At 38.8% G+C, this 57,671-nt stretch carries 46 protein-coding genes and 4 pseudogenes (2 of these 50 only partly in view); 13 read left to right on the top strand and 37 right to left on the bottom strand.

The features are described 5' to 3' along the window. Together A7967_RS08170 and A7967_RS08175 are read right to left on the bottom strand one after the other, a co-directional pair. A protein-coding gene (locus tag A7967_RS08170; protein WP_054204965.1) for an efflux RND transporter permease subunit crosses the window boundary here: on the bottom strand, positions 1 to 1,941 show its 5' portion. Its footprint begins 1,218 nt before the window's first position; 1,941 of the gene's 3,159 nt are visible here — the first part of the coding sequence; the start codon lies at positions 1,939 to 1,941; its stop codon lies off the left edge, out of view. Between the two features lie 8 nt (positions 1,942 to 1,949). Further along, positions 1,950 to 3,119 (bottom strand): efflux RND transporter periplasmic adaptor subunit, encoded by a 1,170-nt coding sequence (locus A7967_RS08175; RefSeq protein ID WP_064435620.1) that lies wholly within the window; start codon positions 3,117 to 3,119, stop codon positions 1,950 to 1,952. Positions 3,120 to 3,237: 118 nt separating this feature from the next. On the opposite strand from A7967_RS08175, the gene A7967_RS08180 reads away from it, so the two are divergent. Then, the gene (locus A7967_RS08180; protein WP_054205064.1) at positions 3,238 to 4,185 is read left to right on the top strand and encodes a LysR family transcriptional regulator; all 948 of its coding nucleotides are present in this window, start codon (positions 3,238 to 3,240) and stop codon (positions 4,183 to 4,185) included. A 12-nt stretch (positions 4,186 to 4,197) separates the two neighbouring features. Here A7967_RS08180 and A7967_RS08185 read toward each other — a convergent pair whose 3' ends face one another. From A7967_RS08185 to A7967_RS08195, 3 genes are all read right to left on the bottom strand, one after another. Continuing rightward, positions 4,198 to 5,238 (bottom strand): GGDEF domain-containing protein, encoded by a 1,041-nt coding sequence (locus A7967_RS08185; protein ID WP_064435621.1) that lies wholly within the window; start codon positions 5,236 to 5,238, stop codon positions 4,198 to 4,200. Positions 5,239 to 5,361: 123 nt separating this feature from the next. Further along, positions 5,362 to 5,766, bottom strand: coding sequence for a GNAT family N-acetyltransferase (locus tag A7967_RS08190; protein WP_054204968.1), 405 nt, complete (start codon positions 5,764 to 5,766; stop codon positions 5,362 to 5,364). 21 nt (positions 5,767 to 5,787) lie between these two features. After that, positions 5,788 to 6,600: a DUF6279 family lipoprotein gene (locus tag A7967_RS08195; RefSeq protein ID WP_244507094.1), complete on the bottom strand. Its 813-nt coding sequence runs from the start codon at positions 6,598 to 6,600 to the stop codon at positions 5,788 to 5,790. A gap of 580 nt (positions 6,601 to 7,180) precedes the next feature. Here A7967_RS08195 and A7967_RS08200 point away from each other — a divergent pair. After that, positions 7,181 to 7,906 carry a tetratricopeptide repeat protein gene (locus A7967_RS08200; protein ID WP_054204970.1) on the top strand — a complete coding sequence of 242 codons (726 nt, stop codon included), beginning with the start codon at positions 7,181 to 7,183 and terminating at the stop codon, positions 7,904 to 7,906. A 461-nt stretch (positions 7,907 to 8,367) separates the two neighbouring features. On the opposite strand, the gene A7967_RS08205 is transcribed toward A7967_RS08200, so the two are convergent. The 7 genes from A7967_RS08205 to A7967_RS08235 all read right to left on the bottom strand — a co-directional run bounded on the left by A7967_RS08205 (position 8,368) and on the right by A7967_RS08235 (position 18,097). After that, complete coding sequence (locus A7967_RS08205; RefSeq protein ID WP_054205065.1) at positions 8,368 to 9,738, bottom strand: coniferyl aldehyde dehydrogenase; 1,371 nt, start codon at positions 9,736 to 9,738, stop codon at positions 8,368 to 8,370. A 228-nt stretch (positions 9,739 to 9,966) separates the two neighbouring features. Beyond that, entirely contained in the window at positions 9,967 to 11,442 is a 1,476-nt protein-coding gene (locus A7967_RS08210; RefSeq protein ID WP_054454049.1) for an SLC13 family permease, read from the bottom strand. Positions 11,443 to 11,453: 11 nt separating this feature from the next. After that, positions 11,454 to 12,416, bottom strand: a complete 963-nt coding sequence (locus A7967_RS08215; RefSeq protein ID WP_082916326.1) for a porin — start codon at positions 12,414 to 12,416, stop codon at positions 11,454 to 11,456. A 185-nt stretch (positions 12,417 to 12,601) separates the two neighbouring features. Further along, positions 12,602 to 13,969 (bottom strand): sigma-54-dependent transcriptional regulator, encoded by a 1,368-nt coding sequence (locus tag A7967_RS08220; RefSeq protein ID WP_064435623.1) that lies wholly within the window; start codon positions 13,967 to 13,969, stop codon positions 12,602 to 12,604. Continuing rightward, positions 13,966 to 15,702: a sensor histidine kinase gene (locus A7967_RS08225; RefSeq protein WP_064435624.1), complete on the bottom strand. Its 1,737-nt coding sequence runs from the start codon at positions 15,700 to 15,702 to the stop codon at positions 13,966 to 13,968. The genes A7967_RS08220 and A7967_RS08225 overlap by 4 nt, the downstream gene beginning before the upstream one ends. A 36-nt stretch (positions 15,703 to 15,738) precedes the next feature. Then, positions 15,739 to 17,715: a TonB-dependent receptor gene (locus tag A7967_RS08230; protein WP_054454045.1), complete on the bottom strand. Its 1,977-nt coding sequence runs from the start codon at positions 17,713 to 17,715 to the stop codon at positions 15,739 to 15,741. A 118-nt stretch (positions 17,716 to 17,833) separates the two neighbouring features. Beyond that, the gene (locus tag A7967_RS08235) at positions 17,834 to 18,097 is read right to left on the bottom strand and encodes a CBU_0592 family membrane protein (protein WP_054204975.1); all 264 of its coding nucleotides are present in this window, start codon (positions 18,095 to 18,097) and stop codon (positions 17,834 to 17,836) included. Positions 18,098 to 18,520: 423 nt separating this feature from the next. Between A7967_RS08235 and A7967_RS08240 the strand changes: the two genes are divergently transcribed. Further along, positions 18,521 to 19,138 (top strand): lysozyme family protein, encoded by a 618-nt coding sequence (locus tag A7967_RS08240; RefSeq protein WP_064435625.1) that lies wholly within the window; start codon positions 18,521 to 18,523, stop codon positions 19,136 to 19,138. Between the two features lie 292 nt (positions 19,139 to 19,430). Here the strand turns inward: A7967_RS08240 and A7967_RS08245 are convergent, their stop codons facing one another. The 3 genes and pseudogenes from A7967_RS08245 to A7967_RS08250 form a co-directional block, all read right to left on the bottom strand. Continuing rightward, a complete protein-coding gene (locus A7967_RS08245) occupies positions 19,431 to 19,937 on the bottom strand; it encodes a hypothetical protein (RefSeq protein ID WP_054454042.1) in 507 nt (168 codons plus the stop codon). A gap of 342 nt (positions 19,938 to 20,279) precedes the next feature. Next, a pseudogene (locus A7967_RS23305) lies at positions 20,280 to 20,456 on the bottom strand (transposase); the annotation flags it as partial. 358 nt (positions 20,457 to 20,814) lie between these two features. Further along, positions 20,815 to 21,000: a hypothetical protein gene (locus A7967_RS08250; RefSeq protein ID WP_054204980.1), complete on the bottom strand. Its 186-nt coding sequence runs from the start codon at positions 20,998 to 21,000 to the stop codon at positions 20,815 to 20,817. A 118-nt stretch (positions 21,001 to 21,118) separates the two neighbouring features. On the opposite strand from A7967_RS08250, the pseudogene A7967_RS22305 reads away from it, so the two are divergent. Then, positions 21,119 to 21,367: pseudogene (locus tag A7967_RS22305) on the top strand (transposase); the annotation flags it as partial. Positions 21,368 to 21,895: 528 nt separating this feature from the next. Here A7967_RS22305 and A7967_RS08255 read toward each other — a convergent pair. The 8 genes from A7967_RS08255 to A7967_RS08285 all read right to left on the bottom strand — a co-directional run bounded on the left by A7967_RS08255 (position 21,896) and on the right by A7967_RS08285 (position 27,456). After that, positions 21,896 to 22,516, bottom strand: a complete 621-nt coding sequence (locus tag A7967_RS08255; RefSeq protein ID WP_054204982.1) for a hypothetical protein — start codon at positions 22,514 to 22,516, stop codon at positions 21,896 to 21,898. A gap of 1 nt (position 22,517) precedes the next feature. Beyond that, complete coding sequence (locus A7967_RS22985; protein ID WP_157601487.1) at positions 22,518 to 22,691, bottom strand: hypothetical protein; 174 nt, start codon at positions 22,689 to 22,691, stop codon at positions 22,518 to 22,520. 376 nt (positions 22,692 to 23,067) lie between these two features. Further along, on the bottom strand, positions 23,068 to 23,319 hold the full coding sequence (locus tag A7967_RS23310) for a hypothetical protein (RefSeq protein WP_064435626.1): 252 nt from the start codon (positions 23,317 to 23,319) through the stop codon (positions 23,068 to 23,070). Positions 23,320 to 23,362: 43 nt separating this feature from the next. Continuing rightward, entirely contained in the window at positions 23,363 to 23,767 is a 405-nt protein-coding gene (locus A7967_RS08265) for a DUF1761 domain-containing protein (RefSeq protein WP_064435627.1), read from the bottom strand. Between the two features lie 129 nt (positions 23,768 to 23,896). Beyond that, on the bottom strand, positions 23,897 to 24,430 hold the full coding sequence (locus A7967_RS08270; RefSeq protein WP_054204985.1) for a response regulator transcription factor: 534 nt from the start codon (positions 24,428 to 24,430) through the stop codon (positions 23,897 to 23,899). Further along, positions 24,427 to 25,671, bottom strand: coding sequence for a sensor histidine kinase (locus A7967_RS08275; protein WP_054205067.1), 1,245 nt, complete (start codon positions 25,669 to 25,671; stop codon positions 24,427 to 24,429). Before A7967_RS08275 ends, A7967_RS08270 begins: the two co-directional genes overlap by 4 nt. A 58-nt stretch (positions 25,672 to 25,729) precedes the next feature. Continuing rightward, positions 25,730 to 26,134, bottom strand: a complete 405-nt coding sequence (locus A7967_RS08280; protein ID WP_054204986.1) for a nuclear transport factor 2 family protein — start codon at positions 26,132 to 26,134, stop codon at positions 25,730 to 25,732. Positions 26,135 to 26,142: 8 nt separating this feature from the next. After that, complete coding sequence (locus A7967_RS08285; RefSeq protein ID WP_054454029.1) at positions 26,143 to 27,456, bottom strand: metal-dependent hydrolase family protein; 1,314 nt, start codon at positions 27,454 to 27,456, stop codon at positions 26,143 to 26,145. Between the two features lie 153 nt (positions 27,457 to 27,609). On the opposite strand from A7967_RS08285, the gene A7967_RS08290 reads away from it, so the two are divergent. Further along, complete coding sequence (locus tag A7967_RS08290; protein ID WP_054204987.1) at positions 27,610 to 28,689, top strand: ketoacyl-ACP synthase III; 1,080 nt, start codon at positions 27,610 to 27,612, stop codon at positions 28,687 to 28,689. A gap of 129 nt (positions 28,690 to 28,818) precedes the next feature. Here the strand turns inward: A7967_RS08290 and A7967_RS08295 are convergent, their stop codons facing one another. Together A7967_RS08295 and A7967_RS08300 are read right to left on the bottom strand one after the other, a co-directional pair. Further along, on the bottom strand, positions 28,819 to 30,180 hold the full coding sequence (locus tag A7967_RS08295) for a leucyl aminopeptidase family protein (protein ID WP_054204988.1): 1,362 nt from the start codon (positions 30,178 to 30,180) through the stop codon (positions 28,819 to 28,821). Between the two features lie 94 nt (positions 30,181 to 30,274). Next, a complete protein-coding gene (locus A7967_RS08300) occupies positions 30,275 to 30,700 on the bottom strand; it encodes a hypothetical protein (protein ID WP_054204989.1) in 426 nt (141 codons plus the stop codon). A gap of 150 nt (positions 30,701 to 30,850) precedes the next feature. Between A7967_RS08300 and A7967_RS22310 the strand changes: the two genes are divergently transcribed. The 3 genes from A7967_RS22310 (at position 30,851) to A7967_RS08315 (ending at position 35,509) form a co-directional block, all read left to right on the top strand. Further along, the gene (locus A7967_RS22310; RefSeq protein ID WP_082379030.1) at positions 30,851 to 31,006 is read left to right on the top strand and encodes an oxidoreductase-like domain-containing protein; all 156 of its coding nucleotides are present in this window, start codon (positions 30,851 to 30,853) and stop codon (positions 31,004 to 31,006) included. 323 nt (positions 31,007 to 31,329) lie between these two features. Continuing rightward, a complete protein-coding gene (locus A7967_RS08310) occupies positions 31,330 to 33,981 on the top strand; it encodes a TonB-dependent receptor plug domain-containing protein (RefSeq protein WP_054204991.1) in 2,652 nt (883 codons plus the stop codon). 85 nt (positions 33,982 to 34,066) lie between these two features. Continuing rightward, complete coding sequence (locus A7967_RS08315; RefSeq protein WP_054204992.1) at positions 34,067 to 35,509, top strand: tetratricopeptide repeat-containing sulfotransferase family protein; 1,443 nt, start codon at positions 34,067 to 34,069, stop codon at positions 35,507 to 35,509. On the opposite strand, the gene A7967_RS08320 is transcribed toward A7967_RS08315, so the two are convergent. After that, positions 35,487 to 36,386, bottom strand: coding sequence for an alpha/beta fold hydrolase (locus A7967_RS08320; RefSeq protein ID WP_054204993.1), 900 nt, complete (start codon positions 36,384 to 36,386; stop codon positions 35,487 to 35,489). The genes A7967_RS08315 and A7967_RS08320 overlap by 23 nt on opposite strands. A 268-nt stretch (positions 36,387 to 36,654) precedes the next feature. Here A7967_RS08320 and rlmF point away from each other — a divergent pair, with 268 nt between their 5' ends. Next, a complete protein-coding gene (gene rlmF / locus A7967_RS08325) occupies positions 36,655 to 37,602 on the top strand; it encodes a 23S rRNA (adenine(1618)-N(6))-methyltransferase RlmF (protein ID WP_054454021.1) in 948 nt (315 codons plus the stop codon). After that, positions 37,599 to 37,688, top strand: a pseudogene (locus tag A7967_RS22990) (beta-eliminating lyase-related protein); the annotation flags it as partial. The gene rlmF and the pseudogene A7967_RS22990, both read left to right, overlap by 4 nt. A gap of 214 nt (positions 37,689 to 37,902) precedes the next feature. Here A7967_RS22990 and A7967_RS08330 read toward each other — a convergent pair. The 7 genes from A7967_RS08330 to A7967_RS08360 form a co-directional block, all read right to left on the bottom strand. Then, positions 37,903 to 38,502, bottom strand: a complete 600-nt coding sequence (locus A7967_RS08330; RefSeq protein WP_054204995.1) for a thymidine kinase — start codon at positions 38,500 to 38,502, stop codon at positions 37,903 to 37,905. Positions 38,503 to 38,556: 54 nt separating this feature from the next. Then, the gene (locus A7967_RS08335; RefSeq protein WP_054205068.1) at positions 38,557 to 39,039 is read right to left on the bottom strand and encodes a methylated-DNA--[protein]-cysteine S-methyltransferase; all 483 of its coding nucleotides are present in this window, start codon (positions 39,037 to 39,039) and stop codon (positions 38,557 to 38,559) included. Continuing rightward, entirely contained in the window at positions 39,036 to 40,397 is a 1,362-nt protein-coding gene (locus tag A7967_RS08340) for a DNA-3-methyladenine glycosylase 2 family protein (protein WP_054204996.1), read from the bottom strand. Before A7967_RS08340 ends, A7967_RS08335 begins: the two co-directional genes overlap by 4 nt. An 85-nt stretch (positions 40,398 to 40,482) precedes the next feature. Beyond that, on the bottom strand, positions 40,483 to 41,094 hold the full coding sequence (locus tag A7967_RS08345; RefSeq protein ID WP_054204997.1) for a superoxide dismutase: 612 nt from the start codon (positions 41,092 to 41,094) through the stop codon (positions 40,483 to 40,485). Positions 41,095 to 41,123: 29 nt separating this feature from the next. Next, a complete protein-coding gene (locus A7967_RS08350; protein ID WP_054204998.1) occupies positions 41,124 to 41,630 on the bottom strand; it encodes a DUF2753 family protein in 507 nt (168 codons plus the stop codon). Positions 41,631 to 41,712: 82 nt separating this feature from the next. After that, positions 41,713 to 42,207, bottom strand: a complete 495-nt coding sequence (locus A7967_RS08355; protein WP_054204999.1) for a GNAT family N-acetyltransferase — start codon at positions 42,205 to 42,207, stop codon at positions 41,713 to 41,715. 46 nt (positions 42,208 to 42,253) lie between these two features. Next, positions 42,254 to 47,011 (bottom strand): PAS domain-containing protein, encoded by a 4,758-nt coding sequence (locus A7967_RS08360; RefSeq protein ID WP_054205000.1) that lies wholly within the window; start codon positions 47,009 to 47,011, stop codon positions 42,254 to 42,256. Positions 47,012 to 47,894: 883 nt separating this feature from the next. Here A7967_RS08360 and bfr (A7967_RS08370) point away from each other — a divergent pair. Both bfr (A7967_RS08370) and bfr (A7967_RS08375) read left to right on the top strand, forming a co-directional pair. After that, positions 47,895 to 48,368, top strand: a complete 474-nt coding sequence (bfr, locus tag A7967_RS08370; RefSeq protein ID WP_054205002.1) for a bacterioferritin — start codon at positions 47,895 to 47,897, stop codon at positions 48,366 to 48,368. 10 nt (positions 48,369 to 48,378) lie between these two features. Continuing rightward, a complete protein-coding gene (gene bfr, locus A7967_RS08375; protein WP_054205003.1) occupies positions 48,379 to 48,843 on the top strand; it encodes a bacterioferritin in 465 nt (154 codons plus the stop codon). A gap of 66 nt (positions 48,844 to 48,909) precedes the next feature. Here bfr (A7967_RS08375) and A7967_RS08380 read toward each other — a convergent pair whose 3' ends face one another. The 3 genes and pseudogenes from A7967_RS08380 to A7967_RS08385 all read right to left on the bottom strand — a co-directional run bounded on the left by A7967_RS08380 (position 48,910) and on the right by A7967_RS08385 (position 50,266). Then, complete coding sequence (locus A7967_RS08380; RefSeq protein ID WP_054205004.1) at positions 48,910 to 49,104, bottom strand: (2Fe-2S)-binding protein; 195 nt, start codon at positions 49,102 to 49,104, stop codon at positions 48,910 to 48,912. Between the two features lie 471 nt (positions 49,105 to 49,575). Continuing rightward, positions 49,576 to 49,686: pseudogene (locus A7967_RS23320) on the bottom strand (DUF6436 domain-containing protein); the annotation flags it as partial. A gap of 25 nt (positions 49,687 to 49,711) precedes the next feature. Then, positions 49,712 to 50,266 (bottom strand): isochorismatase family protein, encoded by a 555-nt coding sequence (locus A7967_RS08385; RefSeq protein ID WP_054205005.1) that lies wholly within the window; start codon positions 50,264 to 50,266, stop codon positions 49,712 to 49,714. A gap of 147 nt (positions 50,267 to 50,413) precedes the next feature. On the opposite strand from A7967_RS08385, the gene A7967_RS08390 reads away from it, so the two are divergent. After that, positions 50,414 to 54,955, top strand: a complete 4,542-nt coding sequence (locus tag A7967_RS08390; RefSeq protein WP_064435628.1) for an EAL domain-containing protein — start codon at positions 50,414 to 50,416, stop codon at positions 54,953 to 54,955. Between the two features lie 302 nt (positions 54,956 to 55,257). On the opposite strand, the gene A7967_RS08395 is transcribed toward A7967_RS08390, so the two are convergent. Continuing rightward, positions 55,258 to 57,671 carry the 3' portion of a hybrid sensor histidine kinase/response regulator gene (locus tag A7967_RS08395; RefSeq protein WP_331458699.1) on the bottom strand. 4 nt of this gene lie beyond the right edge of the window, so only the last 2,414 of its 2,418 coding nucleotides appear in the window; its start codon lies off the right edge, out of view — the gene reads right to left on this strand; the stop codon is at positions 55,258 to 55,260.

The following is a 57,671-nucleotide window of genomic DNA, read 5'->3' on the forward strand; positions in this document are numbered from 1 at the left end:
AGTACGCTCACTAAACGCATCTAATGGAGTAAAGACAATGGCGCTGTTAGGACTATTGGTAAAGCCATTAACTGACAAGCCTGGAAACGCAACTGTGTCAGCAACACCGGGCACTTGCAGCGCTATTTCTTGCATTTGTCTTACTACATCTTGCGTACGATCTAAGCTTGCTGCGTCAGGTAATTGAGCAATTGCTACTAGGTACTGTTTATCCTGTGCAGGAATAAAGCCACCCGGGACAGCATCAAAAAGTTTGAACGTACCGCCGAGTAAAGCAACATAAACAACCATTACCACCATACTCATTCGCATCATTTTTTTAACAAGCTTTTGATACCCTTTAGCACCGCGATCGAACACTCGATTGAACGGGGCAAACAACCAGCGGCCAAATAAACGATTAAGTAAACGTGTCAATGCATCTGGCTTTGCGTCGTGACTTTTTAACAATAACGCTGCTAATGCTGGCGACAGTGTTAGTGAGTTAAATGCAGATATAACCGTAGAAATCGTAATTGTTAGCGCAAACTGTTTATAAAATTGACCTGAAAGCCCAGAAATAAATGCCGTTGGAATAAACACTGCACACAGCACTAACGCAATCGCGATAATTGGCCCTGTCACTTCACTCATTGCTACACGGGTAGCCTCTAAAGGGGATAGACCTTGCTCAATATTTCGCTCAACGTTTTCGACCACAACGATGGCATCATCAACAACAATACCGATTGCTAATACTAAACCAAATAACGATAAGGTATTTATCGAAACACCTAACCATTGCATCACAGCAAACGTACCAATTAAAGATACTGGCACAGCAATTAGAGGTATTATCGAAGCGCGCCATGTTTGTAAAAATAACACCACCACAATAACAACAAGTGCAATTGCCTCTAGTAACGTGGTAATTACAGCATCAATTGATCCACGTACAAATACAGTAGGATCATAAACGATGTCGTACTCAACCCCACTTGGAAAATCGTTTGATAAACGTGCCATCGTTTCACGCACCTGATCTGAAAGCTCTATCGCGTTCGAACCCGGGCGCTGAAATATCGGCATTGCTAAAGCGGGTTGATTATTGAGCTCCGCACGCAACGAGTACGTATTTTGGCCTAAATCAATACGGGCAACATCATTTAAGCGTGTAAGTTGGCCTTGTTCACCGACTTTGATAATCACCTGTTCAAACTCTTCAATGCTGTTTAAACGTCCTTTAACATTAAGTAGCACCTGAAATTGGCTGTCGTTTGAGGTTGGCTGTGCACCTAAACTACCCGCAGCAACTTGTTGATTTTGTGCGCGAAGTGCGCTTACCACATCCATTGCCGTTAATTCGCGTGCTGCAAGTGCATCAGGGTTTAACCATACACGCATAGAGTATTGCCCAGCACCAAAAAGCTGTACATCTCCCACTCCACTTAAACGTGCAATTTGGTCTTTTATATACAAATCCGCATAATTAGATAGGTAAGCGGTGTCGTGGGTTTTTTCAGGTGAATACAAATGTACCACCATGGTTAGATCCGGGGATGACTTTTCAGCCACAACGCCTAAGCGTTGCACTTCTTGCGGTAAACGTGGCAATGCACTGTTAACGCGGTTTTGCACTTGCACTTGAGCACGATCTAAATCAGTACCGAGCGCAAACGTAACAGTTAACGTCATGCGGCCATCACTGGTCGCTTGTGAAAACATATACAGCATGTTTTCAGCGCCATTAATTTCTTGCTCTAATGGCGTGGCAACAGTTTGTGCGATTACCGTTGGATTTGCACCCGGGTAGTTAGCTGTAACAACAACCGTTGGAGGCACAACTTCAGGGTATTCACTCACTGGTAATTGAAATAACGAAATACCACCAGCAATTAAAATAATTAATGACAGCATGGCCGCAAAGATTGGCCGTTGGATAAAAAAGTGTGAAAATTTCATAAATTACCCTACTTCTTAGCCATTAAAATATGCTGCGCTGTTGGCGAGAGCGTAAACGCCACACCTTTGGTATCTAACGTTATCTGATTTGGCGCAATGGGCATACCTGGTCCCACACGTGCAGGCCCATTAACAGCTATCACATCGCCTGTTTTTAAGCCTGATGTGATAGTGCGAAAACGACCGTAGCGCTCACCAACCGTAACAAGCTTATATTCAAGAATATTATTGTCACCAACAGTCAATACAAAACGATTTTTCAAATCGGTACCTATCGCTCTATCTGGCACGATTACCTGCTCTGTGACATCGCTGGCGGCTAATTTAATACGCGCAAATGACCCCGCGCGTAGCGCTTCGTTTTCATCAAAGCGTGCACGTACACGTAATGTACCCGTTGCTGCGTTTATTTGATTATCAATAAAATCAATATACCCAATGTGAGCAAATGCACGTTGACCGACCTTTTGCATTACAACTTGTTGTTTATCATTGGCTGTTACATCATTAAAAGCGCTATTCCATGTACGCTCGTCTACATCAAAGTACGCGTACATCGTTTGATTTGACACGATTGACGTTAAAACCGTTTGCCCAGCCAGTACGTTATTACCTTTGGTAATATTTGCTAAGGAGATAACGCCATCAATCGGTGAGCGTATATCTGTAAATTCTAAATCCAGTTTGGCTGAAACTAGCTGCGCCTTTAATGCTGCTAACTGAGCTTCTCGTTGATGTAACATCGAAGTACGAGATTCAGCTTGCTCGGTAGAAATAGCTTTTCGCTGCGTTAACCTTACCGCTCTTCTCGCTTCGCTTTGCGCTTGAGATAAAGCCGCTTTTGCACTTTGTACTTGTGCTTCAAGGCTGGTAACAACTGCCGCATATGGACGAGCATCTAATTTAAACAGTAAATCGCCTTGTTTAACGTTATCGCCTTCTTTAAACGCAATGTGATCAATAACCCCTGCAACTCGTGGCATAAGAGCAACCTCTTCAGGTGCTTCAAGTCGTGTCGTGAAAGTGTGCCAATTTTGTACTGGTTTGATAATTACTTGTGCAACATCAATTGGCTGTAAGTGCTGTTGTTGACTGGTTTGTTGGCTTGGTTCTTCCGCACATCCGCTCAGAGCAAGTGATGCCCCTAAAATTGCAGTAGCTATTAAGTGTTTGTTCATGACGACGCTCCTTTTAGTATATTTATCCATGGTACGGAACAAACCTGCGGACAAAAACTATAGATTTCAAAACTCATTAATGCCAATATGGCACCAATTAAATTTGAATGAGCAAAATATGGATACTACGAGTCGTTTATTAATGTTGTTAGAAGTGGTTGAGCGTGGCTCTTTTGCTAAAGCAGCTGAAACCCGTAATATTGATCGTTCTGTGATCTCAAAACAAATTAGCCGTCTTGAGGATGACTTAGGTGTTCGTTTATTAAATCGAACCACTCGTTCATTTTCACTTACTGCAGCTGGCGCTGAAATGGTCAAAAAAGCCAGTGAGCTACGCGAACTATTAGGTGAAACCGTACGCCTTGCTGAGAACTATCACCAAGAACCGCGCGGCGTGTTAAAAATCACATCCTCAACCATTATTGGACGGCGTTATTTACAACCCGTGATCAATGATTTTCAAAAACGCTTTCCGCAGGTTGAGGTTGAGTTACGCTTAGATGATAGGCTTGTCGATATTGTCTCTGAAGGGTTTGATTTAGCATTTAGGGTGGGAGAGCCCAAAGATTCATCCTTAATTGCTCGTAAAATTGCCCGTAATCGATTACTACTTTTGGCATCACCAGAGTTTATTAGAACGTATGGATTGCCTGAAAAAATTGAAGATTTAATTGATTTACCCGCAGCCAGCTATTCAAGCACTTCATTGCGCGTTGAGGGCGTGAAGTATGTTGATGAGTTTGGTTTGCCACAAGAGCAAAAAATTAAAAGCGTATTTAGAGCGAATGATGCAGAAGTACTTTTAGATAAAACCCTTTCTGGAACAACTTATGTTCTTGCACCCGCGTTTATTATCGGCAATGAAATTAAGGAAGGACGATTAGTGCCTATGCTTACACATTTAAAACTTGCTGAATACAGTGCAATGTATGCCGTTTATCCACATCGCGATTTACCAGTTCGTACTCGGCTATTTTTTGATGCAATACGTGAGCATTTAGGAAAAGACTTGCCTCTGTGGGAACAAAATATTCCAGAGTTTGAGTTAATGTATCAAGGAAATTAAATAGTCGCGTCATTATGAGGCTTGATTTAGTTGCTTTCCCTGTGGTGGGTCATTAAAAACAACTTGGTTACGTCCGTTATTTTTAGCTTGATAGAGCCTATCATCTGCTGCTTTTATTGTTTGCTTTAAGGTTTCATTGCCACTGTAAGCGATAACGCCAATACTTGCTGTAATTGACACTGATTGCTCTGCAATAATAAGCTTATTATTCTCTATAGTATGTCTAATATTTTCTGCAATGTTTGCCGCCTCAGACGCCGATGAGTGAGCAACAAAGATGGCAAACTCTTCACCACCAATACGAAAAACAGCACCTTCTTTAGTTAACTGAGATTTGATAATTTTAGTTACTTCAATCAGCACACTGTCACCAATTGCATGGCCAAACTCGTCGTTTACTTTCTTAAAAAAATCTAAATCCATTACCATCGTATAAAGATTTTCTTTATCACTAAGTTCAATCTCAAAATATTGATTCATTGCTAAGCGGTTCCCAGCGCCTGTAAGTGGATCTAACATTGCTAAATCTTCCAAACGCTTAGAAAAACTAGCTCGGCTTGTTTCAAATACATGCGCAATAACCCAAATAGTAACATAGCTAAATGCGAGATTTAAACCTAGATTCGATGGGGAATATGGAGCCACACTTTCTTTTGTTATTAATGCGATGGCTTGCAACAGAGCCAGTGACATTGACAAACCAAAGCCCCACAACTTTCCCAATAATAAGTAATACAGAACGGGTAAAACGAGGGTCCAAACAAAAAGTGCGTTATATACACTTGATAAGTAACTACCCAGCACAACTAATAACGACACAAAAGTGCAAATACTGACAGGCTGCCAAAGTTTAAATACATGTTTAGTTATATAAAAATAAATACCAAAACAATACACAGAAAAAACAACTTCCAAAGCGCCTAATATTAAAAAGTCATTTATTAATAGATTAAATACCGCAAATATCCCTGACAGAACACCTAGACACAGGCACATCCACTTAAGAACTCTACTACGTAAAGCAAGCGTGCTATTAAGGGCCGCAATATCCATTTATAAACTTAATTTAAGAAGAGACTGGCTATTATTTTAAACATAAATGGTTATATCTCAAGTGTAGAAGGCCAATCACTGCATTTAACCTCTACTAATAACGCTCAGACGAACTAAAAGTTACTAAAGTGCAACTTCCATTTTATAGTAGGCTACCTCCCCTTTGAAAAAGCGCTCACTGCACACATGCATATCAAACCGTTTATAAAACTCTAAAGCAGACTCTCTGGCATCACACCAAAAGTAATCAACAGTGCCACCTTTTAAAAACGTAATGATAAATGTAAGCAATTGTGATCCTATCCCCTGATTTTGATATTGCGGATCAGTGGCAAACTTGCGTAAACGTGCTTTATTTAATGTTAAATATACGGATGCTACACACACTAATAAATCATCAACGAATACCCCAAAATGTAAACCATCGTCATCCTCTGGTATATGACAATACTCTAAAGGTTTATTTGGCCATAAAACACGGTGGCGAAGAGGGATTGTTTGCTGCCATGAAATTCTACGTATTTTCATCTGGCTGGATCCCTTAAAATATCAATCATTTATCAAATCGTCTATTTCATCAACCATTTGTGTAAACTCCTTACGTGCATGCTTAATCTGTTTATCCGACAAGGTTTGCCTTAAATCAACTAATAATGCCGCATAACGCGCTAAGTTTTGTTGATCGTGCATAATTAACTCTTCACTCATAAATGCGTGCCTATTTTTAATAATACGGCCAAGCTCTCGCGTAAAATCATCATTATCGAGTTTATCGGAGTTAAATGCAGTGCTCAAAGCATCTAACCGCGTTTGTTTATAGCGTTGCCATAATATAAATGTTGATTGAAATTCACTATTAGCCACTGTAATTAGCTGCGTTTGTTCTGCCGATAATTTTCCCAGCCAATCAGCATAAGTTGCTAATTGATCTTTTAAACGCTCTTCAGAACGCTCCTTTGCTGTTTGCTCTGCAAATTCTTGCTGCTCTTCATTCATTTTGTCGCTAATTGCAGCTATAAACTGTGCACGTTGTTTACTATCAAGTGTTTTGGCAACTTCAATTAAAGGCATGCTTATATGCTCTACTAAAATTTGCCAGTGTTGTTTAGTATTTTGAAAGTGTGCAACAAGTATTTTCTTCGATGGTGTTCCTGACAGTATCTCTTGTAATGTAATAAGATCTTTTTTGTATAACGGTAGCTGTGTTTTTCGGTGCCAATCTCGCATTTCTTTGATTAACGATTTAACCGTTTTACTTTGCTGCTTGTCTAAATCAACATAATCATCAATCCAAAATGTGGATAACCAACCAATATTGTTATAGGTAAAAGATGCTGAACACCCAGCTAAACTAAGCAGCATTAACCCAATCAATCCAAGCTTATAGTTTAAACGTATATTTTTTATAAACATTTTAGTTTTTATTAGAGTACGAATAACCCTACGGTAATCAACTTATTCGCCGGTGTAAATGGAGCAATTCAAAATAAAACAAATTAAATGTAAATAGTTATCATTTAACTGTTGACTGATACGTTAAACTAAGTAATAATCGTTCGCATCAACACAGAGTAACCCACACATTAATACTTCGCTTAGTGTGAATGGAATGTACCGACCTCAGTGCCCTAGGGAAGAATATCCAGTAAGGATGCTGGACCCCTTTAGTACAACTTTGTTGATGAAGATAGTGACGCTTCAGCAGTATTGCTTACTCGACCCAAGTAATACAACTTTAAGATCACACTTACTTGCTACATTGCTCATATCGGTGACGGTTGATATGAACCCAAAAAGCCCCTAAGGGGCTTTTTTTATTTCTTTAAATTTTCTGTAATATCTGTATCTTATATCTATTCGTTATCATTTTTAGAACCAAGCTAGGCAATTGCTATTGTTAGGACTAAAATTAAAGAGTTATAAACTCAATGGAGATATTGCCATGTGGCAACCTAAGTTTAATGTATTGTTAATGGTCGCTGCACTTGGCATTAATGGTGTTGCCCATGCAGGACTTGAAGATGGGATACGCGCGGCCAACGAAGGGCAATTTGAAGAAGCGCTAAAAGAGTTTAACTATCTTGCTGATAAAGGCTTTGCACCTGGTATATACGAATTAGGTAAGCTCTACGAAAACGGTCACGGCGTCGTTCGTAACTACCATAAAGCGGCTGCGCTTTATCAAGAAGGAGTCAAAAAGCAACATGTAGATTCAATGTTTGCTCTTGCGGTTCTTTACCAAGAAGGTAAAGGTGTAAAACTTGATAAGCAAATGTCTGTGACTCTTTTTAAACAAGCAGCAGCAAAAAATATGCCTGCAGCTCAATTTAACCTTGGTGTAATGTATGCTAATGGCGAAGGCGTAAGCCAAGATTATAAACAAGCCATGCGATGGTATGAGAAAGCAGCTGGAAACAACTACACACTTGCGCAATTTAATATGGCGCTAATGTATTTTGAAGGCCTAGGCGTACAAAAGAACATTGAAAAATCGTATATTTGGAATACCATTGCTGAGTATAATGGTAATTTAAATGCAAGCCATAGCCGAAAACTTGATGAGCGTAAAATGCTCCCCGCTGAAGTTACCGAGGCAAAAGAGAAAGCCGATGTACTTTACGAGCGAATTCTGGCTGGACTCTATGCTGGCGAAGGACGTATGTTTTAAGTTTTAGCTAGGTGGTTTTAGCACTTTATTACTGCATCGGGTAAGTAAGTTGCAAGAGTAGAAAACGGTATAGCCCCTAGGGCGTGTTGACCTTTCGTGATTGATTTTGCAGCAGTATGTTTGGTATTTAGGCAAGGCAGCGCCTATGTAGTGTGGTTGTTCCCCATAAATAGGCGATAACGCAGTATAAATGCCAAACATGCGCTGCCCAAAGGGTTCTTTCTAGGGGCGATTGACTCTTTGTTGCTCGGTTTTTACTTATTCTCACATGGATGTGAGCTAGTAGAATAACGCAGGAGCAGTTATCGAGCCCGCTAGGTTACAAACCTCGCGCCGCGATTAAATTGCCCCTAGGTTGAACAAATTTCAATCCACAAAGGTCAACACGCCCTAGATTAGCAAGTTTTAATAAAAGATATATTAAACGCCTAATAACTTAGTCATGGTTATATTTACGCTCTTTATGGGCGTAAATACAACCATTTTAGCACTTTAATTAATGCCTTATTTTGAGACAATAATAGACTTAACTTTGGGTTGAAACTACCCGTTTTTAATGTGTTTCGCGCATGGCTAAATGTTAAAAACCCTTCAACACCATGATAGTTACCCATTCCTGAAGGCCCCAAACCACCAAAAGGTGCATCGTCCGCAGTAACTTGCATTAGTGTATCATTAACAGCAAAAGTGCCACTGTGTGTTGAATCCTGAACGAGCTGATTTACCTGCTGATCTTGCCCCATAACATACAATGCCAGTGGATGTGGATGCTGATTAACATAATCGAGTGCTTGAGGTAAACTTTGATAACTCATAATTGGTAATACTGGACCAAAAAGCTCTTCTTGCATCAATAACATATCATCATTAACGTGTGTCACTATATGCAGACCAAGGCGGTGTTTTTGCTCATCCGATTGATTATCATCAAGCGGCATAACAACTTGCGCACCGCGTTGTTGTGCATCATCGAGCAGGTTAGTTAATCGAGAAAAATGCTGTTCACTGATAATTGACGTTAAATTTTTGCCCTCAACACCCAGCGGAAAATGTTTTTTATATAAAGAACATAAAGTTTTTACCAGCTGCTCCTCAAGTTTTTCAGGAACTAAAATGTAGTCTGGAGCAACACAGATCTGCCCAGCATTGGCCATTTTACCAAATAAAATAGCTTTCGCAGCTTTTAAAATATCAACATTTTCGGTAATGATAACAGGCGATTTTCCACCCAACTCTAACGTTACGGGCGTGAGGTTTTTACTCGCCGCAGTCATAACATGACGACCAACGGCTGTTGATCCAGTAAAAAATAAATGTGCGAATGGTAGCCCCGAAAATTGCTGGCTAAGAGTTGCATCCCCCTCTATAACAGCACAATGCTCTGCAAGTTCATCAGTAAAAATTTGTTTGAGTACTTGGTTTGTGTGCGGGGTAAATTCACTCACTTTTAACAGCACACGATTACCCGCAGCAATCGCAGTGATCACCGGCACGATTGCAAGTTGAATCGGGTAATTCCATGGCGATATTATTCCTACAACTCCTTTGGCCTGATAGCTTACTGCAATTTTTGAAGGTGCTAAGCTCAGCCCAGCTTTACGAGGGGAGTCTTTCGCCCACTTTGGTAAATGCGAGATAGTGTGCGAGATGGTTTTAACAGTAGGTAAAATATCCCCCAACACGGTATCAAACTCAGTTCGATAACCGAAATCTTTTGACGTAGCCGCTATCAATTCATTTTCGCAGGTAATTAACACTCGTTTTAACTGCTTAAGTAACACGATTCTTTTGGCAATTGGTAAATAAGGGGTAGCGTTAAAACGTTGCTGCATATCATTAAGTTGGGCTGATAGTACAACATCAATACAAGGAATTTGGGTATTAGCAGACAAAAGCGTACTCTGAGTATGTGATAAAAGTATAACCAATATATACCTATACCCAAGCAACCTCAAGATACGTGTTTCGCACTAGAATTATATGGCTTAATGTTTTACCACGTAAAAAGAGTGCTATTAAAATTTTAACAGCACTCTTGAGTTGGGTAACTCGTTTAGTTATTAAAAGTTAAAGACGGAGGCCGCAATAGTCATCGTCACTAAAGTGATCAAGATAATAGCAATAAGGTTTAGTACAAAACCGGCTTTAATCATATCCCCTATTTGTATTTGCCCTGAGCCAAACACTATCGCGTTTGGCGGTGTTGCAACCGGCATCATAAATGCGCAACTGCACGCAATTGCTGCAGGGATCACCCATACTAAAGGTGTGCCTGTAACTGATTCAGCAACAGGACCAAGTAAAGGTAAGAATCCAGCGGCTGTTGCTGTATTACTAGTGATCTCAGTTAAAAAGGTAATTAATGTCGCAATTGCTAAGACGCTCAATACAAGTGGGATTGCACTTGCGCCTTCAATCATGTGTGCTATGTATTCAGCTAAACCTGATGACTTTATTTGCGCCGCAAGGGTTAATCCCCCCCCGAACAATAATAACACTCCCCATGGAACGCCTGCGGCACTTGGCCAATCTAAAATGCGCTCGTTACTGCCTTTATTTGCAGGTAATACAAACAACAATAAAGCAGCTGCAATTGCGATGCCTGTGTCAGATATTTTTAAGCCAGAAAAATCCGCAATTAACGGTCTAAATATCCAGCATATCGCCGCAAAAGCAAATACACATAACACGCCTTTTTCAGCTCGTTGCATAAGACCTAAATCTTTCAACTGCGCACTAAAGAGTGACTTAGTATCAACTTTTATCTTTTTCTCATCTGTTTTATCTACTTTATATGCAAATTTAGTTAACCATACCCAACAAATGATCAGCATAGTTAACGATAAAGGCACGCCCACTATCATCCATTGTGCAAAGCCAATTTCAATTTGGTAACTATCAGATAAATAAGCGGCCATTAATGCGTTCGGTGGTGTACCAATTAGTGTTGCAATCCCGCCGATACTTGCGCCGTAAGCAATTGCTAAAAGCAGTGCTTTGCCAAAGCCATTATTATTTGGGTTCGATTTTTGAACTAAGTGTGTAATGGAAAGTGCAATTGGTAACATCATCACTGCTGTTGCGGTATTAGACATCCACATTGATAAAAAAGCAGTTACTAACATCATAGCCAAGATCTGTAAACTGGGTTTTGAGCCAGCATACAACATTGTACGCAGAGCAATGCGCTTATGGAGACCCCAACGTTCCATCGCAATTGAGATTAAAAATCCCCCTAAGAATAAAAATATCAATGGGTGCGCATAAGGTGCTGCCACAGTTTTTATTGCGGCAATGTCCGCAAGCGGTGAAAAAACCAGCGGCAATAACGCTGTAGCAGGAATTGGCACAACCTCACTCACCCACCACGATGCCATCCAAAATGCTAATCCTGCTGTACGAAAAGCCGCTGTGCTCATGCCTGATGGCGGATCCATTAAACAGGTAAATAACATAACCGCAGGGCCTAATAAAAGCATCACCATTTGTAGCATCGGGCTTTTTTCAGATTTACTCTCAATAATTTGTGTACTCATAAATGACCCCTTTAAAATTTATACTTTAAGCCAAGGGCTAAGCTATTGTCTGTTTGCTGCTGTAAATCCAGATCGGTATACAATAAATAAGCCGTGGTCTGTTTATCAAATAAATAGTCAACCCCAGCGGTCCACTGTGTGCCCTTTGTACTATGACGAATGGTTGAGTCATCACTGGCAAATTGCACTTTGGGTTGCCATTTATCTAATTTATAACTCGCACTTAAAACGTAACCATTGCCCGATTTAGTACCATCAACAGATTCACTTCGCTGATAAATAGCACCAAGTTGCAAATCGCTTTGTTTCCACGCAGCCACTAGCCGGCTCGCATTTATGTTATTTAATGAGTCAACATGACTGATTGCTACATAATAGTTTTTATTTCTTAAACCTCGATCACCGTAAATCAATGTCGCTGCAAAGCCAGCTTCGTTGTTTGAACTGTCATCTTGTGGTGCATAAGTCAGTGATAATTGCGCACCTGCAAATGATTTTGAGCTGTAAGTGATTGTATCGCCTAATCGATCTTGGCCTGGTAATAACTGTGCAATATCAGCTTGTGTTTCATTAAAGTTATCAACTTTACCTTCAGAGTACTTAAACCGAGTGTCATTACGTCCAATGACTATCTCACCAAAGTCCCCTGCAAGGCCTAAGTAAGTATTACGAGCTGTAAATGGATCACTTGTATCGTCATGCTCAAAACCTTTAACTTGTACTTCATACTTAAATATAACTTTAAGAGAATCTGTTAAGCCATGTTCACCTTTGACACCAATACGCGAAAACGGGGCATCAATATGTGTCCCTTCCTTTGCATAACGCATTGTACCTTTGTCTGTGTTAGCAATTTGCACTTCAGCTTTGCCATAAATAGAGTACTGCGCAGCATTTACAGGTTGTCCACAGCAAGCTAAAACAAGCCCTGTGGCTGCAAATACAGGGATTGATTTTTTATCTATTATTATCATTATGTGCCCTTATTGTTAGGATCATTTGTTGTTCCTAACAATAAAGGCAAGTTTACTGCCAATCAGTCTAAATTTTAAATAAATAAACATAATCAAAAACTTAAAGTAAAAAGCGAATTTTAAAATCAATTATTAGTGTGGAAAACCGCACACTCCAAAAACATATTTGTCACTGTTTCCACACATTAATCAGTAAACATATCTCGATTAAGTGCATATTTGTTCATTTTATCGTATAAGGTTTTACGCGCAATTTGCAAAGTCTGCATGGTCTCTTTTATGCTTCCTTGATGACGTTCAAGGGCTTCTTCTATTAATGATTGCTCATAAAAACTCACTTTCTCAGCTAAACTCAAATCTTGAGATAATTGCTCTGGGTTATTATTATTTGTATTTGCAAAGGCAAGCTCTACCCCAAGTAGCACAGCACGTTCAGCTTGGTTTCTCAGCTCTCGTACATTTCCAGGCCATAGGTAATTCATTAGCTTTTGCTGCATATCGCTACTTAGCGGCGCAGGTGGCTTATGAAAGCGCGTAGCGGCAATAGAGCTAAAATGTTTAAATAACAAGGGAATATCGGCTTTTCTATCACGCAGTGCTGGGATGCTCACTTTAACTAAATTAAGGCGGTAGTATAAATCAGCGCGAAACTCCCCTTTATCTACCAGTGACAATAAATCAACCTTCGTCGCTGCCACAATACGTACATCTAAATCAATAGCGCTATTACTGCCAACAGGTGTTACTTTTCGCTCTTCGAGCACGCGTAGTAATTTTATTTGCAGTGACGTTGGCGTACTTTCAATTTCATCTAAAAAAACAGTACCACCTTGTGCAAACTCGAATTTTCCTTGGCGGCTTTGCGTTGCGCCAGTGTAAGCACCACTGGCCGCGCCAAATAATTCGCTTTCAATAAGTTGCTCTGGTACTGCACCGCAATTTATAGCAACAAAATTACAGCGAGAACGGTTGCTTTGATCGTGTAAATATCGCGCTACTAACTCTTTCCCCGTACCCGTTTCGCCTTCAATCATCACATCCGCTGGCGTATCAATAACGGTATTGAGTAAATGCATCATTTGCTGCATCTGCACGGTTTCACCCAAAATACGTACACCCGGAGCAGATGTTTTTTCTACTGCTAATTTTAATGCACGGTTTTCCATTACCAGCGCACGTTTATCACTTGCTCTTGCGATACAGTCTAACAATTGCTCTGTCAGTGGTTTTTCAAATAAATCGTAAGCCCCCAACTGCATTGCTTTAACAGCTACAGACACATCAGCAAATCCTGTTAGGAATATAACGGGCAGTTCGCTATCGAATGCCTTAACTTGCTCTAAAAAAGCCAAGCCATCCATTTTTGGCATATTAATATCACTGAGCACAATGCCATTAAAACGACGGCTTAATTTTGATAATGCACTCACAGGTTCACTAAAACATTGTACCTGATACCCTTCGAGTGTTAGCAGTTGATTTAATGAGTCACGGATCATCGCTTCATCATCTATTACAATGATTTGCTTGCAGTCAATAGCTAAAGTATTCATTGCTCTCCTTGGGTACTTGTTAATGTAATTATAAATTGGGCACCGCCGGTAGGACGATTGTGCGCACTTAAACAGCCATTAAATGAATTAATGATCTGCTTAGAAATAGATAAACCTAAACCCAAGCCGTTTGTCGATTTAGTGCTATAAAACGGTTCAAAAATAGTGCCTAACGCATGTAACTCTATGCCCGGACCCGTATCTAAAATTGATAACTTAACGCGATCGTCAAATTGTTCAACCTCAAAGCTTAACTCACGCTTTAGACTTTGTAGCATTGCTTGGCTTGCATTAGTGATAACATTAACTAATACTTGCTCAAATTTAATTTCATCAACCCATACTTTAATGTCATCAGTTATAACGATTTCTTGAACCGTTACATCATCGTGTTTTAACTGTGCGGAAGCAATAACCATCGCATTTCGGAGTAATTGATTTAAGCTTTGTGCTCGTAACTGGGTTTGGGCTGGCTTACTAAAATGCTTTAATTGGCCTACTATTTTATGCACGCGATCTATCAAAGATTGTACGATGACAATATTCTTTGCCGCTTGCTCTATATCCCCCTTGGTAATTAAACGTTTAGCACTAACAAGGTATGTGCTCATAGCACTCAATGGTTGATTAATTTCATGGTTAATACCCGCGCTAAGCTGGCCAATAGTGGCAAGCTTAGCCGCTTGCAGTAACGCTGTTTGAGCATTTTCTAAAGCATGTGTACGCTCTATCACTTCTTGCTCAAGACTGTGCCGCGAATAAAGTAACTTTTTATAACCGGCAAACCTCGCCATTAGACTATAAAAAATAAGCAAGGTACTGATGTAAATAACCGCCAGCCAAAATAACCGCGGGAGTTGATCAAGATTGACCGATGAAACATCCACTAACACCGTCATATCTGCTTTGATCCGATCGATTGAGGCACTTGCTGGTACAAACTGACGACGTGTTTGGCGCTGCCCAATAGACAATAATGTGATGCCTTGGCTTGTGGTTTGCGCTAAATCAATGGCTGTGGGAGTGTGAGCCAAATAACGTCTACTTGTCTGTAACTGTTGCAGCTGTATATTAGATAAAGAATCAAAGGTATTAAGTCGCCATGATTGTTTATCCGACATAGCGATAATTTTATCATCCAGTGTTAAATAAAAATGACTCGCATGCGATGTATTGAGTAATTGACGATCAGTCTCAAATTTAGAGACGTTTACCTTAAGTGTTACAACACCAATAACTTGCTGATTAAGGTAAATAGGCTCTGAAAAATATATACCCCGCTCATTTGAACGTAAGCCCAAAGCAAAATAGGCAATTTTATCACCCGCTAACGCTCGATAAAAGTAAGGCCTGAACGCAAAATTATTACCTATATACGTGTAATCAAGTTGCCAATTACTTGATGCGATCACATCTCCTTCACGATTGAGTACATACACATCAGATGCGCCACTGGCTTGTTGTATATCTGCTAAATAGTTATTAACCTGTTGTGCGGATTGATTTTCATTACTAATAAACGTGGTTAATAATTGATTGTCTGTGGCTAGATAAGGAATTGTTGCAAACCGAGACAGCTCAGTATCAAGGTAGTGACTGAGTTGCCCAACTTGCACTTCGGCTTGGCGCTTTGCATTGCCTAAATCATATTGACGCCCAAATAAAAAACTTAGTAATAACACTATAATGAGCACAACAATAGCAAGCGTAATCTTTCTGGAAAAGTACAACATGAGCAACCATAATGCGCAGCTTAGCGCCTCAAAAACTTAAAATTTGACTTGATAGTGTAACGAGTATTCACTGCCGACACCAGCAACTGCACCATTACTCACTCGCGGATCATATACATAGTAGTGTTTATCTAAGAGATTATGCACTTTTAAGCTGATTTGAGTTTTTGCACTAAGCTGCCAACTTACAGCCCCACCAATGAGAAAATACGCTGATTGATCAAAGATATGATCTGTAGTGTGTGCCTGAACTTGGTCACGCCAAACACTATTTAAACTTAACATCCATTGATCATATTGGTAATTCGCAATCACACTTGCAAAGCGTTTAAATGTTGGTCTCATTGGTACATCAAAATAATGGGTATAAGTAGCTTCAACAGAAAAATCACTGTTTATCTGCACACGGCTATCAAGTTCTATGCCTCGGTTAATGTCATCTAATTGGTTTTCAAAAGTAAACATGTTGTCGTGAATTGTATGCGGCACTATATTAATAAAATCATGTAACTGGTTATAAAACAGTACTGAGTTTAAATGCCAATCCCGATGTTTATAACGCCATACTAACTCTGTCGTTTTAACATACTCAGACTGTAAGTTTGGATTACCCATAGTAACGTCATCATTCGAATATAACTCATTAGTCACAGGAGTACGAAATGACTCGCCGTATTGCAACTTTAAAGTATGCGCTAATGCCGGTTGATAAATAACTGATATACGCGGTGATAATTTACTGTCTAAATCTTTAACATCATCATACCTAGTACCTACAAACAAGGTTAGTTGTTCTGAATAAGGAATTTTAAGCTGCCCATAAACGCTTTTTGTCTCAAAGCTGGATTTGAGATCAGTAAAAGGAGCAAAGTCATTGACTGTTATTATTCCACCTTGATAGAACGGATCTTCGACAATAATTTCACCACGGCTTGAATCAAAATAATTTGTACGCACATCAGCTTTAAGCTGCTCTGCATGGCTATATTCAACACCTGAATTCAATGACCAGCCGTTATAAAATGTATGGCTTGCGTCTATATTTATTTTCAAATCAGTTGTGTGCCAATCAGGGCCAATAAAAAAATCATGATTAGCATTAAGTAACGCGTTGGCTGATGCTATTAACCCTGCACTTTGAATTTCGTGATGAGTATACGACACCTTTGAAGATACAGAGCTCGAATCAGAATCTAGCCAGTCATACCCTAAAGATAGAAAGTGATTTTCGCTACGGTGTTGATTATCGTTAGAATAGCCACCTAAATTAAGAAACTTATTTAATTCAGTAAAATTATAACGCCCACTTAGTGACAATTTATCGATGTTTATACCTACCTCAAGATAGGCAGACTCAAGAGGGTCTTTAACACCTTGCTCATAACGCTCGCCTTCTTTATGGTAGTAAGCCATATTTGCATAAACATGAGTATTGGCATTAAATTGATGATTAAGCGACGAAGTAGCACCTACTTGCCCCGCATTACCTATAGCGATAGACATTTCATTGTGATGCGTTTTAGTAACAATATTCATCACACCCAAAAATGCATTACTGCCATATAATGCAGATCCAGGTCCTCGGATAAATTCAACTTTATCAATGATTTCAACAGGAATATAGGGCATATAAACTGAAGCTTTACCAAACGAGGACTCATTCAAGCGCTCGCCATTGATCATTACCAATATATTACCACTATCTAAATATACACCACGGGCATGATCTTTAGGCACAGCTCCAACCCAATCTCCACGAGTCGATTGCATACCCGGTACAAAATTCATCAGCTCAAAAGCATTATGTATGCCTAATAAAGCGATTTTTTGACGATTAAAAACGGTAATAGTTGATGGGGCTGAGGTAAGTGTTTCGGAAGTTTTTGAGGCAATATCGACTTGAACTTCAAGTAGATCTTCAAAGCTAAGTGCAAATAAATCGTCTGACTCAGTTGCTGATAATGGAATTGTGTAAATACACAAAAAAATACATGCTGATTGCTTTAAAGTCATTACGCCGCTTTACACCTATATTTCATAATAAATTAACTACACTGTAAAAATGTAGTATTTACAATATTAATACAAATGCGCGACGGCGCGATAATTATTTCTATAAATTTTCGTAGATTTAAGCTGTTGCAGTATTACGTTTCGCTTTTAAATATTTATATAAACCGATTAATGATGCTGCAATCCAAAATATTTCTATCACAAAACTTGCTAAATTAAAGTTATAACAAAGACTTATCAATAATAATATAGCCCCCGTTAAATTCATCATATTGTACAACAAGCCTGTTGGCACCGCTTTACCTAGTTGCAACATAAAAAATGCACCAACTACTAAAAAAGTCCCAGTCATACCTACAATATCAAATAAAAGTGCAATCACGTGCGTGTTCCCTTATCCATTCAAATTACCCACACTACTGGCCCAATCCATGGGGAGGGTTGTTTTCAATCATTGAAACAGCAAACCGAGTAAGTCTAGCAGGGTTAAAATATTGGCACAGGATAAATGTCCTGCTTTAGCCCATGCATAGATACAAAGACAAATCACAACATATGCCTAAAGCAATAATTAAAAAGTAAATAAGAAATTGCGACCTTGGTGGTCACCTGTTATCACATTATTTCGCCGAAAAAGTTATGAAAATCATAAGGCCGTACACAATTAGGATTATTGATGCCTTACCCTAAAATACACGCTACCTAAGAAATATAACGTATGAAGTCACAATTCTAATTCATCTATTAACAATTATTTTTTAACTTTCCTATAATTACACTTACTTTATGGTTTATGTGAGCATCCATGAAAAAGCAACAAACCTTAGAAATGGAACGTGTTGAGCAACATTTTATCCGTTATCTACCAGACATCTCATACTTATATCTCGATAAAAATGGCCGAGCTTATATAGGTATGGGTTTTCATATCAGCTCAAAATCTGACTATATTAGGCTTCCCCTTAAAGATAAACGCACTAAAAAAGCAGTAAGCAATATCGATAAGGCCACCGAGTTTGCACGTATAATTCGTTTACCAAAGGGCTATGCCGTGAATTTTTACGAGCCCTTCGGCGAATGTTACTTATCCCATAATGAATCAATCATCTTGTTAAAAAATAAAATCAAGCAACTTACCATTGAATTTAAAGAACAACATGCTGAATTAAATTTTGCACAACTGCCTGCAAAAGTGCAATTGGCAGTGCTCGATGTGGCGTACGATTTAACCGAACAATCAATAAAACACGCTTACCCTGATTTTTATCAAGCTATTTGCATTAAAAATTGGCCTGTTGCCACACAAACGTGCACGCGTTCAGGAATCTGTAAAGTCCGTAATAATGCCGTACAGGCACTTTTTAAAAACCTAGAGACGCCAGATAAAAGCGTCTTTGAGACCTTTAAAAACTGGTTTTTATAAAGTGGATGGTTTTATATTCTCAATTGCAAATATTTATTATATAAAGGATTTCGATTAAAAACTATTTTCATAAAGCAAAGTATTAAGCATCAATAATACTTAATTAAACCGCCCAAATTAATATTATTTTTTTATTAAAGCCATGGAGTATATTCACACCAATCGACGTCATAACTAGATGCGAAGTCATATTTAAAGTGAGTTTAAAAATAACAACACTTTGTTTTTTAATAAAAAGATCAAGAAAAAACAGCTATCTGCTTAACCGGGAATTTATAATGGGTGACCCCTGTTATTTCTTAGGTGGTGGAATTGGAAATAAAGGCAGCTCACGCTGGTATTTATAATCTCCATTAGTTGAGGCCTTTAACTGGTCCACCTTATGAATACAACCTAAGTATTCAATCCTCCAACGAGTGTTTGGTGGTTTATCTTTTATGCAACCACTATCAAAGATGCCTTTAACTGTATAATATACTCCATCTATATCATTGAGTGTTATTTCTTTGGGTAAATTGAAGAGAAGAATAGTTTCTTCTGCTCGGCCTGAGCGAGCTGCATCTTCACCATACTTTAAAAAAACTGGATTTTCTCTATGACTACGTAAAAGTAAACCCGTTATTTTTATTTTTTTTTTGTCATACATTTCAGGGAAAACAACTAATTTCATAAAAGGCACATGCGGTACATCCTCTTGTATTTCCGATTCATTGACCAAACTGTTAGTTTCTCCTGGTTTGGAGAAAAGGAGTAACCCTATAAAGATCGTCAAATTTAGTTTATTCGTTACCAATTGCATGAACCACCTCCTTCAATTATTGTTATGTTGATGCATAAAGTACTTTGATTATGTTTTTCTGGGCTGTTAAATGCTTCCCCATTCATTTTCCATAATGTTCTTCCTTCACTATTAACTTAAAACTTAAGTTGACACCCATCTTAATTATTTATTGAAAAAAAACAACAAACACACCGCTTGACATCATTAGTAAGTAAACATTTTCGACATAATCACGATTTAAACACAGTTCCAAAACTTAAGTTCTGAATTTGGCTAAATTCAAAAATTTAGGCTCCTACATTACAGGCACATACGCTTTTCTCTTGAAGAGCAATTTTAAGATTTAAAAGTGTGTGAACACTACGCTAGTAACTTTTCGCAGTTGCTGATGTTCGTTCGCCGTTTTCTGTTTAAATTTTTGCAATAACGTGTGTGCGATGACACTCTACCTACTGCGCCATGACATACGCGCGAAAATTGCGTGGTCAGTTTTAACCAGTTTTCTGGGGAGATATTTACTCTTTCTAGTAAAGGTAAAAAAATATCTTAAGATGACACCCATCCTAAAGTTTGATACTTGAATTCAAGAAGAGATAAGTTTTTAGCCCAAAAGAGTAAACTTAGTAGCGCAGTTTTATTTGCTCAATTAAAGTGGCTGTCTAGTTTATTCAATATTAAGAACTAAGGTATGTTTGATCATTAACAGAGTTCAACTTCAAGTTTCTTAAGATCCAACCTATGAGTAACTTTTCGCAGTTGCTGATGTTCGCTCGCCGTTTCCTGTTTAAATTTTCGCAGTAACGTGTGTGTGATGACACTCTACCTACTGCGCCATGAAATACGCGGTAAAGTGTGGTGAGTTTTAACCAGTTTTCAGGGAAGGTATTGATGTGCATCAGGCCATCCATACTCGGCCGCTAGTGCAATGTTCAGGCACTTCGTTAGCATTAATACGCACAAGTAACCCTGAGCTAATACTGGTAATATTCGTGATTTTTCCACTAACATGACCTTTGCCAACAGCAGCGATTGCATTTATAGAAAATAAAACACTAATAAATGTAAACACTCTTAATAACATTTTATTCAATATCCTTATTAAAAATAACTATCATGATAAAAAGGCAAAAAGAAAGAGCTGCTCCCATTGACTTTATTTCTTGGTGTCTAAAGTCAAGATTTGACCCCATTTTTTCATTTTCAGCAATGGAAAGAAGAAAGGCGCTACAAATCAAAAGAATGGTAATCGTTACTTAGCGTGGGCGTTTACTGAGGCCGCTAACTTTGCTATTCGGTATAACCCAACAATTAAAAAGTATTATCAACGCAAGTTAGCTAAAACAAACCAAGTTATCGCGATTAAAACAGTTGCGCATAAACTGGCAAGAGCGTGTTACCACGTGCTGAAAAACAATGTCCCATTTGATGAACACAAGGCTTTTTATTAGCGACTATGAAATGAATTAGGTTAACGTGTTGAGTTAATAGTGGGGTTGGTAAAACCATCAGATCTGATTGAGCCTGCACGTTAACCGCTCATATTTAAATGTTGGGTATGCCCACTGTCTGAGCCACACAGGGTTGGTTATGTAAAAAACATAAACCACAGATTTGTTATAGCGCAGGGCATAAGCACTGCCAAAAACTGGACAGACATTGGCACTAAACGATGACTGAGGCGAAAGCCAAGGGCCTTAATTAACCATCAACGATGCTTAATTGAATAGCCTAAATTCATATGGGTGACTGGTGCATATTCACACCAATCGACGTCATTACTGGATGCATAGTCATATTTAAAGTGAGTTTAAAAAGTAACAACACTTGGTTTTTTGAATAAAAAGATCAAGAAAACACAGCTGCCTGCTTGACCGGAACTTTCTAATGGGTGACCCTATTTTCTTCCTCTCACTCTTTACCTAGCTCTTGATGTACGAAGTCAAGATTTGATCCCTTTGGTTTTTATTTTTTTAATATCAATATGTTAATAAATCTTCCCACTTTTTTTTATTTCCAATTTCAATTTTCTTAATAAAAACATCCATTCTTTCATCTTCACTGTTTTTTAATATAGATAAAAAATCAATAAAGCTAATAGTTATTGGATTGTGCTTATTAAGCTTCGGCAAAATTTCTTTTGCTTCATCATATATATTGAAATCTTTATTAACAAAATAACACAGCAGGTAAAAGTTCGCTTTTTGAAATGAGCCTAACTCATTGAGTCTACTCTTTAGAAAATGGTAAAAATTGCCAATTTCAACTAATTCGTTAACAGCTTTTGTAAGTGAATTAATCCTGTTCTCTAAAACCTCTTGAACATAACTATCTGTTGCCCCCTGTAATTTTTTGTTAATATGAGAATCCTCATTTTCGTCTCTAAATTTAAAAACAATCGGATCAATAAAGGGAAAACTAATCATTGGAGATGCCCAGTAAGATGTAGAAACCTTGCATCTAAAAACATTTATTGTGATTCCTAACTTCAACTCTCCACTTGATTTATTAAAAACAAATATATGCTCCCCTCCATTTTTTATATAATGTGAAAAATTTTTATTACTTTTATAAATTTCCCTAATAATTTTGCTATTCATACTAATTTCCAGTTAAAGGCACAATCAAGACTAATTCAGTGCTTGTAGGTAAATTTATATTATACTTAGTTTGTTGATACGGATAAATAATTGGTAAGCCAGTTTTTAATTCAAATGCAAGGTATGGCTCATCTATAGGGCCGTAAGTAGCATCAGGCCGACTTGAACTTGTCATTCCCCAATCAGTTTTAACACCTAGTAAGGAACTAAGATGACACCCATCCAAATTATTTATTGGCAGCAAAACAACAAATGTATCGCATGAAATCAGCTGGGAATAAATATTTTTAGGGAGGGCACCATTGAGCCAACACTTGTGAGTGTGCTTCGTGATACGCAGCATCAACCCAAGTCACCGTGTTTATTTGCCCAAATTAATGTGTAATCACTTATTTGGCTAAATGTGATTATTGGCACTGAATATCTGTTGGAGTTAGGTGCTTATTAACGGCTATTGAATGCGGAAAGCTTAGTGAATAATGGCTAGAGTTCACTATGAAAATCAATTAGTACTCTCCCATTAACTGAAACAGACAAGCAAGTACTTACTGTTATTTAAATGTGACTTTGCCACCAATCATTTTATACGCGGGCGCGCCGCGGACCATGGTTTCTCTTGCGAAGGATTTGTCACACCGGGGGCACACACAGGGTTTGGTGGTGTGATCTTGGGTTATACGTTCAATAAAGCATTTAATTAATGCTCCCTTCCCTCCTTTGCGATATTTAAAGAGGGGTGTTTTGCAATTAGCACAATAAATATCGACCGTTTTTGTTGGGCCTTTTTTATTCGGTTTAGCCATTTAGGAATTACTTTACATAAAATAGTGCGTGTACTTTAACAGTTTAAGGCCACATCCCCAACACTAAGCCCATTAAAGTAAATTGCAAAACATGATAGCCGCTGTTTACTAAAAATAACTTAAGTGGTCGCTGTTCGAAAATATAGCTCATCCCGAACGAACTACTCACCCAACAAATGCCTATTGCAAAACCAGCGCCAACGGCCACTCCAAGTGTGGGGTGCGGTCCAATAAATAACGATAAACTGAACGCCATAATTAAAGATAAAACAAAACTGCCGCCAAAAATCCATTTTGGATCAGAGTCTTTCAAATCTAACTCTGTTAACCCGCAACCTTCCATCCAAGTTCGTTGAAAGAGTAAAGGTGAATACCAAATGCCACCAAGCATAAAGGCTGATAATGCCGCTAGTAGGATTGCTAAAATATTTAATTGAGAAAAATCCATAAATACAACTCATGTTAACTGCACAAAAAGTGATTATTATTTCACTGTAGTTAATAATAGTCGAAGCAGCAACCAGTAGCGGCGCTTATAAAGAAGAAATATTCAGGGTTTTCTCATTTGACAGCACTTTTATTTTTGAACGGGCTTTTTTTGTAACTTACGTTGTAGTGTACGCCTATGCATATTAAGTTGGCGCGCAGTGGCTGATACATTCCCTTGATTACTGTGTAAAACTTGCTGAATATGCTCCCATTGTAAGCGTTCTGTAGACATAACCGTCGTTGCAGGATCCACTGGTAGGTCAGAAATAGCCTCGCTTACACCTTTTAGCGCTTTAACTAAAGTCAGCATATCGACCGGCTTAGTTAGGTAGTCGTTAGCCCCTAAACGCATTGCTTCAACGGCGGTTGCTATACTTGCAAACCCTGTCAGTAACACCAAGTGAGAATTCGGTAATATATTACGCAACGGTGAAATCAACGTTAAACCATTGTCGTCTGCTAATTTCATATCTAATAATATATGAGTGGGTAAAAACGTTTTTGCAACGAGTAACGCATTGTGACTATCGTGCGCTTTTTCGCAATTAAATCCTTGCTTGGTGAGGCCGCGCGCGAGCGTATTTGCTAAATTAATATCATCTTCTATGATAAGTAACTTCATAAAACGGCCTCTTGTTTTGCCGTTATTGCTAATTGAACTTTCGCTACACCGCCGCCTTGAGGGTGGTTAAATAACGTTAATGATCCTTGCAGGCGTTCAAGCGTCACATTTGACAGTAGCACTGCCATTCCCATACCTGTTTCGCTGGGCATAAGTTGGCCTCCTAGCTCGCTTAATTGATCTGCTGTGAAGCCCTTACCAAAATCTCGAATTGATAAATTAATCGCAACAGGTTGTTTTTGCGGAAATAGCTGCCAACTTAATGTGATTGTTTGTTTTGCTGTTTGCTGATTTGCTGTTACCGCATTTTGAAGCAGATTTAAAATGGCAGGTAACAACATTGCATCGCTGATAACCGTGTATTGTGGTGTTTCATTTTCCCATATTAGTTGTTGACTAGGGTATTGTAACAACATCGTATCTTGTATTTGCTCAGCTAAGCTAGATAAGGGCATTGAAACTGTTTTGCCTTGAGATCTTAGCTGCTCTGATAGCCGTCTAAAATTGCTCAACTGATTAGTGCATTGCTGTAAGGGTTGCTGCATATCGGCAACAATTGGGTTATCGGGTTGCTCATCAATTAATTCTTCAAACAGTAATTGTAAGTTTGTTATTGGACTTGCTAATTGATGAGTTATTTGCGCAGCTGCGCCATCGAGAGTTACAAGCTGCTCTGCTCTTAATTGTTTTTCGCGGGTGCTGGCAATAATGCGTTCTCTTGAATGTAGTGCACGGTTCATTGCCCCGACTACCAGTGCTATAACACTGGCGCTTATGACAAAGTTAACCCACATCCCGATAAAGTGACTGGTCATATCCATATGATGCATAGTGTGTTGTGGCATTTTAAATAATAAAATACTGTATGCGGCAATTGCTAGCATGGCTATATATGCAAGTCCTTTAGCGCTTACGCTCACTGCTGCAATCATAATAGGTAATAATAATAACGACACAAACGCATTTGTTGCCCCGCCACTAAAGGAGAGTAAGACAGCTAAAAAAAGTACATCAGCCGTAAGCTGCATCAACATCCCAAGCTCTTTAGCTTTACCAACATTACGATAAGCAATAACACTTAAAATTTGAAATACGGCTTCTAGCGAAATAACCACCAGCAAAGGCAGTAATGCTATTTGATGACCTAATAAAAAGTATACGGCAATAACCGCGATGAGCTGAATTACAATTGCGCCACTGCGTAACATCAGCAAACGACTAATAGCAGGATCTGTGCGCATTAAAAATGCCATATTTTTTGCCTAAGGAGTTTTTGAGCAAATAAAAGAGTAGTGGTATTTAATCGTCATCCATCGAAATACTAAAAACAGCACAAGGAGTGCCTTGATGAAAAACCATTTTCCAATGTCCATCGGTTAAGCGCCACAACGACATACGTAATGAGTAATTAAATTCAGCTCGCGCTGAGCGCCGATAAGCAGCTTGATAGCTTAGCTGTACGATTTCATCACTAAGCATACGCCCTTTAAAGTGTTGATTATAAAATTGCGGAACAACCTCTGTCGGCAATCGTGTTAACACTTGGTACTTATTAAAAACAGTCCCATTGGCAGCAATTTCGATAAAATCATCGTCTAATAACGCGTCCAAAGCTTGCTCTGATTGGCGGACTTCTGGATCAAGTAATTGTCGTTCTGCATCAATTAAATGATTAAACAATGATGCCTTTATTTTGCTGCCCATGATGTACCTTACAATTGGTTTTTATATACGTTGCCTGCTTTCATCACAAACTGCACATTTTTTAATGTCGTTATGTCATCAAGAGGTGAGCCATTTACGCTGATGATATCTGCTTGTTTACCAACACTCAACTGCCCTAGCCTGTCTTGTTGGCCAAGTAACTTTGCTGCATCAACCGTTGCTGACATAATAGCCTGTTTTTCACTCATTCCATATTTAACTAACAGCACAAACTCATCCGCATTAAGCCCATGACGAGAAACGCCTGAATCAGTTCCAAATGCAATGTTAACCTTGTTTTTAAGTGCCAGCTTAAATGAGGCTTCCATTTTAGGGGCGACCTCGCGTACTTTGTCAGCAATGGCTGTTGGCATGTTTGGATTACTAAGCACCTCTTTACTCACCGTTGCACCAGCTAATAATGTTGGCACTAAATACGCGTTGGTTTTATTAAATAGTTCCATGCTCTCTTTTGTTAAATAAGAGCCATGCTCAATTGAATCAACACCTGCTTTTAGCGCCGCATTAATACCTTGCGTTCCATGGGCATGAGCTGTGACCTTGCGCCCTAAATGGTGTGCAGTATCGACTATTGCAGCCAGTTCATCATCACTTAATTGTTGATTAACACCCGCGGCAGTATTACTCAACACACCACCTGTTGCTGTGATTTTGATCACGTCAGCGCCATTTTTTATGACATTTCGTACAGCTCGGCGGCAATCATCGGCACCATTGCACACGCCTAAACTGCTCGTCATTACATCACTTACTTCTTTACGGTAACCATGTAAGTCGCCATGTCCGCCGGTTGCTGTTATTGCATTTCCCGCAGCAAAAATTCGTGGCCCTGTAATATCACCTCGTTCTACTGCGCGCTTAAGCGGAAAAATAACTTTATAATTCCCCCCTAAATCACGTACCGATGTAAACCCAGCATCTAAACTGCGTTTTAAATATTTTATCGAACGCAGCGCGTTATCAGCTTCATATTCAGTTAGCCATTGATGCGGGTTAACTGTCGCATCACGCTCAAAAGTTACATGAACATGCATATCAATAAGCCCTGGCAGCACAAACTGATTTTTTAAATCAAAAACATGCGCATCAGGTAATTTAAGTTCGACAACACTTGGAAAGCCTTTAACAATGTCTGTGATAATGTTGTCTTTAATTATTATGGTGCGCTGTTTTTCAAGTGTTTGCTTCGCCCCTAATAACACGGAACCCGCATATATAACGGTGGTATCTGTTGCAATACTTTGCGGTGAAAGTAGCGTTAAGCTCAAAGTTGCGAGTGTAGTTAATAGTTTTTGTTTCATGTTTGCCTCTTTTTTCAACTACCATTACCGTAATTAACGTGTAATTACCATTATTTACGATGTAACAGACCTATGACCTAGTCTTGTAGCTGGGTTTTTGGTATAAAACACACCATAGATGAAAGATTTCTGACCATTTAAAGAGAACACATAATGACTTACGCACATATAACTGGTTGGGGTAAATGCATTCCACCGGCTCGTATCACTAATGATGATATTAGCCAAATTGTTGATACTAATGATGAATGGATCACCTCGCGCACTGGGATAAAAGCCCGCAGAGTAAGCCATGTTACTACTGCTGAACTGGCAACAGTTGCAGCTAAACATGCGCTTGCCTGTGCTGGCGTTGATGCTAAAGATATTGACCTAGTCATACTCGCAACCTGCACCCCCTCTACAATGGTGGCTAATACGGCATCGCTTGTGCAAAAAAATATTGGTGCCGTAGGTGCAGCAGCTATGGATACAAATGCTGCATGCTCAGGTTTTTTATATGCACTACAAGCAGCAACAGCACAAATACAAGCAGGCATGATTAAAAAAGCAGTGGTTATTGCCGCTGAGCGGATGACTTGGTATATAAACTGGGAACGTCGTGACAGTGCAGTATTATTTGGTGACGGCGCAGGAGCGGTTGTTCTTGAGGCTGCAGAGTCACCCGCTGGACTACTTGCTACTAAAGCGGGTTGTGATAGTGAAGATCGTGATATTTTACACATTAGAAACTGTGGCAGCGACTTAAATAAATACCAGCCTATTGGCCCGTCAGACTTACTCTTTGAAGGCCGTGAGATTTTCAAACGTGCAGTTAAAGGGATGAGCGAAGCGTGCGATGATGTGTTAACACAAGCAGATTTAAGCCTTGATGAAATTGATGTACTTGTTCCGCATCAGGCTAATTTACGTATTATTCAGGCTATTCAACAGCGCTTAAAAGTTGCTGACGAAAAAGTAATGGTAAACATTGGTGAATACGGTAATACATCAGCGGCAACCATTGCAATCGCATTATGTGAAGCTGTAGAGCAAGGTTTAATAAAACCACATGCCAATATAATGTCTGCTGCATTTGGAGCAGGTTTAACGTGGGCTGCAAGTTATATTAAATGGGGTAAGCGTGTAGAACCGATTGCCATCAGTGATGCCGTATTACCGCCATGTGATAAAACAGGGTTAGAGCTAATTGCACCCGCTGTAGCAGCATGCGAAGGTACCGATCGTAAATAACCACGCTGTCGGTAACTATATCAATAAAAAGTAGCGATAAAAAGTATCGCTAAATAGTTACCTAAATAGCATTAATGAGCTTTACGATAAATGCCTAAGCACCATCGTAAAGCTCATTAATTACTTTAATTACTTAAAACGGTTTTGTAAGTAGTTAAATACCGCACGAATACCTAAAGCTTCACCGCCAACTGGGCGCCCCGGTAATGAGCGAATATTCCACGCCATAACATCAAAATGTACCCATGGCGTTTTCGGCTCTACAAATTCTTTTAAATATAAAGCTGCGGTTATTGCACCACCAAATGGAACACTGGCACAGTTAGCCATATCAGCTACGTCACTTTTTAACAAACTTTTATACTGCTCAAATAAGGGTAATTGCCATACAGGATCACTCACATGCATACCTGCATCAATTATACCGTTAGCAACATCACGCTCAGTTGAGAAAAAACCCGGTAACTCGGTCCCTAAAGCAACACGGCAAGCACCCGTTAGCGTAGCAAAATCAACAATCAACTCTGGATCATCATTTTGGGCTTCAGTAAGTGCATCACATAATACTAAGCGCCCTTCGGCATCTGTATTATCAATTTCGACCATTATTCCTTTACGCGTTTTAATCACATCCCCTGGGCGAAATGCATTACGTGACACTGCGTTTTCAACAGCGGGCACTAACACACGTAATCGCACCGGTAAATTGGCAGCCATAATAAGCTGAGCTAATCCTATAACATGCGCTGCGCCGCCCATGTCTTTTTTCATGTTGCGCATACCTGAGCTTGGTTTTAAATCAAGCCCACCCGAGTCAAAACATACACCTTTACCTACTAACGTGATCAAAGGAGCATCTTTTTTACCCCAGTGTAGGTCAAGTAATCGTGGCTTATTCTCGCTTGCACGTCCAACCATATGAATTGTTGGGTAGTTTTGCTCTAGTAACTCATCGCCAACCCACTCGCTAAACTCACCTTCGTAGGTTTGTGCCAAATCCGCCATTACTTGCGATAAATGCTGCGGCATCATGTCAGCGGCGGGTGTATTCACTAAATCACGAACCAAATAAATAGCATTAGCTTGTTGCTTTAAGCGTTCAAATAGCACTTCATCTGCAATTGCTAATTGTGCTTTTACTGCGCTTTTTTCTTTATATTCGCTAAACTCATAGCCGCCTAACATAAAACCAAGTGCAATCTGTTCTAGTTGTTGCTCACATTCTTGTATTTGGTAAGTGCCAGCAGGTAGCTTATTTGCAAGATCTCCAGCTAACCAGAAATCATCAATACTATGTACTAAACAATAAACATGGCTTAATGCGCCACTTTGTGGATTAACAACTAAAGCGAGGCCTTGTTTCTCAAAATCACAACTGTTTAACCAATTTTGTAAAAAAATCGGCTGTTGTTCTTGCCATTCAGCTAAGCCATTTTTAACAATGAAAGATAAGGGTATACCAGAGGAACTATGACGAATTAATGCGCTCATTAAATGACTCATTTAAAATAATATAATGAACAAGCATACCAATATCTAATCCTAAAAGGTATAGCTTGATAACTATCCATTTAACTCGCTGGCATTATTTTTTTACATTTGTCTCATGCTTTTTAGCCTCAGCATCTTCTAAGGCAATCTGTTTATCTATCTCTTTAATCGGTTTATTAATATTAAAAGAACTCGGTAAAACATCAACACCCACCCATTGTCCTAATTTAACAACCAAAGGAATAGTAATAGGCGCAAAGGGTAAAACAGCAAACACACCAAGCCCTAACCCTTTAAGAATATCAACAAATTGTGCATTTGCTTTTTGTAAATCCTCTTTACTTACATCTCCTTGGGTGTAACGCCGGTAAATTGTAAGCATCTCTTTAGTTTCTTGCTTCTCTTGTGCCAAAGCAAGTTTTAAAGCCACCATAGCGCGCCTAAAACGCAACTGTTGGCGCTTTTTACTAATTTTTGCCACCCGCACAGGAGCTCGGTGAATAACTTTATATATTCGCATAAACTCTATTCTCACATAGCCTAAGCACTTAACAAAGCACAATTTAATAAGTCGCATATATATTTGAAAAAAGAAGTGTTTGCTATTAAAAATGGGCTCATACGCTATAATAGTTTCTTTTTAAATCTCCAATATCAACTAGTGAATATAATGCAACAAAATAAAGCAGCGCCCAAGCCACAAATTGAACAACCAAAGCCACAAAAGCCAGCACCTGATGAATGTTGTGGTGGGGGGAGTTGCTGTCCATGTGTATGGGATGAATACAGAGATAAATTAAAACAGTGGCAACAGGATTTTAGCTAGCAAGACTAAAATCTCCTACTAAATCAATTCAATATGATGTCATATAAACAACATATACAATTTATTTTTTAACATTTGACCTCATAAGCAGCTTAATTTTCAACCACTTCATCTTTCCTTTTCAAAAAAAAGCATTTATTTTCAGTTAGGTAAGTTTACTTTCAATTTTCCTCTATACGAAACCAAAAAAAATTACATTATATTAACGATTTGCAAAATTCATTAACCGTATGTATAACTTATTAGCGTCGAAATTTCATCATTATGGATTTTTGCGAAATAAATATAACTAAACAATCTAATTCTAACCGGGGAAAGTCAGAATGAAATTTAAAAGTAATGCGCTGCAGCACGCAGTAAAGTTCGCACTAGCGACAACAACAGCAGGCTTATTTATGTCTGGTTCTGTGATGGCTGCCGAAGCTGATCAGAGTGAGAAAACCAAAGTTAACAAAAATGTAGAAAAAATCGCCGTGGTAGGAACTCGTTCTGCACCGCGCTCAATTGGTGATTCACCAGTACCTATCGATATTATCGGTGGCGAAGAACTTGGCAAATCAGGTAATACCGATATGCTCGAGCTGCTAAAAGGTGCCATCCCTTCTTTAAACGTTCATTCAATGCCTATCAGTGATGCTGCATCACTTGTTCGTCCTGCTAATTTACGTGGCCTGCCTTCTGATAGCACATTAATTTTACTTAACGGCAAACGTCGTCACCGTGCATCGGTTATTGCTTTTTTAGGCGGCGGTATTAATGATGGCGCACAAGGTGCTGATATTTCAGTTATCCCTAGCATTGCACTAAAACAAGTTGAAGTACTGCGTGACGGTGCTGCGGCTCAATATGGCTCTGACGCGATTGCAGGTGTAATGAACTTTGTACTCAAAGACGCCTCTGAAGGTGGTAGCCTAGAAGTTCGCAAAGGCCAGTATTACGAAGGTGACGGCGATACAACACAAGTCTCTGGTAACATTGGCTTACCATTTACTGATAACGGTTTTGCAAACTTAAGCTTTCAATATAAAACATCGGATGCGACTAGCCGCTCAGTGCAGCGTCCAGACGCTGCAGCACTTGCCGCCGCTGGGGTTCAAGGTATTGCGCCTTTAACTCAAGTTTGGGGAGCTCCTGAAGTTAACGATGATATTTCAATATTTGGTAATGTAGGCTTAGAGCTTACAAATGACTCTGAATTCTATATGTTTGGTAACTACTCAGAACGTGATGTTCGAGGTGGCTTTTATTATCGTAACCCTACTACCCGACCTGGCGTTTATGGCGGTACTATTCGCGATGTCAATGGTACTAATATGCGCCGCCCTGGCGATGATAATCCTGAAGGCCAAAAAGCGTGGGATGCTGCAACGCCAACGGTTTTAGTTGGCTCACTTGATGGTTATGATCAACAGTTAGCCTGTCCACTTGTTGAACTTCAAGCAAATGGTGCACCCGATCAAGCAGCAATCGACTCTCTTACTGCAGCAAACTGTTTTGCATTTAATGAAACTATTCCTGGTGGGTTTACGCCTAACTTTGGCGGTAACATTACTGATACATCGTTAACTATCGGTACTAAAGGCGAATTTACCGGTGGTTATCTTGAAGGTGCATTTTATGACTTAAGTGGTACCGTTGGCTTTAATGAATCTCGCTACTTCATTTACGATACATTAAACGCATCCTTAGGCTTAGATAGCCCAAGAGATTTTAGCCCGGGTAAATACACGCAACTTGAGAAAAACTTTAACTTTGACCTTTCTAAAGGTTTTGATTTTGGTTTAGCGTATGACCTGAATGTAGCTGGCGGTTTAGAGTGGCATGAGGAAACCTTTACTGTTACCTCTGGCGATGTAGCATCATTTACAGCAGGCCCTTATACTGATCAAGGCTTTGGTATTGGCTCAAACGGCTTTCCGGGCTTTAAACCTTCGGATGCTGGCGAATACACTCGTCGTAACTACGCCGCTTATGTTGACTTAGAAGCCCCCTTTACTGAAGATTTTTTAATGGGCTTAGCACTTCGTTATGAAGATTATGACTCTTTTGGCTCAACAACTAACTATAAGCTAACTGCTCAATACCACGTAACTGAAGACCTTAATATACGAGGGTCAATTAGCTCAGGTTTTCGCGCTCCGACTGTTGGCCAAGCAAATGTCAGTAATGTACAAACAAATTTAAGCAGCGGCGTATTGGTTGATTCAGCTTTATTACCACCAACAAACCCTATTGCAATACTTAAAGGCGGAACCGAGTTACAACCAGAAGAGTCAAATAGTTATACATTTGGTGCTGTTTACACTATGGGTGATTTGTTCTTCACAGTAGATTATTACAACATCAAAGTGGATGATCGTATTAGCCAGTCTGAAAAAATAGAACTTAGTCAAGCAGATAAAGATGTATTAGATGCAGCAGGTGTTCCTAATGTGCAAAGCCTTGCCCAAGTAAGCTTCTTCACTAATGACTTTGACACTACAACACAAGGTATTGATTTAGTAGCAAACTACTCTGCAGATTTACTTAATGGTAGTTCAACCTTTAGCTTAGCCTACAACTGGAATGAGACGGAAGTAACACGCTCTAGTGATATTACAGGCGCATTTAAAGTAAGCCGACTAGAAAACGACTTGCCAAATCATCGTGCAACGCTAAGCTGGGCACAACAGTGGGAAAGTTTCTCAGCGTTTACCCGCCTAAATTACTTTGGTGAATACCAAGGTGTTCATGTTGATTACGATGCAACGGCAAAAACAGCGGATGCTGCTGTAACACTTGACGCCGAAGTAACCTACTTTGTAAATGATTCAATTAGTTTGTCAGTCGGTGCACAAAACTTATTAGATCAAGATGCTGAAGAGCTGGATTTTACTGCCGCTCCTAACAATAACTGGGGTGGTAAGTACTACGAAACATCGCCATTTGGTATTAATGGTGGTTTTTACTACGTTAAAGCAACTTATACTTTTTAAACAAAGTTAAAAGACGCAGGCGAAATGCTCAAGACATTTCGCCTTTTTCGTTTTATAGTAACTAAAAAACAAATAGCTATAATGTATGCTGCTAAAAAAAGCCAACCAATTACTTGCCGACAACCGTTTAAAAGAAGCTGAATTTCACTTTAAAACCTTACTCGATACGGATCCCCAAAACGGTGAAGCTTTGTTTGGCCTTGGCCGTATTGCACTTAGGTTAGAACGTTTTGATGCCGCAGTATATTTACTACAAAGATCCTGTGAACGATTGCCAAACATGCTTGAGCCATTGCATGCCTTAGCGGACGCATTTAACGGCGTAAACTCCCCCAATGATGCACTTAAAGTACTTGAATACGCAAAAGCATTGGCAAGTCATAACCCTGAGCCACACTATTATCTTGCCCAGCATTACTTAACCCATGGGGAGCTTGATAAAGCACACACCACTTTTGCGCAAGCGCTCAGCCTTGGGCTCTACCCAGTTACAGCGTATATTTTACTTGAATTAGTGCAATTAGGACGATTTGATAAGCAACATAATTATACCAGTAATTTGCATCATCTTTTAACGCAAACAAATAACCTACACTTAAAAATGATCTGCTATTACGCATTAGCAAAAAGCTACGATCAACTAGATGATATTGAACAGGCAACCAATTACTATACCCTTGCAAATAAGCTACAACGCCAGCTAAGTGATTTTAATACAGATGAATTAACCGCATTTTATCAGCAAATTATTGCGCATAATCCAGCTCCCTTGTTTACGAATATAGAAAAAGGATTTAAAGGCACTATTACACCGGTGTTTATAATTGGTATGCCGAGATCCGGCTCAACCTTACTTGAGCAAATTTTAGCAAGTCATAGTGAGTTTGCCAGTATTGGCGAAGATACCAGTATCAGTAATCATGTCGTGGCATTTATTGAGCAACAAACGAAGCTTCCCTACCCAGAATGTTTAACAGCCTTAACGCCCACATTAATTGAACAAGGCCGTGCTATTTATACAAATAGGCTTAAACAAGCGAAGCCAATCCGCGCTTTTATGGTCAATAAACTACCAGCTAATTATCAATCATTAGGACTCATTAAGCGCTTATTCCCCAATGCCAAATTTATTGATTTAAAACGTGATTTTAACGCCACAGCTTGGTCTGTATTTAGTAACTACTTTGCAGAAAATGAGCCTTATTTTTGCTCAGTACCTGAGTTTAAAACTTACTATGATCTTTACCAAACACTTATGGCACATTGGCACAATGCTCTACCCAATGCGATTTTTACACTTGAGTACGAGCAATTAGTTAGCAACCCGAAAGAACAGCTCAGTCAATTATTTGGATTTTTAGGCTGTAATTTTGAGCCCCAATGTCTGGATTTTTATAAATCTAAAAAACCAGTTTCCACACTAAGTAAACACGCAATACGCCAGCCCTTAAATAACAAGGCCGTTGAACGTTGGAAACGTTTTGAAGCCCCGTTGCGTCAATTGCTTAATACGCAGCAAACCAATTAACTAAATCGGTAAATTGATCCGCTTTTGCGTTAGGATGAGTCAGCATATTAATGTGATCATAATCAAATTGATGGCCGTGCTTACGTCCATAAATACGTAAGTCTTGCACGCCTTTACCTGACTCATCAATGAACTTTTGAATATCAATAGGTTGAGCAAGCGCCTTATCTTTAACACCTGCAATATGCAGTGTCGGTGGCAAGTGCATCTCACTCACAGCCGCGCCGTAATCAAAGCCATCATCAGAGTCAATCCACGGTTTTTTCTTTGCCCATTGCATACTTTGATAATGCGATTTTTTAGTCTCATCATCACTGCCCCATTTAAGTTTTTTAGCCGGTAAGTAGCCATGCTTGTTAGCTAAAATTGGCGCTAAAAAGTACCAAATAACATTTCCTTGAAAATACTTTTTAGGGTGATGATTATACAATGAGCGTTTAGTACCAAAATACGCACACGCTTTAACATCCGCAATATAGTGCGGAAATCGAGCAAATACGCTGTTCATCAATACGCCTCCCCACGAATGAGCAACCCAATATGCAGGTGGCTTGCCTTCTAGTTCAGCTATTTTATCTATAAAAGCGGGTATATCCTCGGTAATCGCCTCTGTTTGACCATAATGCGCATGCTTTGAAATACCCGGTTTACTTTCGCCTCGACCACGTAAGTCAGCCACATAACAAACATACCCTTGCTCAGCTAAAAATGGAGCCACTCCTTTATTACTATGTGTATAAAAAATTTTGCCATTTTCAACTGCACCATGCACAAATAACACTGCGGGGCCTTGGCTATTTGGGTTATATATACGTCGTAAATGCAACGTTTGTTGGTCGGCTAATTTAATAAAAACCGACTCTTGTTTAATTGTCATCAAATTACCTATTATTATTTTTAAAGCCCAACTCATCCTACCAGTAAATACACGCTAATATAAGCATGTATACCAAATGACCTCAAGATGCGAACGTCATTGGAATTAAAAACAATTTAGACAAGGCATTGATTGTAAAGTAAGGCCTTGATATTAAGTCCCCGATGAAATGATGAATTTTGTATACTGGGGAGGCTTAGGGATATTTACACCTTAAAATAAATATCTGTTAAACTAATCACCCTGTTTACTCTGCTAGCTATCAATAATGAAATCAGTGCCTAAAAAAGCCAAACTACATCCACGAAATCGCCATAACCAAGGTTACGACTTTGATCACCTTATAACGGTTGAACCTGCATTAAATGTCTTTGTTTCACTCACTCAGTATGGCGAAAAGAGTATTGATTTTAGTGATAATAAAGCAGTCAAAACCCTTAACCAAGCGCTACTAAAAGCATATTACAAGGTCGACTTTTGGGACTTCCCTGAGCATAACTTATGCCCACCAGTCCCTGGACGCGCTGATTATATCCATTACTTAGCTGATTTATTAGCCGCCGACAACCAAGGCGCGATCCCACAAGGTCGGCAAGTAAAAGCCCTTGATATTGGTACCGGCGCAAATATTATCTACCCATTACTTGCAAGCCACGAGTATAACTGGAGCATGACAGGCAGCGATATTGATCCTGCGGCTGTAAAATTAGCCAAACAAATAGTGCAGTTTAATAATCGTAAAATCACTGTGAAAGTTCAAAAACAGCCTGAGCATATTTTTCAGGGCATTATCAATGCCAAAGATTTATTTCATTTAACACTATGTAACCCACCATTTCATGCCAGCGAACAAGAAGCGAAACAAGGCAGTGATCGTAAATGGCGTAATTTGGGCAAAACCCCGACAACTAATTTAAATTTTGGTGGCCAAAATAACGAACTATGGTGTGAAGGCGGTGAAGCACAATTTATTACGACCATGATCACAGAAAGTGCTTTATTTGCAGAGCAGTGCCTATGGTTTACATCATTGGTGTCTAAAAAAGAAACTTTGGTAACACTGCAAAATGAACTCGCTAAGCACCCAGTTGCAGATGTTAAAATAATTGAAATGGCTCAAGGTCAAAAAGTAAGTCGATTTATTGCTTGGAGCTATTTTGACGAAGCAACTCGCAAAGAAATTTGCCAAGAATTTACACCCATGGAGACACCATGATCGATTTTCGTTCTGATACAGTCACAAGACCTTGCGATGCAATGCGTAACGTGATGTTCAGTGCACCTCTGGGGGATGATGTATACCCAAACCTGAGGGATCCCCACGAATATTTATTCATGTAATCCCTCAATATTGACTGTTAAATTTGAGAGTTCGGACAATACATCAATGTTGCTGATCACATCGATATTAATACCATTGCTCTGGTGTTAAAAGAGCGGGGAATTTTAATAAGCCCGAGTAAAACCTTACGTTTAGTTACGCATTTGGATATTACTCGAGCCAACATTGATACATTTATTGAGGTGATATCAAGCGCTCCATATTTAACGCTGCTTTATAATGCTTGCGGCACACTGATACATATCGGTCGTTGCCGCCTATTTCTACCTGGTTGCCATCGGCAATTGCATTGCCATCTTCGTCTGTTCTCAATACATGATTAGCTTTACGGCCGCAATGGCATACCGTTTTCAATTCAATCAGTTTATCAGCCCATGCGAGTAAATATTGAGAGCCGCTAAATAACTCGCCTCTAAAATCATTACGCAGCCCATAACACAACACAGGAATGCCCAAGTAATCCACTACATCGGTCAATTGCATGACTTGTTCTTTTGATAAGAATTGGCATTCATCGACAAGTATACAATGGCGCTTTTTTTCGCTGTTTAATGATTTTATTAAGTCAAATACATCTTTATTTGCATCAAAAATATGCGCTTTAGCCTCAAGCCCTATACGTGATGACACCTTACCCACACCCGCGCGATTATCTATGGCAGCCGTTAATATTACGGGCTCCATACCTCGTTCGCGGTAATTAAATGCTGATTGTAATAATGTGGTGGATTTGCCTGCATTCATCGCAGAATAATAAAAATACAGCTGAGCCATAAAAATGCCTACCAATAAAAAGTGCGCTAATGCTACATCAAATAACCCATAACATCACCCCTGACTTGGGTAACCTTCGTGTTTAAGTAACCATTGTTTACGCTCAAGCCCACCAGCGTAGCCAGTTAACTTTCCACTGGCACCAATAATTCGATGACACGGCACTATTATGCTAATAGGGTTTTTACCATTTGCAGCACCCACAGCTCGTACCGCCTTTGGGTTACCAATAGCGCGAGCTATATCGCTGTAACTTTGTACTTGCCCAAATGGCACATTTGACAATGCCTGCCATACACTTTTTTGAAAATCAGTGCCTTTGGTATCTAAGTTAATAGTGAAAGTGCGCCGCGTATCATTAAAGTATTCATCAAGCTGACTTATGCACTGATGTATATGAATATTATTTACATCTTTCAATATCTGTTCTGGGTATTCTTTTGCCGGGTAAAAGCCAACATAACTCACTCCTTGCTCAGTCGCTTGAATTATAATGTCATCGAGTGGGCTGGCGATCTTAATTTGTACAATACTCATAATAATTGCTGCCATAGTTGAAATGTTAAATATGAACGAAATGGTGCACACAGTTCATCATTAAAGGGCTTTGCTGCTGCTTGCGCTTTTTTTACTCCCAAGTCACCCGCGAGTAAAATATCAGGCTGGCTTTGCCCCCTAAGTTTTGCGTAATTGACCGTCCAGGGGCCTATACCTTTTAACCCTAACCATTCATCCAACTGTTCGCAATCAGGATTATCAGCACAAAATTGGGCTAGCGCACGTAATGCGTTTTTACGAGCCTGCGGCATTTTAAAAAAATCTAACTCACTGTTTGCAACCGCTTGCGGGTGAGGAAAATAAATACGGTCTTGCTCTTTTTCACCTAATGCTTGAACTAATTGCGCCACTAAGTTGTGTGCAGCCGTTACACTCACCTGCTGACCTAGCACAGCCCGAATGCCCGCCTCAAACGTTGACCAAATACCCGGTAATCGTAACCCTGTTGTTAATTTAATTGCGCCGTGAGTATGTGTCTCAAGGTGATCTTCAATTAATGTAGTATCCGCATCTAAATCAAGTATACGGCGTATCTGAGTTAAAATGGGGTGTAAATAACGCGGTTCATCAATATCTATTGATACTAAAAAATGATGTTTTTGTTCAATAAACTCAGCCGTAAATTGCCCTTTACAACCATGCGTATTAAAACTTCGTCCATAACTATTATCACTTAACCATTCCATAGGTGATATAAGCCTGCGCGCTAAAAACTGATGTAATGCAGCCCAATTATAGGGTGGCCTAAAAGGCAATTTGATCGTCAATGTGGGGTTAATTGGTTTATTAGTTGCGCGCATTTTACTGGGGCAAATATGCAGCTGCTGTAAAAAGGCATCATTAAAACGGCGGATACTGCTAAAGCCCGATGAAAACGCAATTTGCGATACGGGTAAATGTGTTTCTTGCAGTAATTTTTTAGCAAAATGGCATTGATTAAATAGTCGATACTGGGTGACTGAAATACCAAAATACTGCATAAATAAGCGACGTAAATAGCGGCTGCTAACACCTAACCGCGCAGCGAGGTGTTCACAATTTTGTGGCTGGATTAAGTTTTGATCAATTAAGTATTTTGCACGTAATGCGCTGGTTTTGGTTCCTTGCCATGCGCCACTACCTGGGGCACTGTCAGGGCGACATCGTATGCAAGGCCTAAACCCTGCTTGTGCAGCACTATGCGCATATTGATAGTACTGAACATTGTGTTCTTTGGCCGTGGGGGCGGGACAAATTGGTCTGCAATAAATACCGGTACTTTTTACCGCAATAAAAAATACGCCGTCAAAGCGATGATCGCGACTTTGACGGGCACGTTGCCAATGGCTATTATCCATGGAGCTCTCATAACTAACTTTATCTATCAATTAGATTACGTGAAAAACCATACATTACTAGCCATTTTCGGCACTCAATAAAATGTTATGAAATAGCGTCTAGATAACGTCGTTCCACTTCATTCCAATTAATCACATTATAAAAAGCGGCGATGTATTCTGGGCGGCGATTTTGGTATTTCAAGTAGTATGCATGTTCCCATACGTCTAAACCAAGAATAGGTGTATTACCATGCATTAAAGGGCTGTCTTGGTTTAAGCTGCTTTCCACGATTAACGTTTTATCTGCAGTCACACTTAACCATGCCCAACCACTGCCAAAACGACTGACTGCCGCAGCGGTAAATGCCTCTTTAAAGCTGTCAAAGCCTGCAAGCTGCTCAGTGATAGCATCAAATAAAGTACCTGTGGGCTCTCCCCCACCATTTGGACTCATAACAGTCCAAAATAACGAGTGGTTTGCGTGACCGCCACCATGCTCTTGCACAACCTTATTTAATGGGCTTGCTATTGTATCAATATTACGTAATAGCTCATGCACATCCGTATTAGCATACTCAGTATTTTCTAATGCAGCATTGGCTTTATTAATATAAGTTTGATGGTGTAATGTGTGGTGAATCTCCATAGTTTTTGCATCTAAGTACGGCTCTAATGCATCATATTCGTAAGGTAACGCGGGTAATATAAACGCCATAATTGCTCCTTTGGGCTTGCGTAACGTGATCAATGTACTGTGGCAGTATGATCCGGGGTATAACTTAAAGTGTGGTTAATTTTTTCAATTAGTTGCGGGCAGTGGCTGTGGCTTTTTGCAAATTGCACAAGCTCTGTATACGTTTTGTGATGATGATGAGCAACCACGGTGCGTATGGTATTACAAGGGTGCTCAATTAAATGACTCAGTGTTATATGAACATCACATAACCACTGGCAAGCTTCATCTGATTGGCTCATCGCTCGATAAGTGTCAGCTAAATTATGTGCCGCCACAACCAGCGCAGGGCAACAATGCTCTATGGCTGCAATGACTGACTGGCACGTTTGTGCTTGACTAAACTGACTTAATAAGTGAGATGCTAAAGTATGTGCGGTGGTGTATTTATCGCGCGCTTCCAACAAGGCACCACGTTCAAACGCATAATTACCCGCCATTATATTAGATTGCCAAGGGCTGAGTGCTTGATCTACCTGTGGAAGTTCGGCTTTATTACTAAGCTGGGGATGTGCCATAAAAATCACCTGCGCAAAATTAAATGATGTGCATAATCTACACACCATCACAACTTAATACAAATGATTTTTATTTATATTGTCATTTATTTTCTGCGAAATCTATTAATGCTTGACCAGTTAAACGATAAATTATCCACTCATTTTGAGGCTCAGCGCCCATGCTATTATAAAAATCAATTGCCGGCTTATTCCAATCAAGAACCACCCATTCAAAACGGCCACACTCTTTTGCTATGGCTTGGCGTGCAAGATGTTGCATAATGAGTTTACCCGCTCCTTTACCGCGGCTATCGGGGCTCACATACAAATCTTCTAAATACAGGCCATTTTTGCCAAGCCACGTGGAATAATTATAAAAGTAAACAGCAAAGCCAATCGGTTCATCGCCATCTAAACAAATAACGCTATGGGCTGTTGCGCCATCACTGAATAATGTTTTTAAAATAGCTTGTTCATCTGTTTTAACTGCATCAGGCTCTTTCTCATAAATTGCCAGTTCGGTAATAAAATGCAAAATAGTCGCAGCGTCGCTTGGTAACGCATCGCGTAATATTATCGATGTAGAATTAGTCATGTACTGAGGTCACCTTTGTATGTGAGTATCTGTTGGAATAAAAAGCTCAATGATATTGTTCAAGCTTTTCTTTGAGGGTTTGTAACTGAATCGGCTTGGTAAGATAATCATCCATACCTGACGCTAAGCACAACTCTTTATCTTCATCCATTGCATTAGCAGTTAATGCAATAATAGTGATTTCTTGATGCTTTATACCTGCATTACCTTGACGTATTGAACGTGTTGCATCAAAGCCATCCATAATCGGCATTTGACAATCCATAAGCACCAAATCAAAAAAGTGTGCGGGCTTTTGTGCCAAAATATCAACCGCTTCTTGGCCATTTTCAGCCAACGTTACCTGATAATTTAATTTACTCAACATAAGTTGAGACACTTTTTGATTGATCAAATTATCTTCAACTAACAATAAATGATGTGTTGGATCCTGTTTAGTGTTGCGCAATGAAGAAATATAACCCGAGGTTATCATTGGTAAATCAAGTGCTTTATCTTTATCAGTGATCACTGCCATTGCAGAAATTAAATCGGCCGTGGTGATTGGCTTTGGAAAATACGCTTGGAAACCAGCATCACTATAGCGCTGCGCGCCTTCTAATCCTGCAATACTCGTCATCATAACTAAAGGCATGGCTTTAAAATGCTCGTTTGCTTTTAACAATCGGCACAATTGGATCCCATCCATTTTAGGCATTTGCATATCCAGTACTGCGATATCATACAAGGGGTCTTTATTATCAATACACGTTTGGCACATAGCCAAAGCCTGTTCAGCATCGCAAGCTAAGGCAACCGATGCCCCCCAGTGGGCCAATTGTTGACTAATTACCAACCGGTTTGTTTCATTATCATCCACAACCAGAACACGTAATTTATGCATATCTATTGTTGGAATACTGCGTTCTTGTTCGGTGCCTAACTCTAGCATAACTGTCGCCGTAAATTCACAGCCATTGCCAACTTCACTGTACAAGGTAACAGCCCCGCCCATCAACTCACATAACTGTTTGCATATGGCTAAACCTAAACCTGAGCCGCCGTATTCACGCGTAGTCGAGGCATCCACTTGTGAAAATGGGCTAAACAAACTTTGCTGCTTGGCAAGCGGTATACCAATACCCGAGTCTTTGACCTTGATGCTCAATTGGTACTGTTGATCAATGTTTTGCACAGCTGCAGTGATAACAACTTCCCCTTGAGAAGTGAATTTTACTGCATTGCTAAGTAAGTTTGTCAACACTTGGCGTATTCGCCCAGGGTCACCTTTGAACTGAGATGGCACTAAAGCGACTAAATCGAGAATAATCTCTATTTGTTTTTCTTGCGCCTTTAGCGCCTGCGATTCAGCTACCTCACCAATCAAGTCTCTGGCATTGAAATTAATTGATTCTAAATCAATTTTACCTGCTTCGACTTTTGAAAAATCTAAAATATCATTGATCACGGATAAAAGTGAATGCGCACTATTTTTAGCAATCCCCACTTTAGTTTCAACAGGTTTGGTTAATCGTTCAAGCTCAATGAGCTCTAACATGCCCAGTACACCATTCATTGGCGTACGTATTTCATGACTCATAGTTGCTAAAAACTGACTTTTAGCAAGTGCAGCATCATTTGCTTTGGCAAGTGCAACTTTTAATTCTTCCGCTGTTTTCTTACGACTTTGCGACATCAAAACACTGCCAACCAATGTAGCTAAAGAACGCAAATAAGTTTCTTCATTTTGGCTCCAATTATGCTGTTCTCCAACACTCTCAGCACACAAGACACCTAAAATCCCTTCACCTGTTGAGATCACTGCATCCAACATCGATTTGATATTCAACGGCCTTGAATAATCTTTTACAAAATCTAATGATGCGTGGTGAGTGTCCACGTTATCTATTGCGACTAAGCCATTTTCAAATATCGCTTTAAAATAATCAGGGTACGCTGTGATATCTAAACATAAAGTATCTTGCGCAAAACCAGAGCCATCTACATATAAACTCACGCAATGCATTTTATTGGTGCCGCGCTCTAATATCCATACAGATGCACGCTGCACGTTAAGTACATCACACATAGATTGTGCGACTAAATCTTTAACCGCGCTAAAATCACCCGCTAATACGTCAGGAGAAACCGTTATACTTGCTAAATTAGTATTATATTGGTTGGTTTTTTCACTTTCTAACTCTAATCGTTTGTAGGTATCTATATTTTGAAAAGAACCATAAACACGAACACAGCGTTCATCTTTTAATTCAACTTGCCCTATCGATTTAACCCAACGCTCTTTACCTGTTTGTGTAATGATGATCAGTTCAACATCCCAACTATCGCCGCGAATAACCGCATTTTCGAACAGTTCACTAATTTTGTCTCGGTGTTCGCCTTCCTTATAAAAGTCTAGTGCCTGGGTTATGACTGGCTCAAAATCATCACTTACTTCGTGAATAGCTTTGACTTCTTCAGACCAATAAATCGTATTCGCTTCTAAGTCGACTTCCCATGCACCAATTTGCCCTTGCTTACTCATTGTTTCGAGTAAACTTTGCTGACGATATAATTGCAATTGAGTATTGTAGCGCTCAGTTATATCTAAAATAAAACCGTCTAGATAAAGTACATTCCCTTGTGAATCATATACTCCTTGACCTTTTTCATGTACCCAATGGACGTTACCATCTAGTGCAATCAGCCTATATTCCACAGACCAAGGCAGTTTGAGTGCAACCTGTTCATTTATTACTGTTTCAATGTGTTGAACATCGTCAGGGTGCACTATTTGTGCAAAACTTAATTGGTAGTTATCTACAATATCAAAAGGCTCATAGCCGGTAATCGCTTTAGTCTGGTCGCTCATATATAGCATTGTCCATTGCTTATCATGTTTACATCGATAAACAATGCCTGGAATATTGCCCACCAAAGACGCAAATCTATCGCGACTTTGCTGAAGTTGATATTCAGTTTCCTTGTGTGCCGTAATATCTAAGTGAGTTCCAATCATACGTTTTGGTGTGCCGTCGCTATTCCATTCAACAACACGGCCTGTATCTAAAATCCAAACCCATTGACCATTTTTGTGCTTCATACGTGATTCGGCAACATAGTTGTCAGATTGACCACAAAAGTGCTCAGTTAGTTTTTTCTCTGATACGATAGCATCATCTGGGTGAACATTATCTAGCCAAGTATTAATCGTCGTTGGTTCAAGCTCTTTTAAATCATAACCAATTATTTCAGCCCAACGATTGTTAAAGTAAACCTTACTTGTATCAATGTACCAATCCCATACACCCACTGCGGTACTATCTAGTACCAACTCTAGTTGTGTTTTATGCTGCTCTAACTCCATTTCTTGAAGTTTTAAGCTTGTGATATCAGTACGAATAGCGATATAACTTTGCGGTTTGCCTTGTTCATTTAAAAATGGCGCTATTGTTGTATCTAACCAATATAACGCGCCACTTTTATTACGGTTACAGATCTGCGCATGCCAAACATTACCCTTTTCCAACGTGTTGTACATATTTTCAAAGAAACTTCTTGAGTGAGTTCCTGAATTCAATATTCGATGATTTTGGCCCAGTAATTCAGCTTCTTCATAGCCACTTATTTCGCAAAACTTTTTATTAACAAAAGAAATAGTCCCTTTTATATCGGTCACGGCCACAATCGCATGCTCATCTAATGCACTTTTTTGTTCCGCTAATTCTTTTAAGGCAAGCTGTAATGCAGCACTTTGCTCTTGTAATCGTGTTTGATGCTGCGCCTTTACCGTTATCAGTTGCTCTAAATCAATGGATAATTGGTTTAATTCACTAGAGTCATTGAGGATCGGAATATTTTCTCTAAGTCCCTGCGTCACTTGCGTTGTTGCATTCGCCAGTACTATTAATGGGTTTGATAGGCGTCGACCAAACCACCATGAAAGCATCAAAATAACCAGTAATGCAAAACCATTTAACCATACTGCAAGCTTTTTATATTCAGTAGCACCTTCAAGCATCACTGCAGCGGGTTTTTCTACCACGAGTTGCCAACCTGTGGCGTTTAAAAAGTCTAAATCACTTAAAATGGCGTAATATTTTGCACCATCCGTTTTGGTATAACTAAACACCTTGTCTAATGGTTGCTCATCAGTCAAATTTTCAGTAAAGCTCAGCCCGCCATCAGTATCAGTGTTTTGAACCAATTCACCATTTTTAATAATATAAAATGTAAGCTTTTCGTTTATATCATGTATATGCGCTAAGTTTTTAAGTAGGCCTTGGAAGTTAACGTCAACAAGAACAATCGATTTTAAACGTTGATCCCCTTCACCCATTGGCAAAGCAATAAAGTGATTATGGGCTTTTTCACCTAACACAGACACAAACACACTCGGTTTACCTTGTTCAATTTGAGCCAACATAGGAATGAGTTGATCTTGATGCAAATGAGAAAATAAACCATCTGTGACAGGGATTGGGGTATTAATAGGGTTTGCGAGTATATGAATTTGATTTACAAAATCATAGCGCCCTACAAATTCGTTAACTAATAATTGTTTATGAAGTGGGCTGTGACGTAATTGTTCGTTTAATAAATATAAATCTTTTATATGATCTGCAAACCAAATATCTGCAAATTGTTTACCAATACTACTTAGCTCTCTGAGCTCTATGCGGGCACTTTTATCCAGAGAATTAGTAACGTGTATAAAGCTGAACCACGAAAGTAAACATAAAGGTGCTAAAGAGATTATAATAAAAGTAACAATCAACTTACTTCGGATTGACTGCACTTTACTATCTAACACACTTTTTTTCATTGCTTTCCCTATCCCAACCTTCGGTTTTAACTCAACTTTTATTGTTAATATATTAAGGCATTAAATACTACAAGACGCAAGCTTATACGTGTCATGAATAGGCTTAATATCCAATAACTCATTAATTATTTTTACTTTAGCTGGGCGATACAGGCAAAATACTTACAAGCTATGATTGCTATAAAGGGCAAGCTAACAACGCAGGGGTATGTAACTTTAAGTATAAATTTAACATTGGTGGCTTGGGTATACGAACACTATGGTCGTTAATGGCATTAACGCCTGTATTTTTTACTATCAACGATCTTTACTTTTTGGCACAAAAGGTACACTAAGCACTTTTGATGGACTAAATACCCCGCAAACTTTATTTTTCCGATAATCGCTTTTACACTTATTAATCAACAAGTGTAAAAGGACTGCACGATGAAGTTTGTATTGTCTATCTTAATAATAAACCACCTCTGCTTTTTGGGCTTTGAATACGCAATAACTTCAATGCTAAATGATCAAATAAGCTCATCAAGCGCATCGAGCTACGCTAAACTTTATGTCATTTTAGTTTTTCCTGTTCAATTATTACTAGAACTTACATTTTTTATCGCCATGCTCTATCAAGCCTTCATTGTTTTTAAGTGGCGAGCAAATGGCACATTATGGATTGGGTTTATAGCGACTTTTTTAATGGTCATCTTTTAGCGTGTCACTGTTGGCCTCACTTAAAAGAGAAATGCAAATACAAAACTGTTCATAAACCAACCATTAACGCAAATTTAAACGAGAATCAAACTCAATATTAACCATATGATTTAAAAGGAAAATACTTGCATTTATGTCGATATAGACTAAACTTGTCACAATTATGATTTAAAGGTACGCCATTATGAAAGGTAATCAAAAAGTTATCGACAGCTTCAATAGGTTGTTAGCAAATGAACTTGCTGCAATCGATCAGTATTTTATCCACTCTCGTATGTATGATGATTGGGGCCTAGATAAACTTTATGTACGCCTGAATCACGAAATGGAAGAAGAGAAAGACCACGCTGATTGGCTAATCAAACGTATTTTGTTCCTAGAGGGTGTACCAAATATGACTAAACGTCGTGATCTTATTATTGGTCATGATGTAAAATCTATGATGCAAAATGATCTAACACTTGAACTCGAAGTAGTTGCCTGTGTTAAAGATGTTATTGCAACATGTGAAGAAGAAAAAGATTACCAATCACGTGAAATACTTGAAAAGCTATTGTTTGATACTGAAGAAGATCACGTTTACTGGCTTGAACAACAACTTGGTTTGATTGATAAAATTGGTAGCCAAAACTATCACCAATCACAAATGGGCGAATAGGAGCTAAAATATGAAAGGTGATAAAGACGTTCTTATTGCATTAAATAAGATACTAGCCAATGAGCTTGTGGCAATAAATCAGTATTTTTTACATGCACGTATGTTTAAAGATTTTGGTTTTAGTGTGCTGGACAAAGCAGACTACAAAACTTCAATTCAAAAAATGAAAAATGCAGACCGTTTAATTGAGCGTATCTTATTTTTAGAAGGCTTACCAAATCTACAGGATTTAGGTCGTTTACGTATTGGTGAAAATAGCGAAGAAATGATTGCAGCCAATATGAGTTTTGAACTTGATTCACTTGTTGATTTAAAAGAAGCGATTAAACTTGCTGAAAGTAAAAAAGATTATATTAGCCGCGAAGCGCTAGATAATATTTTAACTGAACAAGAAGAGCAAATTGACTGGTTAGAAACACAACAGCTGCTGATTAAGAGCGCAGGCATTGAAAACTACTTACAGTCGCAGATGTAACATTATCTGATACTAAAAAAAGCAGCCTTGGCTGCTTTTTTTATATGTACTTTAATCGAAACAATATTAAGCAACTTGGTCGGTGATATCAGCTATTTGAATCAATTTGCGATTGAGAATTTTTTTTGTACAACCACAGCATTTTCCACATTGGCTGCCAACGTTCAGCTCTTTACTTAGCTCTCGCATCGTAGTCGCGCCTTCGTCAATTGCTTGTTCAATTTTTTTATCTGTCACACCATGACATAAACAGATATACATGAATACAAACCACTCTCAATAACATTTAGTAAATACATATTAATCTAAACGAAAATAGTTATCAATATTTATTTGTACAATTTTTTTACTATTTATTGCTTCTTTTGCAAGGTGTTGATTTTTAAAAGCAGACGATATTTAGTCTCAATTAATGATAGGAAATTTATAATGTTCTACTAATTCTGATGTGACTGCTACAAGGGCGCTAACAACATGCTAATAGCTAACTTCTTCACTTTAACGACAAGAGCGAGCCTACTAAAAATATCAATAACGATTAAGTTGTGATTTACAATTACCGTAAATAGCGATTGTAATGAGTAACAGCGATCTTCAAAGACTATTAGAGGATAAGACTTATAAAGTTCAACACAAAAAATTATGGATCTACGCAAATATTTATACGCAAAGGCCCTATCTACAGTGACTAGTGTGCATTAACGCTAACTCTTCTGTTATTTTGATTACACGTTAACTAATACAGTAACAGCCCTTTGCATCTGAAATAACTAATTCACTATTAAAACCTGCGAGTAAGTTTGATATCACTAACTCAACAAAGCTATCAGATGCCGAGCATGCGAGCCCTTCTGAGAGTTTTTTCGAATTATTTCACTATTTTAAGGATCTTTTTAAAAAGTGGCGTTGCTGCAACTTCTGTCCACTGAAAAATAACACTCTCAGCACAACTGATCACAGCCCCTGCTTGGCGCAATTGTTCTACAGCCAAATCGCGATGTAAATCATTTCGCGAGCTCACACCGTCTAATAGTATAAAAATATCAAAACCATGCGCGATTAAATCCAAACACGTTTGCAATACGCATACATGAGCCTCCATACCTACTACAATAATTTGTGGGCGATTATATTTTTTCATTAAAGGAATGAAATTAGGCTCCAAACACGCACTAAAATGACTTTTATCAAAATAGTTACCATTGGGTGCGAGTGTTTTTAATTGTTGTTCGGTATCACCTAGACCTTGTTTATATTGTTGTGTAAACACGATAGGAATCGAATGCAATTGTGCTGCCTGTATTAATTGGCTGGTAACGTCTACCACAGTTTGATAATGCAACATTGCGGGGCGCAGTTTTTCTTGAATATCCACTACTAAGAGAACACTTTGAGACGCTTGTACATTGTAGAAATGACGCATAATACACTCCTTATTTTATTGGGGCCAAACTTAATCATAACCCTTTTATCATTTATCACTAATTCTTTAATTAAACTATAAATTCTTATGCTATATTTAGCATTCTACTAACATAATTTTAGCTTCATTATTGGGATAGCCTTATAAGTGCGTTTGCATATTGTTGTTTTCATTTTATTCGCCTTACTCTGCATTTTATACAGCACTACTTCACATGCTCAAAATTATGCGCTACAACTGCAACGTCTCTCCCCTGATGAGGGTTTATCTCAAGGTTACGTCACCAACACATTACAAGATCATCTTGGCTTTGTTTGGATTGGTACAAAACAAGGACTCAACCGTTTCGATGGATATCAGGTAAAAACATTCACGGGTGAGCAAGGGTTAGACCAAGCATCGATTTTATTCCTATTTGCCACCGAAAGTGATGAGATTTTTGTCTCAACAGAATATTCAGGGGCTTTTCTTATTAACCCGGTAACACTCGTCACCAGAAAGGTTTATTCAGGAAAACTAAGTGAAGAAGATAAACGTTACTCTCCTATTAATGCGGTTAAACAAAGAGGGACTCTTTTTTATTACGCTATCAATGACCACGTTTATACGTTTGATAGTAAACACAGCACCTTCACACATACATTTTCAATAAATAAACCTGAACACCTTGTTCGTGCATTAACTATTCATAATAACTTTATTTACATAGCAACGAGCAATGGCTTGTATTCTAAATCTTTGATTGATGATCACATCACCAAAATCCCACTGCTGAGCAAAGACAAACTAAATGAAGATAATAATAATATAAAGTTCTTACATGTAGACCCTCAATTAGGTTTGATGGTTGGTACTGTTGAAGGCTTTTATAGCATTTCACTCGATAAAAATAGCCAGTTCGACTTTGCAAATATAAAAACGCTAATACCGCATCACAATATTTGGGATTATATAAATACACCCTTTGGTGAGTTTGTTGTCACTCAAGATGGCTTATATCAATATGACCGTCACACTAATCAAAGCTTATTTATACTGCGGTTCGATCAAAGTAAATTTAACATGACCGATAATACTATTTTAGATGTCATGGTAGATAAAACAGGATTAATGTGGCTTGCATCTCGCTCACAAGGTGTTTTTACGTGGTCAACGTTTGCTCGTCGTTTTAATAACATCGAAATTACAAGTCGAGATAAATTACATAGTAATGTCGTATTATCTGTTTTTCAAGATGACACTAATGCACTTTGGCTAGGTACTAATAACGGTTTAACACGCATTAATGAAAAAGCGGGTATTACCAAAACTTACCTAGCAACAGCAGATACAAAAGCATTTTATGGACAATATAGCGTATATGGCATTGCCCCTGCCGAGCTAAACGAACCAAACAGATTTTTATGGCTATTGCTTTATAATGGCCTAGCTTTGTTTGATAAACAAACAGAACAACTGCTTCCAACTCCAATGCAAGGGATCACCCAGAATATTTTGACCGAAGGACCAACATATGGTTACTACCAAATTCAAACAGATACATTTGCATTTTTTAGCGAAAAAGATTTTTATATTTACGATGGTAAAACAGGTAACACACGCCCCATTAGGGGCCTCAAGGAGCAACTTGATCCTATTAACGTGCATAGATTTTTAAAACCTCTTAATACCTATCCTGATGATCATCTCATAAGCGTCTCTGGTGCACTTTATCGTTATAATGAAAAGCGTGAAAGGTTAACTTTACTCTACGAAGTTAAAAATTATAATCCGCTTTCCTATATTACGATTGATGATTGGGTACTGGACTATAACAATATCCTTTGGCTTGCTTCTTCTCAAGAAGGCTTAATAGGCTTAGATGCTAATACCTATGAAGAAAAATACAGAGTCAATCTCGCCAGCGGTCTAAAAACAAAATCGATCTTCGCTTTACAGATAGATCCTTTTGGTTTTTTATGGGTAAGTAGTCAAAATGGCTTGTACCGGCTCAACTTAAGTTCAATGCAAATTGATACTTACACTGTTAGTGATGGTTTAACCGTTAATGAATTCAATGTTGATTCACATACTCAGTTAAGTGATGGGAGACTGGCATTTGGCACAACGTTAGGGTTGTTAACTTTAGCCCCGCAAGATTTTTTATCTGTACCAAGTGACCAACAAAATATTACAACTGAAATTACTGATATATCGTTATTTTCTCGTCCACTCGACTACCACCCATTAAAATATAGTGAACAACCGCTACAATTAAACTCCGAAGATATGGGTTTAGAAGTCAGTTTTTCGAATTTTAATTTTCAGCATATAGACAAAACACACTATAAAGTGTCTTTACAAGGCCCAAGCCCTTTTAGTTATGAAAAAATAAAAAATAATAATGTTTTTTTTACTAAACTCCCTCCTGGCGATTATCAATTATCCATTTCCGCATACCATATACATGGTTCTGGAATGGGTAAAACCCGAACTCTGGATTTTAGTATTGCATACGCACCGTGGCGCTCTCCTCTTGCAATCAGCCTTTATTTTATTATTGGACTCTTTATATTATTTATTATTTTTTGGCAATATAGATCACGGCAACAAACGATAAAACTAGCTCACGATAAAATACTCGACTCGCAACAGCAAACTGAGCTTGCGTTATCTAGCAGTAAAAGTGGCGTGTGGGAAGTAAACTTTTTAACGCGCAGCGCCACTCAGCACCGAGTAAAGCACGAGCTAGGGTATGAAACCCTACCCCATACACACAGTTTTGAACAATTTACTGCGTTAATTCACCCTGATGACAAGCGCCAGTTAAGCTTGGATTGGGCTGCATTCCTAGAACAAAAAAACCAGCAACAATGGCAAGCGACATACCGTTTAAAGCACGCATTAGGCCACTGGCTGTGGTATCAAGATATTGGGGAAGTCATTGAAACCGATGAAAATAAAAAACCAATTCGTGTATCGGGTATATATACAAATATCACAGAAAGTCGTGCAACAGCGCAGCAAGCAGCGGTTTTAGGTGAAGCATTTAGTCAAATAAATGATTGGTTGTTAATCTTAGATCATCAATTACTCCCCTTTTCTGTTAATAACAGTTTTGCAGATGCTTTTTCTGTTGATTCAAGCCCCGCAACTTTAAATTTAAAAGGGTTTTTAGCTGCGTTAGGCAAACAACAATACGCCGATTACATTAAGATACTAAATTCACTAAAACCCCGACAAAACTGGCGTGGTGATGCATACATAAAAACCAGAACAAACCCATCGCACCCAATTCACATTAGTATTACTGCTGTTGCTAAAGACAGTGACTTCGTCAGTTATTATGTCGTGGTTATATCTGATCTAACTGAGCAAAAAAGAGCAGAAAACAAACTTAGGTACTTAGCTAATTACGATCCATTAACTAAGCTCCCTAACCGCACACTGATGTATCAAAAAATCAATCGTGCAATAAAAGATGCCGATAAGCGTCAAACTTTATCAGCATTGTTATTTATAGATTTAGACAAATTTAAACCTGTAAATGACTCATTTGGTCACGCGGTAGGCGATCAGCTACTATGCGATATTACGCAAAGAGTCAATGCGATGTTAGATAGCGATGGAGTTTTAGGCCGTCAAAGTGGTGATGAATTTTTGCTCTTAGTAAATAACCTCAACTCACCTCAGGCACTTAGCGCACAAGTCAAAGCACTTACTATCGAACTCGCTAAAAGGGTTGTTATTGATGATTTTGCCATTAACATATCAGCAAGTATCGGTGTTGCTCTTTATCCCTTTGATGCAAAAACCGCAGATCAATTGATCCGACATGCTGACATCGCAATGATGCATGCTAAACAATCTGGGCGTAATGGGTTTAAGTTTTTTACTGAGCAAATGAATGACCAAATTACACAAAAACTCTTGTTAGAAAATGCATTAAAGGATGCATTTAAAGATGATCTACTTTTCAATAACTATCAGCCAATTGTGAATGTAAAAAGTAAAAAAATCAAAGGTGTGGAGCTACTGATGCGCTGGCAACATGAAGGCCAGTTTATCTCCCCAGCTAAATTTATCCCTATTGCAGAAGAAACAGGCCTAATTGATGTACTGACCGAACAAGCACTTTCCCGTGCACTTAAAGAGTTAGCGCCTTTGTTACGTGCTAACCCACGTTTTTATTTATCTCTGAATTTATCGCCAGTACATATACTAAAATCCAACTTAACAGAGCGCTTATTGTTCATTCTCACTCAACACCATATAAAGCCTGTACAACTGCGTTTAGAAATTACTGAAAACACGCTACTTGATGATAAAAATAAAGCAGCAAAGCAGCTACAAACACTCAGAAATGCAGGATTTAAATTATTACTCGATGATTTTGGTACTGGTTATTCGTCTTTGACCTACTTAAATCAATTTCCAATCGACGTGATAAAAATCGATCAAAGTTTTGTTCGTAAAATCGGTCAAGACAGTGGTAATGAATCAATATTAAAGACCATTCATACACTTGCTGAAAACCTTAACCTTTATTGTATTGCTGAAGGCGTTGAGACAATCGAACAAATACGCTTTTTAAACCGCATTGGTTGTTATGATTTACAAGGGTATTATTTTGCACGGCCAATTACCGCTGATAAGTTATTAAGTGATGACTACATTAATAACGTGATTGATAAACTACAAAGCATTTAAAAAAGAAGCGAATGCTTCTGAAATAAAATAGCCTCAAACTTAAGGTTTACAACTAGAGCGTGTTGACCTTTGTGGATTGAAATTCGTTCAATCTAGGGGCGATTTTATCGCGGCGCGAGGTTTGTAGCCTAGCGGGCTCGATAACTGCTCCTGCGTTATCGCCTATTTATGGGGAACAACCACACGACATAGGCGCTGTCTTGCCTAAATACCAAATAGACTGCTGCAAAATCAATCACGAAAGGTCAACACGCCCTAGTATTAATAACGTCTAATCGCGGTTAGTAAATTACCGAAAATGATCATGATTTTAGCTTTCCGACCCATTTATTTAAACACTTATAAAGTAATATTCTATCAACTGGCTTAGCAATAAAATCATTCATGCCTACCTGCAAACACCGTTTTTGATCATCTTCAAACGCATTTGCTGTAATCGCAATAATAATTACATCAGCATACTTTTCAGGGTGAGTTCGTATCGCACGCGTACACTGAAAACCGTCCATATTAGGCATCTGACAGTCCATTAAAATAATGTCAGCTTTCATGGTCTCTAAACACACAAGTGCTTTTTCGCCATCGCTCGCTATATGTAATGAGCACCCAGTGTCTCCAACCATTTTTGAAATAACCATCTGATTAATTGGATTATCTTCAACAAGCAGTACATTAAAATCAGATAAATCAGGCACAGGTTGCTCATTATTAACCGGCTCAGATAATTGCGCGACTTTCACCGGCACAGCGATTGTAAAGCAACTTCCCTCACCTTCTTTGCTTTTTAGTTTTAAATTGCCGCCCATTAATTCTACGATTCGCTTACAAATAGCCAGCCCCAGCCCAGTGCCACCATATTGCCGTGTGGTTGATATATCGGCCTGCGTAAACTCTTTAAATAGCTGACTTTGTTGTTTTTCCGAAATACCAATTCCCGTATCACTAATTGACAACGATAACGTGCCGTCAAAATATGAAACTGACATTTCAATTTTACCGCTTTTAGTAAATTTACCTGCATTATTAAGCACGTTGTTCACAATTTGACTTAACCTAAGAGGATCGAGCTCCATAACTTGAGGTACATTGGCAGAAATCTCTAATGTAAAAGCAACGCCTTTTTGCAGTCCTGTATTGGTAAATACTAATGTCAGTTGATTTAACAATTGATGTAAATCGACTGATCTTGTATCGAGTTTCAGTGCGCCAGCTTCAATTTTAGAAAAATCTAAAATATCATTTAGGATCAGTAAAAGATTGTTTGCGCTTTGTTGAATCATTTGAAGGTGCTCACTACCTTCTTGGTTTATTGCTTTATTTTTAAGTAATATATCTGTTAGGCCAATAATACCATTAAGTGGTGTGCGTATTTCATGGCTCATATTTGCTAAAAATTGCGATTTAGCCTGACTTGCTTTATTCGCCAGCGCAACCGCTTTAATCAACTCATCTGTTTTTTCGTTTACTTGAAATTCCAAGCTCACATTAAAGTTTTTTAAACGCTGATTTAGTGCTTCATTTTCATTATTTACTTGCTCTAAATCTCTAAAATTTGACGTCAAATTAAATGCAAGTGTTGCAAATTGACGCTGTAAACTAAACACTTCAAGCCATGAATTATAAGGATTATCGATGGTTGTTGCCGTTGCCGTGGGCTCAAACTCATCTATTTGGGCTGATAACTGCTTTATTGGCCTCACTAGCCAACGGCTCAATTGAGTTATAAAAATGCTGATCAAAGCAATCACAACTAATGCTAAAAATAAAGACTGTCCCCATGCGCTTGCTGCAACTAAATTTGCATATTTTCGCTTCAATAATGTTGCAACATACCAGCCTTGCTGCTCCGATAGATAAGATTGCACATAATACTGCTCTCCATCAAGTTCTGTTACCATCACACCACGTTCGTCACCACGTAAAGCATCTAGTTGTATTGAGCTTAATTGATTCAATACCCGATAGTGATCGCCTAATGTGCTAAATACAACTTGTTTACTCGCATCTAAAACAATCAACTCACCGTCGTTTTCAAATATTATGGGTCTAAAGCGAAAGAAAAAATCAAAAACAAGTGAGCCTTCAACAATACCTTGAAACTCGCTATTTTTGTAAATAGGAGCGGACACACCAACAATAGGCACATTGCCTAATCCCCGACTTTTAAATATATTTGAAATATACCCTTTAGGTGAGTCTTTGCCTTTTATATAGTAATCGCGGTCGGCAATAGAGGGGGCATCATCTTTTAAGCTTTCTTTTAAACTCATTGGATTAAAAATACGTGCAATAGCCTTATTATCACTCACAATAGAAGAACGTAAGTTTGGGTACAGCCCCATTAAATGGTTTAGCGCAAGCTCCTCATCAATTCCTTGCTCAATTGCTTTTGCGGTAAGCACTACGCCTCGACGATAGTCATTCAGATACAAATCGATTTTGGCCGCAATATCTTTCGATTTTTCTCCTAATTGCGATTTAACTTCATATTCAATACGCGAGTAGTGATTATTCGTAAGCACGATAGTTGTTAAAATCACCACCAATATAATAAGTAAGCTAACGATATAATTAAGAATTTTGTACAGGGATAGGTCGCGAGTTTGCCAAGATTTTTTTAAAAAGAAGAAGCTAAGTAAATCAATCACACTTAAAACAATGGCAGCATTTAAAAAATATTTAACCAAAGCTGTGGCAATTTCTAAGGCTGGGAGCT

The organism is Pseudoalteromonas neustonica, assembly GCF_001653135.1.
Classification (GTDB): domain Bacteria; phylum Pseudomonadota; class Gammaproteobacteria; order Enterobacterales; family Alteromonadaceae; genus Pseudoalteromonas; species Pseudoalteromonas neustonica.

Coding starts and splice junctions, on each gene's coding strand:
- A7967_RS08175 (WP_064435620.1), bottom strand. CDS start 3,119: ATGAACAAACACTTAATAGCTACTGCAATTTTAGGGGCATCACTTGCT.
- A7967_RS08180 (WP_054205064.1), top strand. CDS start 3,238: ATGGATACTACGAGTCGTTTATTAATGTTGTTAGAAGTGGTTGAGCGT.
- A7967_RS08185 (WP_064435621.1), bottom strand. CDS start 5,238: ATGGATATTGCGGCCCTTAATAGCACGCTTGCTTTACGTAGTAGAGTT.
- A7967_RS08190 (WP_054204968.1), bottom strand. CDS start 5,766: ATGAAAATACGTAGAATTTCATGGCAGCAAACAATCCCTCTTCGCCAC.
- A7967_RS08195 (WP_244507094.1), bottom strand. CDS start 6,600: ATGCTGCTTAGTTTAGCTGGGTGTTCAGCATCTTTTACCTATAACAAT.
- A7967_RS08200 (WP_054204970.1), top strand. CDS start 7,181: ATGTGGCAACCTAAGTTTAATGTATTGTTAATGGTCGCTGCACTTGGC.
- A7967_RS08205 (WP_054205065.1), bottom strand. CDS start 9,738: ATGCAGCAACGTTTTAACGCTACCCCTTATTTACCAATTGCCAAAAGA.
- A7967_RS08210 (WP_054454049.1), bottom strand. CDS start 11,442: ATGAGTACACAAATTATTGAGAGTAAATCTGAAAAAAGCCCGATGCTA.
- A7967_RS08215 (WP_082916326.1), bottom strand. CDS start 12,416: ATGATAATAATAGATAAAAAATCAATCCCTGTATTTGCAGCCACAGGG.
- A7967_RS08220 (WP_064435623.1), bottom strand. CDS start 13,969: ATGAATACTTTAGCTATTGACTGCAAGCAAATCATTGTAATAGATGAT.
- A7967_RS08225 (WP_064435624.1), bottom strand. CDS start 15,702: ATGTTGTACTTTTCCAGAAAGATTACGCTTGCTATTGTTGTGCTCATT.
- A7967_RS08230 (WP_054454045.1), bottom strand. CDS start 17,715: ATGACTTTAAAGCAATCAGCATGTATTTTTTTGTGTATTTACACAATT.
- A7967_RS08240 (WP_064435625.1), top strand. CDS start 18,521: ATGAAAAAGCAACAAACCTTAGAAATGGAACGTGTTGAGCAACATTTT.
- A7967_RS08245 (WP_054454042.1), bottom strand. CDS start 19,937: ATGCAATTGGTAACGAATAAACTAAATTTGACGATCTTTATAGGGTTA.
- A7967_RS08250 (WP_054204980.1), bottom strand. CDS start 21,000: ATGTTATTAAGAGTGTTTACATTTATTAGTGTTTTATTTTCTATAAAT.
- A7967_RS08255 (WP_054204982.1), bottom strand. CDS start 22,516: ATGAATAGCAAAATTATTAGGGAAATTTATAAAAGTAATAAAAATTTT.
- A7967_RS22985 (WP_157601487.1), bottom strand. CDS start 22,691: ATGACAAGTTCAAGTCGGCCTGATGCTACTTACGGCCCTATAGATGAG.
- A7967_RS23310 (WP_064435626.1), bottom strand. CDS start 23,319: ATGGCTAAACCGAATAAAAAAGGCCCAACAAAAACGGTCGATATTTAT.
- A7967_RS08265 (WP_064435627.1), bottom strand. CDS start 23,767: ATGGATTTTTCTCAATTAAATATTTTAGCAATCCTACTAGCGGCATTA.
- A7967_RS08270 (WP_054204985.1), bottom strand. CDS start 24,430: ATGAAGTTACTTATCATAGAAGATGATATTAATTTAGCAAATACGCTC.
- A7967_RS08275 (WP_054205067.1), bottom strand. CDS start 25,671: ATGCGCACAGATCCTGCTATTAGTCGTTTGCTGATGTTACGCAGTGGC.
- A7967_RS08280 (WP_054204986.1), bottom strand. CDS start 26,134: ATGGGCAGCAAAATAAAGGCATCATTGTTTAATCATTTAATTGATGCA.
- A7967_RS08285 (WP_054454029.1), bottom strand. CDS start 27,456: ATGAAACAAAAACTATTAACTACACTCGCAACTTTGAGCTTAACGCTA.
- A7967_RS08290 (WP_054204987.1), top strand. CDS start 27,610: ATGACTTACGCACATATAACTGGTTGGGGTAAATGCATTCCACCGGCT.
- A7967_RS08295 (WP_054204988.1), bottom strand. CDS start 30,180: ATGAGCGCATTAATTCGTCATAGTTCCTCTGGTATACCCTTATCTTTC.
- A7967_RS08300 (WP_054204989.1), bottom strand. CDS start 30,700: ATGCGAATATATAAAGTTATTCACCGAGCTCCTGTGCGGGTGGCAAAA.
- A7967_RS22310 (WP_082379030.1), top strand. CDS start 30,851: ATGCAACAAAATAAAGCAGCGCCCAAGCCACAAATTGAACAACCAAAG.
- A7967_RS08310 (WP_054204991.1), top strand. CDS start 31,330: ATGAAATTTAAAAGTAATGCGCTGCAGCACGCAGTAAAGTTCGCACTA.
- A7967_RS08315 (WP_054204992.1), top strand. CDS start 34,067: ATGCTGCTAAAAAAAGCCAACCAATTACTTGCCGACAACCGTTTAAAA.
- A7967_RS08320 (WP_054204993.1), bottom strand. CDS start 36,386: ATGACAATTAAACAAGAGTCGGTTTTTATTAAATTAGCCGACCAACAA.
- rlmF (WP_054454021.1), top strand. CDS start 36,655: ATGAAATCAGTGCCTAAAAAAGCCAAACTACATCCACGAAATCGCCAT.
- A7967_RS08330 (WP_054204995.1), bottom strand. CDS start 38,502: ATGGCTCAGCTGTATTTTTATTATTCTGCGATGAATGCAGGCAAATCC.
- A7967_RS08335 (WP_054205068.1), bottom strand. CDS start 39,039: ATGAGTATTGTACAAATTAAGATCGCCAGCCCACTCGATGACATTATA.
- A7967_RS08340 (WP_054204996.1), bottom strand. CDS start 40,397: ATGGATAATAGCCATTGGCAACGTGCCCGTCAAAGTCGCGATCATCGC.
- A7967_RS08345 (WP_054204997.1), bottom strand. CDS start 41,094: ATGGCGTTTATATTACCCGCGTTACCTTACGAATATGATGCATTAGAG.
- A7967_RS08350 (WP_054204998.1), bottom strand. CDS start 41,630: ATGGCACATCCCCAGCTTAGTAATAAAGCCGAACTTCCACAGGTAGAT.
- A7967_RS08355 (WP_054204999.1), bottom strand. CDS start 42,207: ATGACTAATTCTACATCGATAATATTACGCGATGCGTTACCAAGCGAC.
- A7967_RS08360 (WP_054205000.1), bottom strand. CDS start 47,011: ATGAAAAAAAGTGTGTTAGATAGTAAAGTGCAGTCAATCCGAAGTAAG.
- bfr (WP_054205002.1), top strand. CDS start 47,895: ATGAAAGGTAATCAAAAAGTTATCGACAGCTTCAATAGGTTGTTAGCA.
- bfr (WP_054205003.1), top strand. CDS start 48,379: ATGAAAGGTGATAAAGACGTTCTTATTGCATTAAATAAGATACTAGCC.
- A7967_RS08380 (WP_054205004.1), bottom strand. CDS start 49,104: ATGTATATCTGTTTATGTCATGGTGTGACAGATAAAAAAATTGAACAA.
- A7967_RS08385 (WP_054205005.1), bottom strand. CDS start 50,266: ATGCGTCATTTCTACAATGTACAAGCGTCTCAAAGTGTTCTCTTAGTA.